Source organism: Stenotrophomonas sp. 10L48 (genome assembly GCF_056395105.1).
On record NZ_JBFTIX010000005.1, the window covers coordinates 284,027 to 338,983 of the forward strand.

At 67.3% G+C, this 54,957-nt stretch carries 55 protein-coding genes (2 of these 55 only partly in view); 23 read left to right on the forward strand and 32 right to left on the reverse strand.

Translation table 11 applies throughout. The features are described from left to right. The 3 genes from AC1DCU_RS10590 to AC1DCU_RS10600 form a co-directional block, all read right to left on the reverse strand. Positions 1 to 493, reverse strand: partial view of a PaaI family thioesterase gene (locus tag AC1DCU_RS10590; protein WP_033830583.1) — the 5' portion only. It extends 14 nt beyond the left edge of the window; 493 of the gene's 507 nt are visible here — the first part of the coding sequence; its start codon is at positions 491 to 493; its stop codon lies beyond the left edge, outside the window. A gap of 25 nt (positions 494 to 518) precedes the next feature. Next, positions 519 to 962: a hypothetical protein gene (locus AC1DCU_RS10595; RefSeq protein ID WP_033830584.1), complete on the reverse strand. Its 444-nt coding sequence runs from the start codon at positions 960 to 962 to the stop codon at positions 519 to 521. A 171-nt stretch (positions 963 to 1,133) separates the two neighbouring features. Continuing rightward, the gene (locus AC1DCU_RS10600; protein WP_442251622.1) at positions 1,134 to 2,474 is read right to left on the reverse strand and encodes a retropepsin-like aspartic protease family protein; all 1,341 of its coding nucleotides are present in this window, start codon (positions 2,472 to 2,474) and stop codon (positions 1,134 to 1,136) included. A 50-nt stretch (positions 2,475 to 2,524) separates the two neighbouring features. On the opposite strand from AC1DCU_RS10600, the gene AC1DCU_RS10605 reads away from it, so the two are divergent. The 5 genes from AC1DCU_RS10605 (at position 2,525) to AC1DCU_RS10625 (ending at position 4,897) form a co-directional block, all read left to right on the forward strand. Then, the gene (locus tag AC1DCU_RS10605) at positions 2,525 to 3,043 is read left to right on the forward strand and encodes a hypothetical protein (protein WP_312962960.1); all 519 of its coding nucleotides are present in this window, start codon (positions 2,525 to 2,527) and stop codon (positions 3,041 to 3,043) included. Between the two features lie 7 nt (positions 3,044 to 3,050). Continuing rightward, positions 3,051 to 3,290 (forward strand): helix-turn-helix domain-containing protein, encoded by a 240-nt coding sequence (locus AC1DCU_RS10610; RefSeq protein ID WP_032975902.1) that lies wholly within the window; start codon positions 3,051 to 3,053, stop codon positions 3,288 to 3,290. A 75-nt stretch (positions 3,291 to 3,365) separates the two neighbouring features. Then, a complete protein-coding gene (locus AC1DCU_RS10615; protein WP_312962963.1) occupies positions 3,366 to 3,809 on the forward strand; it encodes a hypothetical protein in 444 nt (147 codons plus the stop codon). Between the two features lie 11 nt (positions 3,810 to 3,820). Next, a complete protein-coding gene (locus tag AC1DCU_RS10620) occupies positions 3,821 to 4,321 on the forward strand; it encodes a GNAT family N-acetyltransferase (protein ID WP_032975904.1) in 501 nt (166 codons plus the stop codon). 144 nt (positions 4,322 to 4,465) lie between these two features. Continuing rightward, positions 4,466 to 4,897 (forward strand): pyridoxamine 5'-phosphate oxidase family protein, encoded by a 432-nt coding sequence (locus AC1DCU_RS10625; RefSeq protein ID WP_442251623.1) that lies wholly within the window; start codon positions 4,466 to 4,468, stop codon positions 4,895 to 4,897. 42 nt (positions 4,898 to 4,939) lie between these two features. Here the strand turns inward: AC1DCU_RS10625 and AC1DCU_RS10630 are convergent, their stop codons facing one another. Then, complete coding sequence (locus tag AC1DCU_RS10630) at positions 4,940 to 6,328, reverse strand: DUF2867 domain-containing protein (RefSeq protein ID WP_442251624.1); 1,389 nt, start codon at positions 6,326 to 6,328, stop codon at positions 4,940 to 4,942. Positions 6,329 to 6,339: 11 nt separating this feature from the next. Then, the gene (locus tag AC1DCU_RS10635) at positions 6,340 to 6,651 is read right to left on the reverse strand and encodes a metalloregulator ArsR/SmtB family transcription factor (protein ID WP_025873922.1); all 312 of its coding nucleotides are present in this window, start codon (positions 6,649 to 6,651) and stop codon (positions 6,340 to 6,342) included. Positions 6,652 to 6,782: 131 nt separating this feature from the next. Here AC1DCU_RS10635 and AC1DCU_RS10640 point away from each other — a divergent pair, with 131 nt between their 5' ends. From AC1DCU_RS10640 to AC1DCU_RS10660, 5 genes are all read left to right on the forward strand, one after another. Beyond that, a complete protein-coding gene (locus AC1DCU_RS10640) occupies positions 6,783 to 7,376 on the forward strand; it encodes an NMCC_0638 family (lipo)protein (protein ID WP_032975907.1) in 594 nt (197 codons plus the stop codon). A gap of 186 nt (positions 7,377 to 7,562) precedes the next feature. After that, entirely contained in the window at positions 7,563 to 8,030 is a 468-nt protein-coding gene (locus AC1DCU_RS10645) for a DUF2975 domain-containing protein (RefSeq protein ID WP_442251637.1), read from the forward strand. 13 nt (positions 8,031 to 8,043) lie between these two features. Continuing rightward, complete coding sequence (locus AC1DCU_RS10650) at positions 8,044 to 8,268, forward strand: helix-turn-helix domain-containing protein (protein ID WP_025873919.1); 225 nt, start codon at positions 8,044 to 8,046, stop codon at positions 8,266 to 8,268. Positions 8,269 to 8,330: 62 nt separating this feature from the next. After that, positions 8,331 to 9,869: a TerC family protein gene (locus tag AC1DCU_RS10655; RefSeq protein ID WP_032975909.1), complete on the forward strand. Its 1,539-nt coding sequence runs from the start codon at positions 8,331 to 8,333 to the stop codon at positions 9,867 to 9,869. Between the two features lie 82 nt (positions 9,870 to 9,951). Beyond that, positions 9,952 to 11,088: a metallophosphoesterase gene (locus AC1DCU_RS10660; RefSeq protein WP_442251638.1), complete on the forward strand. Its 1,137-nt coding sequence runs from the start codon at positions 9,952 to 9,954 to the stop codon at positions 11,086 to 11,088. A gap of 36 nt (positions 11,089 to 11,124) precedes the next feature. On the opposite strand, the gene AC1DCU_RS10665 is transcribed toward AC1DCU_RS10660, so the two are convergent. The 6 genes from AC1DCU_RS10665 to AC1DCU_RS10690 all read right to left on the reverse strand — a co-directional run bounded on the left by AC1DCU_RS10665 (position 11,125) and on the right by AC1DCU_RS10690 (position 15,422). Next, positions 11,125 to 11,859: an SDR family NAD(P)-dependent oxidoreductase gene (locus AC1DCU_RS10665; RefSeq protein ID WP_025873916.1), complete on the reverse strand. Its 735-nt coding sequence runs from the start codon at positions 11,857 to 11,859 to the stop codon at positions 11,125 to 11,127. Between the two features lie 23 nt (positions 11,860 to 11,882). Then, positions 11,883 to 12,521, reverse strand: a complete 639-nt coding sequence (locus AC1DCU_RS10670; RefSeq protein ID WP_025873915.1) for a ferric reductase-like transmembrane domain-containing protein — start codon at positions 12,519 to 12,521, stop codon at positions 11,883 to 11,885. 50 nt (positions 12,522 to 12,571) lie between these two features. Then, the gene (locus AC1DCU_RS10675) at positions 12,572 to 13,306 is read right to left on the reverse strand and encodes an HvfC family RiPP maturation protein (protein ID WP_312963529.1); all 735 of its coding nucleotides are present in this window, start codon (positions 13,304 to 13,306) and stop codon (positions 12,572 to 12,574) included. Then, positions 13,299 to 14,144 (reverse strand): HvfB family MNIO-type RiPP peptide maturase, encoded by an 846-nt coding sequence (locus tag AC1DCU_RS10680; protein ID WP_442251625.1) that lies wholly within the window; start codon positions 14,142 to 14,144, stop codon positions 13,299 to 13,301. Before AC1DCU_RS10680 ends, AC1DCU_RS10675 begins: the two co-directional genes overlap by 8 nt. 54 nt (positions 14,145 to 14,198) lie before the next feature. Next, positions 14,199 to 14,675, reverse strand: coding sequence for an HvfA family oxazolone/thioamide-modified RiPP metallophore (locus AC1DCU_RS10685; protein WP_442251626.1), 477 nt, complete (start codon positions 14,673 to 14,675; stop codon positions 14,199 to 14,201). Between the two features lie 102 nt (positions 14,676 to 14,777). Beyond that, complete coding sequence (locus tag AC1DCU_RS10690) at positions 14,778 to 15,422, reverse strand: HvfX family Cu-binding RiPP maturation protein (RefSeq protein ID WP_025873911.1); 645 nt, start codon at positions 15,420 to 15,422, stop codon at positions 14,778 to 14,780. Between the two features lie 343 nt (positions 15,423 to 15,765). Between AC1DCU_RS10690 and AC1DCU_RS10695 the strand changes: the two genes are divergently transcribed. The 5 genes from AC1DCU_RS10695 to AC1DCU_RS10715 all read left to right on the forward strand — a co-directional run bounded on the left by AC1DCU_RS10695 (position 15,766) and on the right by AC1DCU_RS10715 (position 20,583). After that, complete coding sequence (locus AC1DCU_RS10695) at positions 15,766 to 16,560, forward strand: alpha/beta fold hydrolase (RefSeq protein WP_032975918.1); 795 nt, start codon at positions 15,766 to 15,768, stop codon at positions 16,558 to 16,560. Between the two features lie 3 nt (positions 16,561 to 16,563). After that, a complete protein-coding gene (locus AC1DCU_RS10700; RefSeq protein WP_032975919.1) occupies positions 16,564 to 17,109 on the forward strand; it encodes a redoxin family protein in 546 nt (181 codons plus the stop codon). Between the two features lie 56 nt (positions 17,110 to 17,165). Then, positions 17,166 to 17,906: a response regulator gene (locus AC1DCU_RS10705; RefSeq protein WP_025873908.1), complete on the forward strand. Its 741-nt coding sequence runs from the start codon at positions 17,166 to 17,168 to the stop codon at positions 17,904 to 17,906. Beyond that, positions 17,903 to 19,216 (forward strand): sensor histidine kinase, encoded by a 1,314-nt coding sequence (locus AC1DCU_RS10710; RefSeq protein WP_442251627.1) that lies wholly within the window; start codon positions 17,903 to 17,905, stop codon positions 19,214 to 19,216. The genes AC1DCU_RS10705 and AC1DCU_RS10710 overlap by 4 nt, the downstream gene beginning before the upstream one ends. A gap of 92 nt (positions 19,217 to 19,308) precedes the next feature. Further along, positions 19,309 to 20,583: an MFS transporter gene (locus AC1DCU_RS10715; protein ID WP_033832073.1), complete on the forward strand. Its 1,275-nt coding sequence runs from the start codon at positions 19,309 to 19,311 to the stop codon at positions 20,581 to 20,583. Positions 20,584 to 20,587: 4 nt separating this feature from the next. Here the strand turns inward: AC1DCU_RS10715 and AC1DCU_RS10720 are convergent, their stop codons facing one another. After that, positions 20,588 to 21,535: a nucleoside hydrolase gene (locus AC1DCU_RS10720; RefSeq protein WP_032975923.1), complete on the reverse strand. Its 948-nt coding sequence runs from the start codon at positions 21,533 to 21,535 to the stop codon at positions 20,588 to 20,590. 154 nt (positions 21,536 to 21,689) lie between these two features. Here AC1DCU_RS10720 and AC1DCU_RS10725 point away from each other — a divergent pair, with 154 nt between their 5' ends. Then, the gene (locus AC1DCU_RS10725) at positions 21,690 to 22,028 is read left to right on the forward strand and encodes a hypothetical protein (RefSeq protein ID WP_442251628.1); all 339 of its coding nucleotides are present in this window, start codon (positions 21,690 to 21,692) and stop codon (positions 22,026 to 22,028) included. Positions 22,029 to 22,164: 136 nt separating this feature from the next. Here the strand turns inward: AC1DCU_RS10725 and AC1DCU_RS10730 are convergent, their stop codons facing one another. The 14 genes from AC1DCU_RS10730 to AC1DCU_RS10795 form a co-directional block, all read right to left on the reverse strand. Beyond that, positions 22,165 to 22,884: a GntR family transcriptional regulator gene (locus AC1DCU_RS10730; protein WP_032975925.1), complete on the reverse strand. Its 720-nt coding sequence runs from the start codon at positions 22,882 to 22,884 to the stop codon at positions 22,165 to 22,167. Between the two features lie 65 nt (positions 22,885 to 22,949). Beyond that, positions 22,950 to 24,317, reverse strand: coding sequence for an SLC13 family permease (locus AC1DCU_RS10735; RefSeq protein ID WP_333622650.1), 1,368 nt, complete (start codon positions 24,315 to 24,317; stop codon positions 22,950 to 22,952). 101 nt (positions 24,318 to 24,418) lie between these two features. Next, complete coding sequence (gene mdcH, locus AC1DCU_RS10740; RefSeq protein WP_478013565.1) at positions 24,419 to 25,339, reverse strand: malonate decarboxylase subunit epsilon; 921 nt, start codon at positions 25,337 to 25,339, stop codon at positions 24,419 to 24,421. Next, positions 25,336 to 26,193, reverse strand: a complete 858-nt coding sequence (gene mdcB, locus AC1DCU_RS10745; protein WP_080149433.1) for a triphosphoribosyl-dephospho-CoA synthase MdcB — start codon at positions 26,191 to 26,193, stop codon at positions 25,336 to 25,338. The genes mdcH and mdcB overlap by 4 nt, the downstream gene beginning before the upstream one ends. Next, positions 26,190 to 26,840 carry a malonate decarboxylase holo-[acyl-carrier-protein] synthase gene (gene mdcG, locus AC1DCU_RS10750; RefSeq protein WP_099783206.1) on the reverse strand — a complete coding sequence of 217 codons (651 nt, stop codon included), beginning with the start codon at positions 26,838 to 26,840 and terminating at the stop codon, positions 26,190 to 26,192. Before mdcG ends, mdcB begins: the two co-directional genes overlap by 4 nt. Further along, positions 26,833 to 27,537: a biotin-independent malonate decarboxylase subunit gamma gene (gene mdcE, locus AC1DCU_RS10755; protein ID WP_100436585.1), complete on the reverse strand. Its 705-nt coding sequence runs from the start codon at positions 27,535 to 27,537 to the stop codon at positions 26,833 to 26,835. The genes mdcG and mdcE overlap by 8 nt, the downstream gene beginning before the upstream one ends. Positions 27,538 to 27,539: 2 nt before the next feature. Next, entirely contained in the window at positions 27,540 to 28,448 is a 909-nt protein-coding gene (locus AC1DCU_RS10760) for a biotin-independent malonate decarboxylase subunit beta (protein ID WP_478013564.1), read from the reverse strand. Continuing rightward, the gene (gene mdcC, locus AC1DCU_RS10765) at positions 28,445 to 28,765 is read right to left on the reverse strand and encodes a malonate decarboxylase acyl carrier protein (protein WP_032975933.1); all 321 of its coding nucleotides are present in this window, start codon (positions 28,763 to 28,765) and stop codon (positions 28,445 to 28,447) included. Before mdcC ends, AC1DCU_RS10760 begins: the two co-directional genes overlap by 4 nt. A 10-nt stretch (positions 28,766 to 28,775) precedes the next feature. Then, positions 28,776 to 30,419 carry a malonate decarboxylase subunit alpha gene (gene mdcA, locus AC1DCU_RS10770; protein ID WP_442251631.1) on the reverse strand — a complete coding sequence of 548 codons (1,644 nt, stop codon included), beginning with the start codon at positions 30,417 to 30,419 and terminating at the stop codon, positions 28,776 to 28,778. A 296-nt stretch (positions 30,420 to 30,715) separates the two neighbouring features. Further along, positions 30,716 to 32,908 (reverse strand): TonB-dependent siderophore receptor, encoded by a 2,193-nt coding sequence (locus AC1DCU_RS10775; RefSeq protein WP_442251632.1) that lies wholly within the window; start codon positions 32,906 to 32,908, stop codon positions 30,716 to 30,718. Between the two features lie 357 nt (positions 32,909 to 33,265). Further along, positions 33,266 to 34,957 (reverse strand): malate dehydrogenase (quinone), encoded by a 1,692-nt coding sequence (mqo, locus tag AC1DCU_RS10780; protein WP_313444204.1) that lies wholly within the window; start codon positions 34,955 to 34,957, stop codon positions 33,266 to 33,268. A 193-nt stretch (positions 34,958 to 35,150) separates the two neighbouring features. Beyond that, entirely contained in the window at positions 35,151 to 35,597 is a 447-nt protein-coding gene (locus tag AC1DCU_RS10785; protein WP_223482106.1) for a GNAT family N-acetyltransferase, read from the reverse strand. 79 nt (positions 35,598 to 35,676) lie between these two features. After that, entirely contained in the window at positions 35,677 to 36,261 is a 585-nt protein-coding gene (locus AC1DCU_RS10790) for a hypothetical protein (protein WP_025873891.1), read from the reverse strand. Between the two features lie 102 nt (positions 36,262 to 36,363). After that, the gene (locus tag AC1DCU_RS10795; RefSeq protein WP_032975940.1) at positions 36,364 to 37,269 is read right to left on the reverse strand and encodes a LysR family transcriptional regulator ArgP; all 906 of its coding nucleotides are present in this window, start codon (positions 37,267 to 37,269) and stop codon (positions 36,364 to 36,366) included. 140 nt (positions 37,270 to 37,409) lie between these two features. Here AC1DCU_RS10795 and AC1DCU_RS10800 point away from each other — a divergent pair, with 140 nt between their 5' ends. From AC1DCU_RS10800 to AC1DCU_RS10815, 4 genes are all read left to right on the forward strand, one after another. Next, on the forward strand, positions 37,410 to 38,045 hold the full coding sequence (locus AC1DCU_RS10800; RefSeq protein WP_025873889.1) for a LysE/ArgO family amino acid transporter: 636 nt from the start codon (positions 37,410 to 37,412) through the stop codon (positions 38,043 to 38,045). Positions 38,046 to 38,207: 162 nt separating this feature from the next. Beyond that, positions 38,208 to 40,196, forward strand: a complete 1,989-nt coding sequence (locus AC1DCU_RS10805) for an alpha/beta hydrolase family protein (protein ID WP_442251634.1) — start codon at positions 38,208 to 38,210, stop codon at positions 40,194 to 40,196. A 95-nt stretch (positions 40,197 to 40,291) separates the two neighbouring features. Then, positions 40,292 to 42,277 carry an alpha/beta hydrolase family protein gene (locus AC1DCU_RS10810; protein ID WP_442251635.1) on the forward strand — a complete coding sequence of 662 codons (1,986 nt, stop codon included), beginning with the start codon at positions 40,292 to 40,294 and terminating at the stop codon, positions 42,275 to 42,277. Between the two features lie 60 nt (positions 42,278 to 42,337). Next, positions 42,338 to 44,323, forward strand: a complete 1,986-nt coding sequence (locus AC1DCU_RS10815) for an alpha/beta hydrolase family protein (protein ID WP_312310153.1) — start codon at positions 42,338 to 42,340, stop codon at positions 44,321 to 44,323. A gap of 55 nt (positions 44,324 to 44,378) precedes the next feature. Here the strand turns inward: AC1DCU_RS10815 and AC1DCU_RS10820 are convergent, their stop codons facing one another. Both AC1DCU_RS10820 and AC1DCU_RS10825 read right to left on the reverse strand, forming a co-directional pair. Continuing rightward, positions 44,379 to 46,133, reverse strand: a complete 1,755-nt coding sequence (locus tag AC1DCU_RS10820) for a peptide MFS transporter (RefSeq protein WP_033830614.1) — start codon at positions 46,131 to 46,133, stop codon at positions 44,379 to 44,381. Between the two features lie 96 nt (positions 46,134 to 46,229). Further along, the gene (locus tag AC1DCU_RS10825; protein WP_442251636.1) at positions 46,230 to 47,378 is read right to left on the reverse strand and encodes an acetyltransferase domain-containing protein; all 1,149 of its coding nucleotides are present in this window, start codon (positions 47,376 to 47,378) and stop codon (positions 46,230 to 46,232) included. A gap of 200 nt (positions 47,379 to 47,578) precedes the next feature. On the opposite strand from AC1DCU_RS10825, the gene AC1DCU_RS10830 reads away from it, so the two are divergent. From AC1DCU_RS10830 to AC1DCU_RS10840, 3 genes are all read left to right on the forward strand, one after another. Beyond that, on the forward strand, positions 47,579 to 49,543 hold the full coding sequence (locus AC1DCU_RS10830) for an OPT family oligopeptide transporter (RefSeq protein WP_025873881.1): 1,965 nt from the start codon (positions 47,579 to 47,581) through the stop codon (positions 49,541 to 49,543). A 172-nt stretch (positions 49,544 to 49,715) separates the two neighbouring features. Then, positions 49,716 to 51,794, forward strand: a complete 2,079-nt coding sequence (locus tag AC1DCU_RS10835; RefSeq protein ID WP_442252272.1) for a S9 family peptidase — start codon at positions 49,716 to 49,718, stop codon at positions 51,792 to 51,794. Between the two features lie 129 nt (positions 51,795 to 51,923). Further along, positions 51,924 to 53,162 (forward strand): DUF819 family protein, encoded by a 1,239-nt coding sequence (locus AC1DCU_RS10840; RefSeq protein WP_025873879.1) that lies wholly within the window; start codon positions 51,924 to 51,926, stop codon positions 53,160 to 53,162. An 88-nt stretch (positions 53,163 to 53,250) separates the two neighbouring features. Here the strand turns inward: AC1DCU_RS10840 and AC1DCU_RS10845 are convergent, their stop codons facing one another. The 4 genes in view from AC1DCU_RS10845 to minC are tightly spaced (at most 47 nt apart) and all read right to left on the reverse strand, a layout consistent with a single transcriptional unit that may run on beyond the window. Continuing rightward, a complete protein-coding gene (locus AC1DCU_RS10845) occupies positions 53,251 to 53,730 on the reverse strand; it encodes a hypothetical protein (RefSeq protein WP_032975950.1) in 480 nt (159 codons plus the stop codon). A 47-nt stretch (positions 53,731 to 53,777) separates the two neighbouring features. Beyond that, positions 53,778 to 54,038, reverse strand: coding sequence for a cell division topological specificity factor MinE (gene minE, locus AC1DCU_RS10850; protein WP_005408532.1), 261 nt, complete (start codon positions 54,036 to 54,038; stop codon positions 53,778 to 53,780). 2 nt (positions 54,039 to 54,040) lie between these two features. Then, positions 54,041 to 54,850 carry a septum site-determining protein MinD gene (gene minD / locus AC1DCU_RS10855; RefSeq protein ID WP_025873877.1) on the reverse strand — a complete coding sequence of 270 codons (810 nt, stop codon included), beginning with the start codon at positions 54,848 to 54,850 and terminating at the stop codon, positions 54,041 to 54,043. A 36-nt stretch (positions 54,851 to 54,886) separates the two neighbouring features. After that, positions 54,887 to 54,957, reverse strand: the 3' portion of a protein-coding gene (gene minC / locus AC1DCU_RS10860) for a septum site-determining protein MinC (protein ID WP_051562325.1). Its footprint extends 790 nt past the window's final position; 71 of the gene's 861 nt are visible here — the last part of the coding sequence; its start codon lies off the right edge, out of view; it ends in the stop codon at positions 54,887 to 54,889.

The following is a 54,957-nucleotide window of genomic DNA, read 5'->3' on the forward strand; positions in this document are numbered from 1 at the left end:
CCTGCGCCCTGCGCAGGATGTGGCCGACCATGTGCCGGGCCACGGTGCTGGGCACCGGCAGTCCGCGCCAGCGCATCGCCCCCACGCGGAACGTGGCGCTGGCCGTGGCCAGCAAGCGGCCGCTGGGCGAGGTCAGGCGCCCGCGGGTGAAGATGATGCTGCCCTTGCTGTGCTCGATCTGCCCCCAGCCGATGATGCGCCCGGGACGGGCGGGACTGACGAAACTGGTCTTCGATTCGACCGTTACCGCCAACCGGTTGGGCGGCAGCGTTGCGTAGATCGCCGGGCCCATGCAGTCATCCAGCATCGCCGACAGGAAGCCGCCCTGGATGTTGCCCATCGGGTTGGTCAGGGCTGTGCTGGCATCGAACTCGACATTGATCTGGTCCTGTGCGGGATCGTGGCTGATGAAACGCCACCCCAGCAACAGGCCGGCCTTGGACGGAGGAAGGTCGCCGTTGATCACGCTGTACAGCAGGGACTGGGGATTCATGCGGGAAACCTCGGTGTGGGGGAGGTCAGGCAGGTTGCAGCAGCGACAGCAGGGCCAGCAGGAATCCGATGCAGCACAGCGCGACCACGGCCGCACCGGCAGAGACCGGCGTCCTGGCACCCGTGCGCTTTCGCACGCCGGATGCGACCGCGACCGGTGGCAACGTGGCCAGCAGACAGAACAGCTGGAAGGCGACCAGCTGTGGCAGCGCGAAGTGACCACCGAAAAAGATCAGCCAGGCCAGCATCACCCCTGCGCCGGCCAGCGCGATCCAGCCCGCGCCGACCACCTTGATCAATGCCATCAGCAGCACCTGCATGCGCGGTGGGACGCCGCCCCAGGCCAGCCCGACCGCTTCACCGTGGTAGGGCATGAACTCCGAGCGTTTCAGGTAGGCGGCCGCGAACAGCGCGACGATGAAAAAGGCCAGAAGGTAGCTGCCGAACGCGAGCGAGGCGAACAGGTCCATGTGCCATCCATGCCGATGCCGAGAGGGAGCCGATGGACAGGGCAGGCGCTGCATCCCCTGGCTGGCACATGGCCGTGCGATTCTTGAACGGCGCCCTGTTAGCCGCGTGTCGCGCCGATCACGGCCCTTTCTGCATCCGGAATTAACGCGCGCAGCGTGTTGCGTGCTGCATCACAACGGTGTTGTGACCGACGTTGCGGCTTCACGCGTGCTGATGCCTTCCAGCTCCAGCCGCATGTGATCGAAATCGAGGGTCCAGGCCGGGAAGGCGGCCAGTACATCCCAGCCGAGCACACCCTGGTTGCGCACGCTCACCTCGGTTGGATCCTGCAGGGTGACCGCCAGCGACGGCAGCATCGCGCGCTGCCCGCCGATCTGCACCGTCACCTGTGGCCACTGTGCCACTGCGCGTTCGCTGCTGCCGCCGGCGCCGGCCAGGCGCTGGCGCGTTACCGCCAGGTCCTTCAGCATCTGCGGATGTGCGCGGGCGAAATGGGCCGACAGGGACGAGCTGCTGGCACCGCTGTCCAGGTGCATGGGCACCTCGATGCCGCCGATGCGTGCGTCGACGAACAGATCGCTGCCCGCCAGCGCCAGGTTGCGGGGCAGGTCGGCCGCGCCGGCACCCGGTTGCGGTTGCAGCTGGCCATCGCCGCCGAAGCGGACCCGGCCCATCGCGCGCAGCACCGGGAAGCCGATGATCGCGTCGATGTGGTAGCCGCCGGGCACCGGCATGTCCAGCTGTGCATCGTCCAGCACCAGGAACACCACATTGCGCAGGTCCAGCCCGGCCAACTGCAGGCGGTCGGCGATGGCCACGCGGGTGGCTACGGTGCGCCGGCTCGAACTGCCCACCGCGGCCTCGTCGCCGATCTGCAGGCCGAGCCGTTGCGCAGTGCTGGCCGAGATCACCGACAGATTGGCGCCGGTATCGAGCACCGATTCCTGCGCACGGCCGTTGATGAGCACCGATGCGCGCGGCAGGCCGACCTTGTCGCGCGCGAATGCCGTGGGCGCAGGCGTGAACTGCTGCACGCGCTGCGGCGGCGCGCTTGCCAGTGCAGCGGCCAGTGTCGCCAGGGTCTGGCTGCCCTCCACTGCATCGCGGTCGGCAGGGCAGCGTTCGAACACGCGCAGGGATGCCTGCGCCGCGGCTGCGGCGCGCGCGTAGTCGGCCGCAGCGAAAGCCGCATCGGCGATGACCCGCTGCGCCAGCGCGGTATCGCAGGTGCCACCGCCGCGCTGGGCAATGAAGGCCTCGGCCAGGCTGATCGCCTGCCGCTCATGCAGTTGCGCCGCTGCCTGCCGTGCCTGTGCCAGCAACGGCCACGGCGCGGGCAGCACGGCCGAGGCATCGGCCAACGCAGACAGGTTGCCGTCGGCCGCCTCCCGCAGGCGCTCCCGCGCATCATCGGCGGAGAGCGGGCCCGCCCAGCAGGGCAGGGACATCAGCAGGCAGAGCGCTGCCACCGACATGGCGCGGGCGCGCGGCAGCTTGGAATGTGCAGTCATCCGAAGTATCCTGTAGATGGATAAAAACTTTCTGTAAAACAGAAATTACTATGCGCGAATCAGAAAAATCAAGACGTCTCGTCCAGGCCGCGCGCCGGCTGCGCTGGGTGGCGTGGGCCGGCGTGCTGCTGGCGCCGCTGTTGACCGCGGCAGCGCTGGCCAATACGTGGCTGGGCAGCACCGCGCCGGTGCAGGCGGAAATGGATGCGGGTGGGTTGCCGCTGGCCTGGGCCGGTACGCTGGCGCTGGCGCAGGCGGCACTGGTGGCCGCAGCGTTGTGGCAGCTGGCGCAGCTGCTGGGCCAGGTCCGCATCGAGCGCCTCTTCCCCCTGCAGGGCAGCCGCCGCTTCGGCCGTTTTGCCGGTCTGCTGCTGCTGGCGGTGCTGGTCAACGGCGTGCTGGCGCCGCTGCTGGGCGCACTGCTGTCGGCCAGCGCGCACGGCCAGCTGCGCCTGTCCATCGACGGTGCCGACCTGCTGGCCGTGCTGGTGACCCTGGTACTGTGGCTGGTGGCCCGCTTCCTCGATGCCGCAGCGCGGTACGAGGACGACCATCATTCGATCATCTGAGGCGCCGATGGGAAGCATCGTCATCCGCCTCGATGTCATGCTGGCGCTGCGCAAGGTGCGCTCGCGCGAGCTGGCGCAGCATGTGGGCATCACCGAATCGAACCTGTCGCTGCTCAAGTCCGGGCGCGTGCGCGGCGTGCGCTTCGACACGCTGGCGCGGATCTGCGAGTACCTGCAGTGTCAGCCCGGAGACCTGCTGGTCTACGACCCGGACGCCGAGGGCGATGCCCCCGGCGATGAAGAATGAGCGCGCGGCGCATGTTCATCGGTGGCGCACGCGCTGCTGCCTAGACTGGCCACTCGCCCGTCCCAGGAGTACGCCATGACCCTGCGTTCCGTTGTGACTGCCACGCTGCTGGCGGGCCTGTTCGCTGGCTGCGCCAGCAGCACACCGCGGCCCGATCCGGGCGCCGATGCGCCGCGTCATCCGTCGATCGCCGCTGATGCCAGCCCGGTGCCTGCCTTCACCGGCGGGGGCGCCGGCTGGTCCATCGAGATCGCCTCCACCGGCAAGGGCAACCACGATGCCACGCTCACTGTTGCTGGCCGCAGCAGCGCTGGAACGCTGCGCTACCTCGGCCAGCCGGCCGGTGCGCCCAGTTCGTTGACGGTACTCAACGGTGAGCTGGGCACGCAGCCCACCATCGTCGAGATCAAGCGCGAGCCCTGCCGCAACGCCGAAGGCGTGGATACGTCGGCCAGCGTGCAGGTGACTGTCGAGGGCCAACCACAACGCCGCGGCTGCGGCTTCCTGGCCGTGTACTGACTGGCACACGCATGATCCACATCCCTGTGCTGGAGACACCGCGCCTGCGCCTGCGCGCGCAATGCCTGGATGACTTCCCGGTGTATGCCGCGTTCCTGGCCTCGCCCCGTGCGCGCGGCATGGGCGGGCCGTTCGCTGAGGTCGCCGCGTGGGGGCAGTTCTGCCACGACCTGGCCAGCTGGCATCTGTTCGGCCACGGCGCGTTGATGATCGAGCGCCGCGACACGGGCGAGTGTATCGGCCAGGTCGGCATCAACCATGGCCCGCTGTTTCCGGAACAGGAACTGGGCTGGTTGCTGTATGCCGGGCAGGAAGGGCAGGGTTTCGCCAGCGAGGCGGCGGCGGCGCTGCGTGATTGGGCGTTCGTGGTGCGCGGATTGCCGACGCTGGTGAGCTACATGGCAGCGGACAACCACGCCTCGCAGGCAGTGGCGGTCCGCCTCGGCGGCGTGTTGGATGCGCAGGCGGTGCGCAGCGATCCGGATGACCTGGTGTTCCGCTATCCGCGCTGATGAGTGACGGTCACCGCGGCGCGGGGGCGCTGCACGCGGGAATGCCAACTACGGCCACTGCGTGAAGAAGGCGCCAGCAGCCATCCACGTATCGGTCACCGCGTCGAGCAGACGCTGGACACCCATCTGTTGAAGGAACTGCCCATGACCACGCTCACCCTTCCCGAACTGGCCAAGAAGATGGCCGGCATCGATTTCACCATGCTGCAGACCCATGCCGGCGGCCAGATCGCTGGCCGCCCGATGAGCAACAACGGCGATGTGGACTACGACGGCGACAGCTGGTTCTTCACCATGGAAAACACCGACATGGTGCGCGAGATCAGCGCCGACCCGAACGTGGCGCTGGGCCTGACCGGCAGCAAGTCGCTGCTGGGCAAGCCACCGCTGTTCGTGCACGTGCAGGGCAGGGCAGAGCTGATCCGCGATCGCGCCACGATGGCCCAGCATTGGGTGAAGGACCTGGAGCGGTGGTTCGAGCAGGGCGTGGATACGCCGGGTCTGGTGCTGATCCACGTACACGCCAGCCGCATCCATTACTGGGATGGCGAGGACCAAGGCGAGATCGTGGTCTGATCGCGGGGGCCGCACAGGGCCCCTGCACAGTGCTGCCGCAGCTCAGGAATGTACAGGCGTGCCGGACCACGCGGCCAGTTCCGGTGCCAGCGCATGTTCAACGGCGCGGCGCAGCAGTGCCGGGGCCACGTAATGGCGATGGGCGCTGTCTATCATGGCCATGTAGAAGCGGCCAAACGCATTGAGCGTCTGCACGCGCGAGCCCAGGCTGATCTGGACCTGGCCGTCCTCGCAGAACTGCACGCGCACGCTGCTGCGGAAGCGGAGATGGCGGTCGTCTGCGCCGAGCAGCACTTCGGCACACCGGTCTTCCGCATCTACTCGGGCATCCAGCACCGGGAAACGTCCGCCGAACACGCGGCTGCGGTCGGTGGACAGCAGCGACGACACCGGGCAGCCCAGCGGCGAGGTGCGCAGACGCAGTGGTGCAACCAGACGATTGCGCAGGGCCATCAAGCGGCCGACGCCCGCCGGCGGGTTGCGCAGGAACCCGTCCAGTATGTCGGCCAGCAGGGCGGAGGCCGATCGATGGCGGGTCTGCCCGCCGTGCAGGGTCAGCGTGGTCGTGTCGTTGTAGTGACCGTGCGGCAGGGCGCTGGCGAGCATTCCCGCTGAAGGCGACGACGCGCTGCTGCAGACCGGGTACGCCGGCGTCGCCCGCTCCACGAATCCGCGCAGTGGCTCCAGGCTGAAGCGACGCAGCGGCCCCAGCAACGTGCGCGTCTGCACGCACAGGCGTGCGCGCAGGCTGGGCGCTGCCGCCTGCAGTGACAGTTGCAGCAACGGCGTGGCGGCAAGTGTGGTTGCGCTGGGCCAGTGCGCTGCTGGCAGCACGTCGGTCAGGCTGGGAATGTCCGCGGCGTTTGCCTGTGCCAGTGCGCGCGCCTGCGCGCTCATCGCCCCGGCCAGCTCATTGCTGTGGCACGAGAGCGCGAACAGGGCAGGGTGGGCCGGACTGTTCGAGGCGAACTGGTGCCAGGTGCCACCACCAAAGCGCACGGTGAACAGGCAATCGGGCGGGATGCGGACACGACGCAGCGACCGCAGGAAGTGCGAGGGATCGTCCGCCAGCTGCTGATCGGATGCGCTGGCAAACCGCAGCTCGGCACCGGCACTGCCGGCGATGGCGGTGAACATGCGCGGCCCGGCATGGCGGTGGAAGGGATGGCCGCCGGCACCCACCCCGAAGCTGTACAGCGATGACGGATCGCCGTGCTGCAGGTGCATGCCACCCAACCGTGCCGAGGGCTCGTCCAGCGCATCGATGAAGGCCGGGTGGTGGCGCTGGCGCTGGCTGGCATCGCTCACCAGCGCGTCGCCGGCACCGATGCCGAGCTGCGCGATCAGTGTGACTTCCACCGGGCCACCGCCGTCGTGTGCCGGAAGCTGGATACTCGGAAACGAACGGCTGGTGCGGGTCGAACCGGGCATCGCAGTGCTCCTCAGCGGGCGGGTGTCTTGCGGCGTGCGCGCGCTTCGCGCTTCAGCGGGCCGCCGACCGGACAGACTTCGGCAGCCCAGGAAAACAGCGTGTTGGCCAGGCGGTCGGGCACCTGCCGGAAGTACACGAACTGGCCGCGCTTCTCGCGTTCGATCAGGCCGGCGTCTTCCAGGATGCGCAGGTGGCTGGAGAGTGCCGGCTTGCTGAAATCGAAGCGCTCGGCCAGCTCGCCGGCGCTGAGCTCGCCGGCGCTGAGGTAGGCCAGGATCTGCCGGCGTGCGGTGGAGGCCAGGGCTTCGAAGATGCGGTCCATGGTTGCAGTTAACTAATTCGTTAACTGATGTTCCCCCTGGTGGCAGGTGATGTCAAGCGCGGGGGTGCCCGTTGCGTACTGCCTCCCGGCTTTGTCATCCTCCCCGCTGTTTTCCGTTCCGTGGAGTTCCGATGCGCCCTGCGCCCTGGCTGATCGCTGGCCTGCTGCTGCCGATCGTGGTGATGGCCCAGCCTGCGCGTGCGCCGAAGGCACCGGCGCAGGATCCCTTCAGCGAACTGTTCGACACTGCCTGCATGCAGCACATCGGCGCGCCGGCGCGGCTGCAGTCGCTGATGGATGCCAATGGCCTGACGCCGCTGCAGCCGGCCGAGGCCGCTACGCTGCTGCAGGGCCAGCCGGGCATGGCATGGATGGTGCCGTTGGCCAGTGGCCGCTATGCGGTCAGCTGGGCCGACGATGGCACCTGCACCGTGTATGCCGAGAAGGCCGACCCGGCGGTGGTGCAGAAGGGCTTCGCGCGGCTGATGCAGGCCGCACCGAAGCCGCTGCAGATCCGCTCGCTGCCCTCGCGCGGTCCATTGTCCGGCGACCAGGTGGCGATCCAGTACGGTTGGGCAACGCCGGGCGAAAGCAAGCTGCGCGTGCGCTTCCGGCTGGTCACCCGGCAGGCCGCCGAGGCGGGGGTGCAGGCGATGGCCTCGGCCACGCCGGGCGAAGCGATGCGCGAACAGGCCGCGCCGCCTGCACCGGCACCCGCCCGGTAGCGCTGCCGGAGTACACGCGATTCAGCCAACAGCCCGGGGATGTGATATATCGTTTATCGATAAATCCACCCCGGGGCGGCAGGGCCGCTCCACATCGGAGGCTGCTTGACCGCTCGTCCCGCCCGCGCCCTTCCTGCGCGCGGCTTGTTCACCCTGGCCCAGACCGCCGTGCAGGCGGTGCGCGCGATGTGCTGGCTGGGCATCCTGGCCGCGCTGCTGGCGGTGCCGCTGGTGGCCTACGACCGCAACTGGCTGCTGGACAGCGTGCACGACGCGCAGGCCGCGGCCGTGCACGGTTCGCATCTGTTCCTGCATTTCTGCGTGGGCCTGGCCGCCATCGTCGCACTACTGGTGCTGTGCCTGGTGTTCCTGCGCCACCTGGCGCGGCTGCTGCGTTCTGCGGCCAACGAACGCCCCTTCACCCATGCCAATGCCGTACGCCTGCAACGCATGGCCTGGCTGATGCTGGCGATGGAGGTGCTGTCCATCGTGATCGGTCTGTATGCCAGCTGGATGGGGCCGGACTTTGCGTGGATGGAAGTTGGCGGTGGCATGTCGATCACCGGCCTGGTGGCCGTGCTGATGCTGTTCGTGCTGGCGCGGGTGTTCGCCGTTGGCGCAGCGATGCGCGACGATCTGGACGGTGTGATTTGATGAGCATGATCTGATGGCGATCGTCATCACCCTCGACCGCATGCTGCAGCAGCGCGGCATGACCTTGTCCGAGCTGGCCGGGCGCATCGACATCACCCTGGCCAACCTGTCGATCCTGAAGACCGGCAAGGCACGCGCAATCCGCTTTTCCACCCTCGATGCGATCTGCCGCGAACTGCAATGCAGCCCTGGCGACCTGCTCGGGCATGACCCTGCGCAGGCGCAGGATGCGGATTGAGCCTGGCTGCGCCGCACGCCTGCACCGCACCACTTTTCCCTTACTGACGAAACGGACCTGAAATGGAATGGTTGGCTGACCCCTCGATATGGATGGGCCTTGCAACCCTGGTCGTGCTGGAGATCGTTCTCGGCATCGACAACCTGGTGTTCATCGCGATCCTGGCCGACAAGCTGCCGCCGCACCAGCGCGACCGCGCGCGGGTGATCGGCCTGGCATTGGCGCTGCTGATGCGGCTGGTGCTGCTGGCTGCGTTGGCCTGGATCATGAAACTGACCGAACCACTGGTCACGCTGCTGGAGCACAGCTTCTCCGGCCGCGATCTGATCCTGCTCGGCGGCGGCCTGTTCCTGCTGTTCAAGGGCACCATGGAGCTGCACGAGCGGCTTGAAGGCCGCGAGCATCACGAGGATGGCAAGAAGGTCTATGCCAGCTTTGCGATGGTGGTGGCGCAGATCGTGGTGCTTGATGCGGTGTTCTCGCTGGATTCGGTGATCACCGCGGTCGGCATGGTCGACAACCTCGGCGTGATGTATGCGGCGGTGACCATCGCGATGGCGCTGATGCTGCTGGCCAGCAAGCCGCTGACCCGCTTCGTCAACAAGCACCCGACCGTGGTGGTGCTGTGCCTGGGCTTCCTGCTGATGATCGGTTTCAGCCTGGTGGCCGAGGGCCTGGGCTACAGGATTCCGAAGGGGTACCTGTACGCGGCCATCGCGTTCTCGATCCTGGTGGAAGCGTTCAACCAGTGGATACGTTTCAACCGCGAGCGCAACGAGCAGCGCCAGCCGTTCCGCCAGCGTACTGCCGATGCCGTGCTGCGGCTGCTGGGTGCGCGCCAGGCCAATGGCCACGATGAGGATGAAGCCGATGAGCGCGGCAGCACCGAAGAACGCCTGCAGCCCGCCGAGCACGAGATGATCCGCAGTGTGCTGGGCCTGGCCGACCGTCCGGTATCGAGCGTGATGACGGTGCGTGCCGACGTGCAGTGGATCGACATGGCGCGTGGTCACGACGATGTGGTCGCACGCCTGGTGGCGTCGCCGCATACGCGGATGCTGGTGGGCGAGGGCGACCTGGACAGCCTGCGTGGCGTGGTGCAGAGCCGTGACCTGCTGGCCGACCTGCTGCAGGGCAAGCCACTGCAACTGGAAGGCAACCTGCGCGAGCCGCAGTACGTGCTGTCCAGCGCCAGTGCGTTGCAGGCCCTGGAGCTGATCCGCCAGCACCCGGTGCCGTTGGCAGTGGCGGTGGACGAGTACGGCAGCGTGGAAGGCCTGGTAACGGCCAACGATCTGCTGGCGGCGATCGCCGGTGATCTGGCCGATACCCAGGACGAGCGCTATGGCGTGGTTGCACAGGGCGAGGACTGCTGGGACGCCGACGGCGCGCTGACCCTGGACGACCTGCAGCGGCTGGCCGGCGTGTCGCTGCCGCGCAGCGCGGACTACATGACCATTTCCGGGCTGGTGCTGGAGCAACTGGGGCGCCTGCCCGACATCGGCGACACGCTGGAGGTGGCCGGTATCCGCATCACCGTGCTGGCGATGGAGAAGCGGCGCATCACGCGGCTGCGGGTGGAACGCCTGCCGGAAGCGTGACGATGTCGGGGCTGGGCCCATGCCCGGCTCTATCCATTGCCATCTTCTGCCGTCACCATGGCGGGCCTGTTCGCCGTTCTGGATTGTCGTAGTGCTGAGTACGATTGGTTTTCTGATGGGCCTGTATGTGGCCTGGCGCCTGTTCTGGCCGCTGCGCCTGCCTGTCTGGTCGAAGGTGGTGCTGTCGGTGCTGCTGGTGGGCATTGCCGTGCAGCTGCGCATCGTCGCCAGCTTCTGGGGCACGATGGCCTCCCCGGAAATTCCGAAGATGGTCATTGCCACGCTGGCCACCGGTTCCACCGCCGTGCTGCTGCTGGCTCTGGCGTTGCTGGTGCTGGACGCCGGCCTGTTGGCCGCGCGCCTGCTGCGCGCACCGCGCGTCCTTTCCGTACTGCGCAGCAAGGCGCTGCGCCCTTCTGCCGCGGTGCTTGCGCTGCTGCTCAGTGCCTTCGGTGTCAGCCAGGGCATGGCCGTACCCAAGCCACGGCAGATCGAGGTGGCCATCAGCGGACTGCCGCAGGCCTTCGATGGCTACCGTGTGCTGCAGCTCACCGACATCCACGCCAGCCGCCTGCTGACCGGCGACTGGGTGCGCCAGGTCGTGGCTGCAAGCAACGCACTGCAACCGGATCTGGTGGTGATCACCGGCGACCTGATCGACGGCAGCGTGCAGGCGCGCCGCAACGATTACACCCCACTGGCGGACCTGCGTGCGCCGGACGGGGTGATCGCCATTACCGGCAACCACGAGTACTACGCGCAGTACAGCGAATGGATGCAGGCCTTCCGTGCACTGCACATGCAGGTGCTGGAAAACAGCCACACCCAGGTGCGCCGTGGCGGGGCAGCACTGACCATCGCCGGCGTCACCGACCCGGTCGCCGCACGCTATGGCCTGCCGCTGCCCGACCTGGAGGCCGCCCTGGCCGGTGCCGACCCCAGCGCACCGGTGATCCTGCTCGACCATCGGCCACGCAATGCACGCGAGGCCGCTGCACGCGGGGTGAAACTGCAGCTGTCCGGGCACACCCATGGCGGACAGATCATCGGCATGGACCAGCTGGTGAAGCGCGCCAACGGCGGCTTCGTCTCCGGTCGCTACGCGGTGGATGGCATGACGCTGTACGTGAGCAACGGTGCCGGCCTGTGGGCCGGGTTCCCGGCCCGCATCGGCGTACCGTCGGAGATTACGATGATCACCCTGCGCCGGGCGCCGTGATGCGGTGGGGTGTGGGATGGGGGATCGTGCAACGGCTCAGAGGATGAAGCCTCCATCGATGGTCAGGCTGCTGCCTGTCATGTAGCCCGCTTCCGGCCCCGCTACCCAACTGGCCAATGACGCGATCTCGGCAGGCTGGGCAATGCGGCCCAGGGGTACCCGCGCAGCAAGCTTTTCATCCAGCCCGGCGGTGATGTCGGTCGCAGTCGGGCCGGGTTGTAGGTTGTTGATGGTGATGCCGCTGGGGGCCAGCTCCAGCGCCAGCTCGCGCACCAGAGCGGCCACCGCCGCCTTGCTCATCGCATACAGGCTGCTGCCGGGCGAACCACTGCGCACGGCAGTGTTGCTGCCGATGGTGATGATGCGGCCACCGCCGGACAGATGCGGCAGGGCCGCCTGGATGGCCAGCACCACGCCACGTATGTTCACCGCCAGCAGCTGGTCCAGCGTAGGCAGATCCACGCTGTCGATCGGTGTATGCCGGTACAGGCCGGCATTGACCACCAGCACATCCAACCCACCGAAGGCCTGCGCAGCGGCGGCCACGGCCCGGCGCAACGCATCGGCATCGCTGCTGTCAGCCTGGAAGGCGAGCGCGCGGCCACCGTGCGCGCGGATGGCATCAAGCGATGCCTGCGCCCCATCGGGGCGCGAGACGTGGGTGATGGCGACGTCATGGCCATCAACGGCCAAGCGTTGCGCAATGGCCGCACCGATGCCGCGTGAGCCGCCGATGACCAGTGCACGGCGGCGAGAGGAAGAGACTGTCATGTTCAAACTCCGGTTGGGGATGATCAGGCCGCTGGCAGGGAAGGACGGGCGTGGGCGCTGCGGCGCAGCGACTGAGCACGTTTGGCGATCCAGCGGACCACGAAGGCGGTGAACAGCAGTGCCGAAGGCACCGCATACCAGAAGTTCGTGGGTACACGTTTGAAGTACGAATAGGTGAACACCGCCGCGATGACCCACATGCCGGTGACGTGCAGTCGCCGCCAGGCGGTTGGACCCATGCGCCGGGCGATGCTCCGGTGCGAGGTGATGGCCAGCGCCAGGATGGCCACGTAACCCATCGTTCCGGGAAGATTGGCAAGGGCGGAGCGCGCTGGCCAGAACGCCGGATTGAGGATGCCGAACGCGGTGATGGCGAAGGCATGCAGCAGATGCGAGAACGCAAACGACAGGCCGATGATGCGGCGTTCGCGCATCAGGAAGCGGGTGGTCGGCCCGGGCAGCAGGGTGGCAAATGACGATGCCGTAAACGCGGCCAGGAACAGCAGGAACGACGTGCGGGCAGTGACCCGGATCGCTGCGCGGCTGCCCTCGGCCAGATCCGGTTGCAGAGCGAAGGCTGCCAGCGCAAAGGCGATCAGGACTGCGGCGATGGCCATGAACAGGCGCCAGCCATGCAGCAAGGAAGTGTTGGAAACAGCCATGGTCAGACCTCGAATCAGATAGGGGTAGTGCCGGCCGCTGGCCGGCAATCTCAGAACCCGGTCAGCGCGACCAGCACGCCGGCCGCGCACAGTTCGCCCAGCAAGGGCGCGGCCACCACGCGCAGTGCATCGTTGGCCACGCCATGCGCCTCAGCCAGCGCCTGCCGGGCGTCGTCCACGCGCGCACCCTCGTTGCCAAATGACGACAACAGCGCATATGCAAGCGGTGCCAGTTCCTCGACCTGAAGGCGGTCGTCCGCCAGGCGACGCAGCAGCAGAAGTGTCGGCTCGCTGGCGGGCGCATCGTCCAGTCCGGCGTCCTCATGCACCGGCCACTGGTAGCCCAGTACCCGCACCAGCGGCGACAGCGCCAGCACGTCGCTGCCCGCAGGCATGGAGTGCAACGAATGCCCGGCATCACGCGCTTCGATGTGCAGTGCCTGCTGCGTGCTCTCGTAGTGCGCCAGTTCCGCCGCCCAGCCGGGCAGCGCGAACGTGTCCTGCGCCGCCAGCCAGGCAGCGAACTCGCTGGCGATCTGCGGGAACAGCGGGGTGTGGCAGTCGTGGTACGCGTAGTAGTGCTCGACCAGGCCACGCCAGCGCGCTTCGCCCAGTTGTTGATGCAGGCGCGGCAGGCTGCCGGCCAGCAGGTTGTCCAGGCTGTCGATGCACAGGCGGCGGTAGATCGCCAGCCGCCATGCCGCGATGCCATCGGGTGCTGGCATCGAGGGATCGCGCACATGGTCGGCCCAGCGCCCCTGCAACGTGGCCAGGGACTCAGCCATGGGCCACCTCCGGCAACTCGGCGTCGGCCTGGGCCCTACGGATCTGTTGCACTTCAGCCAGCAGTTCGGCCAGCGGCGGGAAATTGAAGTCGCGCTCCAGCAGAGTGGGGCGCACGCCTACGTGCGCATAGGCCTGGCGTAGCAGGGCCCAGACCACACCCTTCACCGGCGCGCCGTGGGTGTCGATCTTGAAGCCGTCGTCCTCGTCGAAGTGGCCAGCCACATGCAGGGAGGCCACGCGGTGGGCCGGCACGCGGCGCAGGAAATCGAAGGCGTCGTAGCCATTGTTGCAGGCGTTGACGAAGACATTGTTGACGTCCAGCAGCAGGTCGCAGTCGGCTTCGGCAAGCACGGCAGTGATGAACTCGATCTCGCTCATGTCGGCAGCGGGCACTGCGTAGTAGGAGATGTTCTCCACCGCGATACGACGCCCCAGGCTGTCCTGCACCTGGGCGATGCGACCGGCAATGTGGCGTACGGCCTCGGCGGTGAACGGCAGCGGCAGCAGGTCATAGAGGTGGCCCCCGGCGGCGCAGTAACTCAGGTGTTCGCTGTACAGCTGTACCTGGTGCAGGTCGAGAAAAGCGCGGGTCTGTTGCAGCAGCGTGCGGTCCAGTGGGTCCGGGCCGCCCAGCGACAGCGAAAGACCGTGGCAGGTCAGGCGGTGGCGCTCGCTCAGCTGGCGCAGCGCGGCACCGTGTGCACCGCCGACGCCGATCCAGTTGTCCGGCGAGCATTCGAGGAAGTCGATGGCATCGGCCGGCATCGCCAGCAGTTCATCGATCAGGCCTCGGCGCAGGCCGAGGCCCGCACTGGCGGTAGGCAAAGGCAGGGACATGGTGGGTACTCCGGGATGAGGTGCCGCCACAAGGGCGGCACCGGGTGCGGGCAATCAGTCGGCAACGCGCGAGAACAGGCCCTTCGGCATCGGCTTGCCATTGGCGGTATAGACGCTGCGCAGGTAGTCGTGCGCTTCCTGCTCGCTGATGTAACCGTCGTGGTCGGTGTCGATGCGGTCGAATTCGGCGGCACGTTTGGCGGCCACGGCATTGAACTCGGCACGCGACACCTTTCCGTCGTGGTCACGGTCGGTCCGGGCAAACGAGGCGTCGCCGCACTTGCCTTCGCCGCACTGGCCCTCGGCTACCTTGGCCTTGCCGGCGGGCTTGCTGGTGGTGGCCTTGTTGGCGCCGCACTTGCCTTCACCGCACTTGCCTTCGGCGGCGGCGCTCATGGCCACGGCACTGATCGCCAGCGACTGGATCGCGGCAGCCTGGCCGGCCAGCAGCAGGCCGCCGGCCAGGGCGATGCCGATGGCGCCGATGCGCGGCAGACGGGAAGCAGAGGTGTTATTGGTCGAGACGGACATGGTGATGACTCCTTGGGATGTGCACGCAGGGCGTGCGGGATGGACGCCGCTGGAAGGCGACGGAATGCGATGCGAGGAAGAGTGGGAGAGGGCGGAAGCGGATCAGGCGCTGCGGCGACGGCGCAGTACATGGGCCAGCAACAACGCGGCGCCGAGCAGGGCACCGCCGAAGCCGACGCCAGGCAGTAGTGCGGCGACCGGTAGCAGCAGCGCGATCAGGCTGCTGCCCCAGCCGAGGCCGTCATCGTCTGCGGCGGCGTGTTGCGGGCTGGCAAGCAGACGGTCCAGGCTGAGTGATCCGGCACCGTTGAGGATCAGCGGCAGCAGCATGGCCAGGAACAGCAGCGGCAGCTTGAAGTTGCCGTAGCCCTGGTCGGTGATCGCATAGCCCCGCCAGAGTTCATCCAGGCCGTTCCACTGGTCGGGCCAGTGCACGGCGGCGATGGCCACGATGGTGAGCACCCAGAAGATGTACGCCACCGAGCGCGTGGCCAGGCCCAGCAGCAGCATCACCGCGCCCACCAGTTCCAGCCAGGTGGCCAGCTGCCAGTTGAGCGAGGCGGGCAGGGTGGAGAAGGGGAACGGGAACCGGCCTTCCAGATCGGCGAACCAGTTCTGGCCGCCCAGCTTCTCGCGGCCGGATTCAAAGAATTCCCAGGCGAGCAGGGCGCGCAGGGCCAGCGGCGAAAGCCAGCGGCCGACGGCATCCAGGCGTGGGGTGTAGAGGGAGGAGGCGGTGCTGATCATGGGTGTGTCCTGCGGGCCGGTGGTCGATGGAGGCCATTTCGGGCCACGCAGGTATCGGCAACGTGTGCCGATGCCCGGGGTTTTGTCAGCGACTGTGGCTGCGGCAGGGGTTTCGTACAGTTGGATACAAAGACGCCGCATCGGGGGCGCATCGGCGCGTTGCGCGTCCGCGTGCGGGGAACGATATCCACCCGATGGCGCCGGGGCATGCCCAGCGGCCGAATGTATCCCACTGTAGGAACCCGCCGCCGCCCTACAGTCCGGTACAACTCGGCATCACAGCGAAACAGCAGCGATACACCGGCACGCGGAAATGGCCACTCCCAACACCGGAGTGCCACCCATGATCCGCACCACCCTGCTTGCCGCTGCCCTGGCCCTGGCCGGCGCCGCCACCCCCGCCTTCGCCGTGCAGGCCGATGCCGGCGCGCCGCCCACCATCATCCTGGTGCATGGCGCCTTCGCCGATGGCTCCAGCTGGAACAAGGTCATCGGCACCCTGCATGCCTGGAAGCTGCCGGCGGTGGCGGTACAGAATCCGCTCACCTCGCTGGCCGATGACGTTGCCGCTACCCGTCGCGCGATCGCTGCCGCGCCCGGCAAGGTGGTGCTGGTCGGCCACAGCTGGGGCGGCACGGTCATCACCGAAGCGGGCGACGATCCCAAGGTGCAGGCGCTGGTCTACGTGGCCGCGTTCGCACCGGATGTCGGCCAGTCCTCCGCGCAGCAGGGCGAAGGCTTCCCGGTCGGCCCCGGGCTGACCCGCCTGCAGGAGAAAGACGGTTACCTGACCCTGCCGGCCGATGCCATCGCCCAGGATTTCGCACCCGACGTGATGAAGAAGGCCGCCGCCCTGCTGTACAGCACGCAGGTGCCGTTGAAGGCCAGTGCGCTGGGTGAGGCCGTGACCACGGCGGCATGGCGCAGCAAGCCGAGCTGGTACGTGGTCAGCCGCGATGACCGCATGCTCTCGCCGCAGCTGCAGGTCGCCACCGCGCAGCGCATTGGCGCGCAGCTGCAGTCGATCGGCAGCAGCCATGTCTCGCTGCTCTCGCACCCCGCGCAGGTGGCCGACAGCATCCTGGAAGCTGCCGGTGTGAAGCCGGCCGAGCTGCCGCTGGCCGAGCAGGGGGGCTGAGCAATGGCCACGCTTCGTGCGTATACCGTGCCGCTGCTGCTGTCCCTGCTCGGCGCCGTTGCGCTGCTGCTTGCGTGGCCAAGCCCCGAAGCCGGTGCACAGACTGCCGAGGCCGCACCCGCTGCGGGATTCAGCGGCGGTGGGCCATGGCACAACAGCCCGCCGCTGACCCTGCAGCAGCTGCGCGGGCAGGTGGTGCTGGTCGAATTCTGGACCTACACCTGCAGCAACTGCCTCAACGTGGCGCCGTACGTTCACCAGTGGCATCGCCGATACGCGGAACAGGGCCTGCACGTGATCGGCGTGCACACCCCCGAATTCGCGTATGAAGGGCTGCCGGGGAACCTGCGCCGTGCGATCCACCGGCTGGATATCACCTGGCCGGTGGTGCAGGACAACCAGTACCGGATCTGGAACGCGTGGGGTAACCGTTTCTGGCCCGCGCTGTACCTGATCGACCGGCAGGGGCGGGTGGTCTACCGGCACTACGGTGAAGGCGACTATGCGCGTACCGAAAGCGAGATCCAGCGCCTGCTGGCCAGCCCCTGAGCCGCGCTACCATGGCCGCGTTGCGCGGCTTCGCCCCTGCCTCGATCGAGAATACGATGAACCACGTACCGCACATCCTTGTCGTCGACGATGACAGCGACATCCGCCAGATGCTGGCCGACTACCTGCAGCGCAACGGCCTGCGCGTCAGCCAGGCCGATGGTGGCCGCGCGATGCGCGCGCTGATGGACACCCATGCAGTGGACCTGGTGGTGCTGGATGTGATGATGCCCGGCGAGGATGGCTTGAGCCTGTGCCGCAACCTGCGGGCCGGCAAGCACCGCGCCGTGCCGGTGGTGCTGCTGACCGCCCGCGATGATGAGACCGACCGCATCATCGGCCTGGAAATGGGCGCCGATGATTACGTGACCAAACCGTTCTCCTCGCGCGAACTGCTGGCACGCATCAACGCGGTGATCCGCCGCACGCAGATGCTGCCGCCGAACCTGCAGGTGAGCGAAGCCGGCCGCCAGCTGGCCTTCGGCGAATGGCGCCTGGATACCACCGCCCGCCACCTGCTGGACGCGCAGGACACCGCCTATCCGCTCAGCGGCGCCGAGTTCCGGCTGCTGCGCGTGTTCCTTGACCACGCCAACCGTGTGCTCAGCCGCGACCAGCTGCTCAGCCTCACCCAGGGCCGCGATGCGGAGCTGTTCGACCGCTCGATCGACCTGCTGGTCAGCCGCGTGCGCCAGCGCCTGGGCGACGATGCGCGTGAGCCGACCTACATCAAGACCGTGCGCAGCGAAGGCTATGTGTTCAGCGTGCCGGTGCAGTTGCTGGGGCCGGAGGAATGAACGCCGCGGCGCGCCGCCTGCCGTGGCCGCGCACGCTGTCGGCGCGGCTGCTGCTGTTGCTGCTGGGTGGGCTGACTCTGGCCCATGCGCTGTCGTTCGGCCTGCTGTTCTACGAGCGCTACCAGTCCACCCGCAGCATGATGCTGCGCAACCTCGACGAGGACGTGGCCGTAAGCGTGGCCTTGCTGGAGCGCTTGCCCGCCAGCGAGCGCGAAGCGTGGGTGCCGCGTCTGGAACGGCGAACCTACCGCTATCTGCTGCGCCCGGCCGCGGCCGGCCCTGCGCCGGAGACTGATCGTGCGCGGCAGGTCACCAGCATCATCGATGACAGTCTGTGGCATCGATATCCGCTGCAGGCGCGGCAGGTCTCGCGTATGCCCGAGCGCTTCGAAGTGGAGCTGCGCCTGCACGACGGCACGCCGCTGACCATCGAGGTCACACCGTCCGGCCTGCCACTGGCACGCTGGTTACCGCTGGTGCTGATGGCGCAGCTGGCGCTGCTGCTGCTGTGCGCATGGTTGGCGGTGCGGCTGGCGATGCGGCCGTTGGCACAGCTGTCGCACGCGATGGAGCACCTGCAGCCCGGCCAGGACGGGCCGGCGCTGCCTGAAGACGGTCCCGCGGAGGTAGGCACCGCAGCAACGGCACTCAACGCACTGCAGGCCCGCATCCGGGGTCATGTCAGTGAACGCCTGCAGATCCTGGCGGCGATCTCGCACGATCTGCAGACGCCGATCACGCGGATGAAGCTGCGGGTGGAAACGCTGCCTGAAGACGCCACCCAGCAACGGCTGCTGGCCGACCTGGACCATCTGGGACAGCTGGTACGCGAAGGCGTGGCGTACGCGCGCAGCAGCCATGTGGCCAGTGGTGAGCCGGTGGCAATGGATCTGGCGGCATTCCTGTCCAGCGTGGTCGGCGATTACCAGGACGTGGGCAAGCCAGTCAGTGGTGGCGCCCCGAGCGGCCTGATCGTGCAGACGTGGCCGCAACCACTGCGGCGGGTGGTCGGCAATCTGGTCGACAACGCTTTGCGCTATGCCGGGAGCGCGGAGATTGATGCCGGTCGCGACGAGGTGGGCAGGGTGTGGATTCGGATTTCCGATCGTGGCCCCGGTATTCCCGAAGAGCAGCTGCAGGCGGTATTGGCGCCCTTCCATCGGCTGGAAAGCTCACGCAACCGGGATACCGGCGGTACCGGGCTCGGTCTGGCCATCGCCGTGCAGCTGGCGCAATCGCTCGGTGGTTCTCTACGGCTGCACAATCGCGAGGGCGGCGGTTTGCAGGCGCTGTTGCAGTTACCGGCCTGAAGTCTGGCGGGGCAGGCCATCCACGCATGGCGTGGATCTACTGCATCGTCACCGCCTTCATGACACGCTGCGGCCATGAAGGAAAGCACGCAATGACCGCAGGACGGCAGCGCTCGATGTGGGTGGCCGGTCTGTCCACGGTGGTGGAGTGGTACGACTTCACCCTGTACCTGTACTTCGCCACGGTGCTGTCGCGGGTGTTCTTCGGCGGTGGCGAAGAGGCGATGCTGGTCACCCTGGCCGGGTTCGCGGTGTCCTACCTGATGCGTCCGCTCGGTGCGCTGTGCTTCGGCCACCTGGGTGACCGGCTCGGCCGGCGCTGGATGCTGCTGGCTTCGATGGCGTTGATGGCCGCGGCCATGCTGGCCACCGCGTTGCTGCCGACCGCGGCAACTGCCGGTGCGACTGCTGGCGTGCTGTTGCTGATCCTGCGCTGCGTGATGGCCTTCTCCGTGGGCGGCGAATACACCGGCGTGGTCGCCTATCTTCTGGAAAGCGCGCCGGCGCGACGACGTGGCCTGGTCACCTCGCTGGCCTCGGCGGCCAGCGAAGTGGGCGCGTTGCTGGCGGTGGCGATCTCCGCGCTCACCGTGGCCCTGCTGCCTGCGCCGCAGCTGGACAGCTGGGGCTGGCGGATCCCGTTCTTCTTCGGCGCGGCGCTGGCACTGGTGATCCTGATCGCGCGTTCGGGCATGCACGAATCGCCGGAGTTCGAACGGCAGCGGCGCGAAGGCAGCATTCCGGCTACGCCGCTGCGGCACGTGCTGCGCAACCATCCTGGTGCGGTGGCGCGCACGTTCGCGATTTCCGCACTGGGTTCGATCACCTACTACGTGGGCATCACCTATGTGCCAGCATTCCTGCACGCACAGGGGCACGACGAAGGTGATGCGCTGTGGCTGTCGACGATTGCGGCGGTGGCGGTGATCGCGATCACCCCGCTGTGCGGGGCGCTGTCCGATCGCTTCGGGCGGCGTCCGCTGCTGCTGGGGCTGACGGTGCTGGCGGCGCTGCTGCCGCTGTCGATGTTCGGCTGGATGGCCTCTGCTGCGCCGTTGGGCATCGTGCTGGCAGCGGTGAGCCTGGCCTGTGTGGCCGGCGGTATCAGTGCGGTGGCGGCACCGGCCACGGCCGAGCAGTTCCCCGGCGAGGGCCGGGTCAGTGGTCTGGCGCTGGGGGTGACCATGGCCACCGCAGTGTTCGGCGGGGCGACGCCGTGGTTGGCGCAATGGTGGGTGGAACGCAGCGGCTGGGCGGCGGCACCGGGGGCGATGATCGCGCTGGTGGCGGTGCTGGTGCTGCCGGTGCTGTGGACGCTGCCGGAGACCGTGCCGAAGACCCGCCCCGTGTCCCGGGGCGGGCAGTGAGCGCTTAGACCTTCAGGGTCTGCTCGATGTCGGCCAGCACCGCGGCCGCATCCACGCCGATGGCGATGGACTGCAGGACATGGCCGTCCCACACGCTGGGGCCGAAACCCATGCCTTCCGGCTTGGGAATGGTCATGCCACGGGCGACGCCGTCGGTGGCCACACGCACGCTGGCGCGCTCGAACTGGAACAGCTCCGGGCGGGTCAGGGCGATGCAGGCGCAGCAGTCGTGCACGACCATGCCCTTGTGGCCGGCCTGCAGATAGAAGTCGACGTAGTCCTGCGACAGGGCGCGGACCAGTTCGGCATCGGCGCCGCCGATCGCGGCCAGCTTGTCCAGGCCGTCGCGGTTCATCTCGACGCGGGTGGTCACGTCCAGGCCGATCGCGGTGACCGGCCAGTGGGCGGTGAACACGATGTCGGCCGCTTCCGCATCGCCCCAGATGTTGGCCTCGGCCGCCGGGGTGATGTTGCCGTTGACGTGGAACGCACCGCCCATCAGTACCACGCCACGCACCAGGCCGGCGATGTCCGGGGCCTGCTGCAGGGCCAGCGCCAGGTTGGTCATGCGGCCGACCGCCACCAGGGTCACTTCACCCGGATGGGCGCGCACCAGGTCGATGATCAGCTGGTGCGCAGGACGGCTGTCGGCGGTTGCGTCCAGCGCTTCCGGCACCGGGTGGTTGCCCAGGCCGTTGTGGCCATGGATGTGTACCGGCCAGGCTTCCGGGGTGGCTTCGGGCTGCAGCGGGCCGTCGGCGCCGCGCGCGACCGGCGCGGACAGGCCCCAGGCCTGCTTCAGGTACAGCGCGTTGTGGGTGGTCGACTCCACCGAGGCATTGCCGAAGGTGGTGGTGACGCCGATCAGGTCGATCTGCGGGTGCTTGTGCAGGTACAGCAGCGCCAGCGCGTCGTCGACGCCCGGGTCGGTATCGAAAATGACTTTCAGCATGTTGTTGTTCTTCTTCTTCCGTGTGGTGCAGGGGGGCCGGCGGCCCCGAGGGCAGGCCGGCGCGCCCTACATTGTCCCATCTTCATGACAGGCAGGGCGAACCGGCGGCGGTGGTATCGTCTGCGGGCCCGAACCCGTCGCAAGGAGCTGCGCCATGCTGGCTGTGACCCTCGTCCTGATTGCCCTGGTGCTGGGGCTGAACCTGGTGGCCAGCTTCGTGGTGCTGGGCCGCGATGACCTTCCCGTCAGCAGTCGCGCCGGGCAGCTGCTGGTGGTGTGGCTGCTGCCACTGGTCGGCGCGATCGTGTGCATGGCGATGGCCACCGCCGATGGTTCGCCCGCGCGGGGCGATGGCACTGGCGGTGGCGCCTATGATTCTTCTGGTGGTTCCTCCGGCGACAGCCACAGCAGCCACAGCTACAGCAGCTCGGACTGCGGCAGCGGCGACAGCGGTGGGGGTGGTGACGGAGGCGGCTGCGGCGGCGGCGATTGAGGAGAGATTCCAGGTTGCCGGCCAGCGGCCGGCACTACCCGGACGTGACCTATCGAGGTTGCCGGCCAGGGGCCGGCACTACCGTGACCGGGCCTCGCCGGGGTAGTGCCGGCCGCTGGCCGGCAACCCCATGAACTCAGCTTCCGCCTTCGGTCGGCAATGGCGCAGGCACGTTCAACAATCCGCCGCTGGCCACATACGCAGCCAAGGCCTGGCCCTGGCTGAGCAGGTGGCGTTCCATCGTGCGTTCGGCGGCTGCAGCATCGCGCTGGCGGAAGCAGTCCATCAGTTCGCGGTGTTCGGCCAGCGACTGCGCGGTGCGGCCCGGCGCCAGCAGCTGGCGGCCGCGATGCATCTTCAGGATGCGGTGCAGGTCGTGGGTGATGCGGATCAGCCACGGGTTGCCGGCGTAATGCTGCACCGTCTCATGGATGAGGTAGTTGTTGCGGTAGTACTCGGCGATGTTGCCCTCGGCGGCCGCCGCTTCCATCGCCGCGTGCAGGTCTTCCAGCTGCTGCACGCCTGCGTCGTCGATGTGCTTGACCGCTTCATGCGCACATCGGCCTTCCAGCATCGCCATCACCGGGAACAGCTGGTTGAGGTCTTCCAGGGTAAGCCGGGTTACCCGTGCGCCGCGGCCGGCATCGATCTGCACCAGGCCTTCGGCGGCGAGCAGCTTCAGCGCTTCGCGCAGGGGCGTACGACTGATGGCCAGTTCCTCGCACAGCGCCGGTTCGTCGATCCACTCGCCCGGCGGCAGGCGGTAGTCGTAGATCCGCTCGCGCACGTGTTCGGCCACCTCCTCATACAGAGGGGCGCGCTTCTTCGGAGGACGCGGAGCGGGAGCGATGGCCATGCGGAAAGTGTAACGCCAGGTAGTGCCGGCCGCTGGCCGGCAACCCCCGGTACTACCGCAGGCATTTACATCCAGCCCGGCACCACGAACACCAGCCACGCCAGCAGCGGGCCAAATGCCACCACCAGGCCGCTGTAGACCAGGAAGCGGCGGAACAGCGTTTCGCGTTCTTCCTTCGCGGCCGAGGCCACCACCAGTGCGCCGTTGGTCGAGAACGGACTGACATCGACGATGGTGGAGGACACCGCCAGCGCGCATATCACGCCAGCGGCACTGAGATGACCCTGCATAAGGAACGGCACGGCCAGCGGAATGGTGGCACCCAGCACCGCCGCCGACGAGGCGAATGCGGAGACGATGCCGCCCACGTAGCAGACCAGCAGCGCGCCCAGCAGCGGGATGCCGATGCTGGAGACGCCGTGGCCGATGAAGTCCACGGCACCGGCATGTTCCAGCACGCCGATGTAGGTGACCACGCCGCAGATCAGCAGCACGGTGGACCAGCTGATGCCGTCCACCGCACCCTTCTGGCTCTGCGGCGACAGCAGGGCCAGCACCACTGCAACGGTGATCGAAACCAGGCCGACGTTGAGGTTGTAGATCAGCGCGGCCACACCCAGGCCGAGCAGGCCGATCAGGGTGAACAAGCGCTCGCGGGTCAGGCCCACCGCATCCAGTGCCACCGGATCGTTGGACAGGGTGCCACCACCGGCTGCGACCAGCGCACCGTGGCCTTCGATGGCGAACTGCCGCGACGAAGCCTGCGGGCCACCGGCCATCGCCAGCTCCGCGCTGCCCACCGTGCCCGCAGCAGTGATCGAACCGCGACGCAGCAGCGCGATGCCTCCGAAGGCGAAGAAGCAGATCGTGGCCATCATGAAGTTGAAGCCGAGGCTGGTCAGGAACACCGCCATTTCGGTGACTTCCAGGCCTGCCTTCTGCACCACGCCATTGGTGATGCTGCCGTACACGCTGATCGGCGAGAAGCCACCCGCCTGCGCGCCATGGATCACCAGCAGGCCCATCATCAACGGATTGATGTTGTACTGCTTGGCAAAGCGCAGCGCGACCGGGCCGATGATCGCAACCGCGGCCGGGCCCAGCGCGCCGAAGGCGGTCAGCACGGCGGTGATCACGAACATCACCCACGGGATGGCCACGATATGGCCGCGTACCGCTTTCACCGCCCAGTGCACCAGCAGGTCGATGGTGCCGTTCTTCTGCGCAATCGCGAACAGGTAGGTGATGCCGACCAGGGTCAGGAACAGGTCGCCCGGGAAGCCGGCGAGAACCTCCTTGCCCCCCATGTCGACCCAGAGCCCGCCGACGATGAAGGCCAGTGCGAAGGCGACGGCGCCCATGTTGATCGGCATCGCGGTGGCGACGATGAACATGATCACCAGACCGATGATCGTTGCAATTTGTGGAGTCATGCGCCCTCCCAGACACCTGATTCGCGTGTTGCACGGATGGAAGCCCGCCATCCCGGGGTATGGCCTGTTACGTACTGCGCGTTACGTACTGCTCAAACCCGTTATTGAAGCCGCTGCAGCGCGCTGCGGACCCACGCCGCCGCGCCGTCCAGGCTCTGGAATTCCTCGATCGCGCGTACCTCGCAGCACGGATAGGCCGGCGCGATCATGCGTGCCAGTGCGTTGCCCGGGCCCAGCTGCAGGAACACCCGTGCGCCGCGCTCGAAGGCCTGGCGCATCACCTGTGCCCATTCGATGGTCTGTGCCAGCTGCGCGGACAGCGTGTGCACCACCGCTGCGGTGTCGCGCACCGGCCGTGCGTCGATGCCGGCCAGCAGCGGCAGGCGCGGCGCGTGCAACGTGGTGGCCTGCAGTGCGGCGGCGAACGGTGCGACCGCCGCCGACAGCAGTGGCGTATGCGCCGGCACATGTACCGGCAGCACGCGCACCTCGGCACCCTGTGCGTGCGCGGCAGCGGCCAGCGCACGCAGTGCCGGCAGCGTGCCGCCAACGATGAAATGATCTGTGCCGTTGGCAATCGCCACGTGCGTGCCGTGGATTTCGCACAATGTCTGCACCGTCTGTCGATCCAGCCCCAGCATCGCCTGCATTCCGGCATCGACCGGACTGACGGCGTCCATGAATCGTGCACGCTGCGCCGACAGGGACAGGCAGGTGGTCACGTCGAAACTATCGGCGATGGCATGTGCCGCCAGTTCGCCGATGCTGTACCCGGCCACCACGATCGGGTCCGGCACGGCGCCGCGCAGGGCATGCCAGTGCGCGATGCTGGCGGCGCACAGCAGCGGCTGCGCCTGTGCGTTGTCGAAGCGGTCGTCGGCGGCCGCGGCCGCGAACACATCGCGCCCCAGCGCGTCGCTCGCCGCATCCAGTACCGCGCGTGCAGCGGCCATGCCGCGCACATGGTCGAACATCGCCGGATGCTGCGCACCCTGTCCGGGGCAGAGCAGGGCCAGGCTCATGCGCCCTCCTGCTGCAGCAGGAACCAGGCGCAGGCCAGCAGATCGGCACTGCCACCCGGGCTGAGCCGACGCCTCACGAACGCATCGCCGATGGACTGCAGGCGCACGCGCCAGTCCGGCGCGAAGGCGCCACCGGCGGAAAGGAATGTGGCCGCTTGTTGTTGCGCCCAGCGCAGGCCCTCGGTACCGCCGCGATGCAGCAGGTTCAGATCGTCCACCTGTGCCACCAGCTGCATCAGCGTCTGGCACAACGCGGCGTCGCGCGGCAGGCCGCTGTCCAGCGCATGGCGCAGGGCAGGCAGGGCCAGCTCGCGCAGCACCGGGTAGCCGGCGGCAGCCTGTTCGCGTACGCCGCAGACCCCATGACGCGCACGTGCGCGCTGTCCCGGGCTGTGCGGGTCCAGCGGCGCAGCGATGAGTGCGTCATTCCACTGCTGAACTGCCAGGCACACCTGCGCGCCCGACACGGCATGGCCATGCACGCGCCTGCGCTCAGCGGCGGCGGCCACCAGCAGGCCAAGGCTGAAGATCGCACCGCGATGGGTGTTGATGCCGGCGGTGGCGACCAGCATGGCCGCTTCAGCGGCAATACCGTGATCGCGCAGCACCGTGAAGGGGGCGCCCGCGGCACCGGCCCTGGCCACCGCCGTGAAGTAGTGGCGCAGGGCGAAAAGACTGCGCAGGAAAGTGCCGGCATCCATGTCGTCATGGCTGCCGCTGTCGAACGGTGTGACCAGGCCCGGCTTCGGGGCGCACGCCAGCTCGGCGTGCAGGCTGGCAATGGCCAGCCGTCCCAGGCGTGCGCTGTCGACCACCGCGTCGCGTGACGGCAACGGCTTCGGGGCGGCGATCATGCGATCGCCTCGCGCGTGGCGAACAGTGCATCACGCGCTTCCAATGCGGCTCCATCAAGGCGTTTCACCAGTACCTGGCGACTGCGGCCGGCAAGTTCGCGCCAGTTCACTGCGCCACCATCGGGCAGGCACAGCTCGCCATCAAGGCGATGCGGATGGCGGGTCTGCCATGCCAGCAACTGCGCGATCAGCGCCTCGGCCTGCGCGGCATCGGTCACCTGCCACAGCAGGTCGATGTCCGAACGCTCATGTACATAGGGCAGGGCGGTCAGCCATTGCCAGGCGAAGGCGCCGAACACACGGGCCGGCGCCAGTGCCTGCAGGTCGTGGAGTGATTCCTGCCACGGCTGTGGAACACCTGCGTCGCCTGCTGCCAGCAGCTCGCTCAACGCCGGCGGAGCGCGCATGTGCGCGACGTCGCACAGCGGTACGCGCAACGACAGGCGCTGCTTGCCTTCGGCCGGTGGCAACGGAACGCCCAATCGCAGGCGCGTATCGGCATCATCCGCGGCACGACGCGCCACCACTGCAGGGAAGCCCTGCGCGAACCAGGCGGCAAGACGCGGCTCGTGCGCGGGCAGGTCGGCCCGCCAATCGGCATCGGCCGACAGCCAGACCAGCGTGTGCCGGGCGGGCCGCTCAGGCATTGCCCTGGCTCACAGCAGTGGCTACCTGCGCAGCCAGCGTACGGCCACCCCGTTCGGCGCCCAGTGCAGCGCGATGGTCACCGTCGACGGCTGCACGCAGTGCTTCAAGCAGGTGATGCGCCAGATCGCCATCCCACAGCGATTGCACTGCGCCCATCGCCACGTAGTTCTCCACGCCCGGTGCGAACACCGGCGAGGTCAGGCTGAGCGCCTGCAGTTTTTCCAACGGTTGCTTGGTCACCCGTGCCATCGCGCGCAGATCCATCACCCGCACCTGCGCATCGGGCAGGGCATGGATGAGGTCGGCCATCAGCCCGAACGACAGGAAGCCGCCGCTGACCGATTCGCCGTAGACCAGCGTGACCAGGCGCGCGCCACGGCGGCGGGCCAGGTCCAGGGTCTGTGCGAGGTGGGCGAAGTAGCCGTTGATGCCCAGCAGCTCATCGCGGCGCGCCAGCCGCTGGCCGGCGGTATCGACCAGCATCACGATGGGACGCTGCGGATGAGCAGCGGTGCTGGCCAGCACGGTGTCGGCCAGCACCAGCGCGTGGTCCACACCGACTTCGATCCTGTCGGTGGTGCCGATCACCGTCACCTCACCGTCGTCGGTGGTCGCTGTGCCGGTCAGTACCGAATCGTTCACCGCGATCGTATGGCCACGCGGGAACAGTGCGTCCAGCAGCGAATTCAATGGCAGGCTCATGGCAGGCTCCGGTGCGCAGTGGCGGCAAGGAAGGCATCGGTTTCCAGCAGCGCCAGACGTTCCGGGTCGGCAATGCCCTGGCGTACCCAGATCTGCAGGCCATCGTTGCAGTCGCCCCACGCCTGTACGCGCGCCTTCAACGCGGCGTGGCGTGCCTGCAGCGCTGCCAGTGCCGCGTCGGGGTCGGCGCTGGCGGTGTCGGGCTGCAGCGCATCCGAGGCGGCCTCGGCGAACGCGCTGATCGCATCGGGCACCAGCACCTGCGCCTGGTCGATCAGGTAGCGGTGCTTGCCACCGGTCACCCGCCACACCAATGCGCGGTCGCGCGAATCGAATTCCTCCACGCCGCGCACGGTCTCGATCACTTCGGGGCCTGACAGCGACAGCCGTCCTTCTTCGGACATGATCACCGTGCTGCAGCAGCGGGCGACGATACCCATGCCACCGAAGGCGCCGTTGCCACTGCCAATCAGTGCCACCACCGGTACCCCGGCCGCCCGCGCGCCGAGCGTGGCGCGCATGATTTCTGAAATGGCGATCAATCCCGCATTGGCTTCATGCAGGCGCACACCGCCGGTATCGAGCAGCAGCAGCACGCCATCGGGATGGGTGTCCGCCGCGCGGCGCAGCAGGCCGGTCAACTTGGCGCCATGCACCTCACCCACGCCGCCGCCCATGAATTCACCCTGCTGTGCGGCTACCAGCACGTGCTTGCCGTGCAGGCGTCCCTCGCCGACGACGATGCCATCGTCGAACGCGGCCGGCTGGTCCAGCTGCGCCAGATGCGGGCTGATGGCGCGCTGGGCTGGGCCGAGAAATTCGCGGAACGATCCTGCATCAAGCAGCCCGGCGATGCGCGCGCGGGCATCAGCTTCGTAATAGCTGGTGCGCTGTGCGAGCGTCATGGCTGGCCTCCGGCAAGCAGGGTCTCGACGGCCTGGTCCAGGCGCAGGCTGACCACCGCCGGTGTAGCGCCGGCATCGTTGATCGACACGCGTACATCGCGCAGGGGATGACGCTGGGCGAAGTCGGCGATCACCGCCTGCCATACCGTGCCGAAGCCACGTGCAGCGGTGATGATGCGCACGGTCATCGCACCGTCCAGGTCGGCCGGTTCCAGCAGGATTTCCAGGTTGCCCGAGGCCAGTACGCCCACCAGCACCGCATCGGTGGGGAAGCGCACGGGCGTCGTGCCGGCGAATCGATAGTCGAGGGTTTCCATGGCGTGGCCCTTACCAGTTGCGGAAGCGCTTGGGCGGGTCGTACAGACCGCCGGACCAGCGCACCAGGTCTTTCACCGAACGCGCGGCAAGAAGATCGCGGCTGGCATCGCGCACGTTGATGCCGAGATCGTCCGGGCGGCGGATCACTCCGCGGTCGCGCAGGTTTTCCACCATGGCGCGGTCCCGTCCCCTGCCCACGGCGGTATAGCCGGCCACGCCGCGGATCGCCTGCTCGCGCTCTTCCGGGCTGCGGCATAGCAGCAGGTTGGCGATGCCTTCCTCGGTCAGCACATGGCTGACGTCGTCGCCGTAGATCATCACCGGCGGCAGCGGCATGCTCGCGCGCTCGGCCAGGTCCCAGGCATCGAGGCGGTCGACGAAGGCCGGCGCCATGTGCTCGCGGAAGGTTTCCACCATCTGCACCACCAGTTTGCGCCCGCGTGGCATCTCGCCGGGCCGCGCGGCCTGCTGGCCGGCCTTGATCCAGGCGTCGCTGGCGTGGCGGCGGCCGCGTGCATCCGAACCCATGTTGGGTGCACCGCCAAAGCCGGCAATGCGGTCGCGCGTTGCGGTGGAGCTGTTGCCCTGCAGGTCGATCTGCAGGGTGGAGCCGATGAACATGTCGCAGGCATACAGCCCTGCGGTCTGCGAAAACGCGCGGTTGGAGCGCATCGAACCATCGGCGCCGGTGAAGAACACATCCCCGCGCGCGGCGATGTACTTCTCCATGCCCAGTTCCGACCCGAACGAGTGCACGGATTTGACGAAACCCGATTCGATGGCTGGAATCAGCGCCGGGTGCGGATTGAGCGCCCAGTGCTGGCAGATCTTTCCCTTCAGCCCCAGCGACTCGGCGTAGGTCGGCAGCAGCAGTTCGATTGCTGCTGTATCGAAACCGATGCCATGGTTGAGCCGGTTCACCCCGTACTCGGCGTAGATGCCCTTGATCGCCATCATCGCCATCAGCACCTGGATCTCGGAGATCTGTGCCGGATCGCGGGTGAACAGCGGTTCGATATGGTTCGGGCGCGGCGCCTGCACCACGAAGTTGACCCAGTCGGCAGGAATATCGACGCGGGGGAGGGTGTCGACGATCTCGTTGACCTGGGCGATGACGATGCCGCCACCGAATGCGGTGGCCTCCACGATCACCGGCGTGTCTTCGGTGTTGGGGCCGGTGTAGAGATTGCCGTGGCGGTCGGCAGCCTGCGCCGCGACCAGTGCCACACGCGGAGTGAGGTCGATGAAGTAGCGGCCGAACAGTTCCAGGTAGGTGTGGATGGCACCGATCTGGATGCGTCCTTCGGCCACCAGGTTGGCCAGCCGCACCGACTGCGGCCCGGAGAAGGAGAAGTCCAGCCTGGAGGCGATGCCGCGTTCGAACACATCCAGGTGCGAAGGCAGGGACAGCACCGACTGCACCATGTGCAGGTCATGCACCCGTGCCGGGTCGAGGTCGGCCAGCGTCTGGGCGAGGAAGTCGGCCTGCTTCTGGTTGTTGCCTTCCAGGCAGACCTTGTCGCCCGGCTCCAGCAGCGCGTGCAGCAGCTCGGCGACATCGCCAGCCGCCACCTCGTGGCCCTTGGCCCATGGCGCGGCGCGTTCCAGCCGCGCCTGGCGGCCCCGCTCCAGCGTGTCCCAACTCGGGTTCATCGACGGACTTCCGAATGGCGTTGGAATAATTACGCCATAATTACGGAGGGGTGTGCAACCCGCAGTGCAGCAAAGAAAAGGCCCGCGCGAAGGCGGGCCCATTCAGGTGGGCCACGACCGTGGGTCGTGGCGGAGCGTCAGAAGCGTGCCGACCAACGGTCGGCACCCACCCCCAACAGTGGGCACCCACCCCCAACGGTCGGCACCCACCCCCAACAGTGGGCCCCCCAACTGTCGGCACCCACCCCCAACAGTGGGCACCCCCCAATGGTCGGAACCCACCGTTCCCGGGTTGCTCAGAACTTCCAGCGCAGGCTGGCCGCCACGAAGCGCGGTTCGCCATAGTTGTTGTAGTCGAGGTTGGCCCAGTAGGTCTTGTCCAGCGCGTTGCGCACGCTCAGCGTCGCCGTCCAGTTGTCGCTGATGCGGTAGTTGGCGTTGAACTGCACCAGCGCATACGCCGGCTGGTTCACCGTCACCGTGCCGCCGAGCGGGTAGGGGATGTTGTAGCCCTGCACCTTGCTCTGCCACTGCACGCCACCGCCGATGCTCAGGCGTTCCAGCGCGCCGCGCAGCTGCAGCTGGGTGTTGAGCTGCAGCAGGTTTTCGGCCGGATTGGCGTACAGCAGGTCGGTGGCCGCGCGGGTCACCTTGACGTGGGTATAGCCGGCATTGACCGTCCAGCCCGGCAGGATCTCGCCGTTGACGTCCACCTCCCAGCCGCGCGCCTTGGTGCCGTTGACGCCGATGTAGGCCGAGCTGCCGTCGCTGAGTGAGCCTTCCGGCACGCTCATGTCACGCACCGCGTAGTTGTCCTGCTTGGCTTCGAACACCGCCGCGTTGGCGGTCAGGCGACCGTCGAACCACTGCGTCTTCAGGCCCGCTTCCAGGTTGGAGCCCTGCACCGGCGCCAGCAGGTTCTCGTTGCGGTCCTTGTAGTTCTGCGGGTTGAAGATCTCGGTGTAGCTGGCATAGGCCGCCACGTTCGGGGTGATGTCATACACCAGGCCCACGTACGGGGTGATTTCATCGCTCACCTTGTACGCGCCGCTGGTGGCGGTGTAGGCACCGGCCGCGTTGTAGGCGCGGGTCTGGGTCTGCCAGCGGCTCAGGCGTGCGCCGGCGATCAGCGCCAGCGGATCGGCCAGGCGCAGGCGGGTGGCCAGGTAGAAGCCGCTCTGCGTGGTCTTGGCCACGCGGCGTGCGCCGGTGAGGGTGTAGGTCACTTCGGAGATGTCGCCATCCCAGGTGTGCACGTTGGGAATGTAGTAGCAGCGCTCGCTGCCGCAACGAGCCCAGTCGCGCGGATAGTTCAGCGCCAGCGTGTTGGTGGTGCCTTCCAGGTCGGCCCACTGCGCGCCCACGGTCACGTCGTGCTGCTGGCCCCACAGGTTGAAGGTGCCGGTCAGGTAGGCGTCGACGTTGCGGCGGGTGTCTTCCGAATCGCCGGCGGCGGTGCGCAGGTAGATGCCCGCGCCGGTCACCGGATCGGGATTGCCGGTGCCGTACAGGCGCATGTTCTGCACGTTGCCACGCGTGTAGGCGGTGTTGATCTTCAGCAGCCAGTTGTCACCGAAGCGCTGCTCCAGGTTGGCGAACACCGTGCTGGTCTCGCGCTGCCAGTAGCTCCACTTCGGTGCCAGGTTGGTCGAGCGCGGCAGATGGGCGAAGTTGCCCTGGCTGTCGAAGAACGGCACGGTGCCCCAGGTCGAGCCCACCGGGTTGTTGTCCTGGGTCTGGTAGCCGACGGTGACCGTGGTGCTGTCGGTCACATCGCCTTCCAGCACGGCCATGCCGGCCATCTTGTTCTCTTTGTAGCGGTCGTAATAGAAATCACGATCGGTGTAGGCGGCGACCACGCGGCTGCGGAAGCGGCCGTCGGCGGTCAGTGGTGCGGTCACGTCCGCTTCCATGCGGCGGTAGTCCCAGCTGCCGGCACTGACCGAGAACGAAGCGTCGAACTCCTTGCCCGGGCGCTTGCGCAGCAGGTTCACCGTGGCCGACGGCACACCCGCGCCGCTGAGCAGGCCGTTGGCGCCGCGGATCACTTCCACCCGGTCATAGAAGGCGGTGTCGTATTCCTGGTTGGTCGAGCCGCTGTAGGTCGGAATGCCATCCACCTGGAAATCGGTGATGGCAAAACCACGCGCGTAGTACAGCGGGCGCTGGGTGTCATAGAAGGACACGCTGACGCCGGTGACATTGCGCATCACGTCGTTGAGGCTGAACAACGATTCGTCCTGCAGGCGCTGCAGGCCGATCACCGTCGACGACTGCGGTGTTTCCTGCAGGGTGATCGGCAGGCGGGTGGTGCTCGATGGTGGCGCGGACTGCTCGGCGCGCACGCTCACCCGGTCCAGGGTCTTGGCGTCGGAGGCGTAGGCAGCGACCTCGGCCAATGCCGACGGCGCAGCCAGGGTGAGGCAGGACAGCAGGGCGGCGGGCAGCAGCGCACGGCGGGGCAGGCGGCTGGGGAAAATCTGGGTCATGGCGGGCTCGGAGCGTAGAAGCGGGGAAGGGGCGGCAACAGTCGTCCAGCACCCGGGGCGGCGGCTTCGGGCACGTCAGGTCCATCTGGGAGGGGCGCGGTCACTGCGCAGGACGCAAATGTAAATAATTCTTAACAACATTACAATTCGCGTCATTGCGCAGGGGCTTTCAGGCGCGCAGCAAGCGTCAGGGCGGGGTCGGATCCCATTGCCGCAGGCACTGGGCTCTGACCCTGCGAGGGGTCTCCCGGAACGGGTCAGAGCCCTCCCGTGCGGGAGGGATCCGCCCCGTCGCCGCGCGCAAACGCAGACGGCCACCCGAAGGTGGCCGTCCGCAGGCATCCGCCAAGCGCAGGCTTACAGCGCCTGCAGCTCTTCGTTGGCGTTGCGCTTTTCCTTGGCCGGGGCCGGCGCGGCCGTCGGTGCCAGTGCAGGCGTCGTACCTGCTTCCACCGGAACCTCCAGGTAGGGCAGGTGCAGGGTCTGGCTGGTCAACGTGCGGATCTCGTTGGTCAGCGCGGCACTTTCGTTGAGCTTGCGGCCGTACGAGGGAACGATCTCGCGCAGGCGGGCTTCCCAACCGGCCTTCATCTGTTCCGGGAAGGCCTTGGCCATCAGGTCCAGCATGATCGGCGGCGAGGTCGAAGCGCCCGGCGAGGCACCCAGCAGCGCAGCGAGGGTGTGGTCCTTGTCGGTCACGATCTCGGTACCGAACTGCAGCACCGCGCCCTTCAGCGGATCACGCTTGATGATCTGCACGCGCTGGCCGGCGGTGACCAGCTTCCAGTCGCCCGGCTTGGCATTGGGGAAGTACTTGATCAGTTCGGCCTGGCGATCGGCATCGTTCAGGCGCGCCTGGCCCATCAGGTACTGCACCAGGTCCAGGTTGTCCTTGCCCACTTCCAGCATCGGGCCGACGTTGTTGTGGTTGACCGACGAATACAGGTCCCACCACGAGCCGTGCTTGAGGAACTTGGTGCTGTACAGCGCGAACGGCCCGAACAGGACCACCGGCTTGCCATCCAGCTTGCGCGCATCCAGGTGCGGCACCGACATCGGCGGCGAACCGGTCTCGGCCATGCCATAGGCCTTCACGCCATGGCGCGAGGTCACGTCCTGGCCCTGGAAGGCGAGGAACTGGCCGCCCACCGGGAAGCCGGCGTAGTCCTTCGATTCCGGGATGCCCGACATCTGCAGCAGCTTCAGCGCCGCGCCACCGGCACCGATGAACACGAAGCGGGCGTGGGTGGTCGATTCGGTGCCGGCCTTGAGGTCCTTCACCGTCACGTTCCAGCTCTTGTCCGCGTTCTGCCGCAACGCGCTGACCTCGTGGTTGAGGTGCAGGCCGAAGTTCGGGCTGTGCTGCAGGCCGGCGGTCAGCTGGCGGGTGATGACGCCGAAGTTGACGTCGGTGCCCAGCGGCATCCACGTTGCGGCAACCTTCTGCTTCGGGTCGCGGCCTTCCATCAGCAGCGGTGCCCACTGCTTGATCTGCGCCGGGTCCTCGGAGTACTGCATGCCGTAGAACAGCGGGTTCTTCACCAGCGCCTGCTGGCGCTTGTGCAGGTAGGCGATGTTGTCATCGCCCCAGACGAAGCTCATGTGCGGGGTCGGGTTGATGAAGTCGCTGGGCTGGCTCAGCCGCCCCTCCTTCACCTGGTGCGACCAGAACTGGCGCGAGACTTCGAACGATTCGGCGATGCCGACCGCGCGCTTGGTCTCGATGCTGCCATCGGGCAGTTCCGGGGTGTAGTTCAGTTCGGCGAATGCCGAGTGGCCGGTGCCGGCGTTGTTCCAGCCGTCCGAGCTTTCACCGGCGACGCCGTCGAGACGCTCGTAGACCTGGATGTTCCAGTCCGGCTGCAGTTCCTGCAGGTAGGTGGCCAGGGTGATGCTCATGATGCCGGCGCCGACCAGCACGACATCGACGGGCTTGTCGTTGTTCGCGGCGGGCACCGAGCGCTGGGTCAGCGGCCAGTACAGGAACAGCGCGGCCACCAGCAACAGCAGCACGAGCAGGGCGAGCAGGGCCTTGCCAAATTTCTTCATGGGGGCGGGATCGTTGGCGGGGAAGGGGGTCAGGATGCGCAAGAAACAGGGAAAGAGCGTGAAGAAACAACGCCTTGCAGCATTCCTGTGGCAATTTTAACCGCTTCTGGTCCGATTTTGATGCAACGCAGCATCCGACGGCTCGCGGCACCCTCACCCGGTAGCGCCGGGCCACGCCCGGCGATGCCCTCGATCACGCCAGTTCAAGGATCTCGTCACCGGCCTCATCGATCTCGCCGGTCGCCTTCCAGCCCAGGTGCCGGTAGAAGCCATGGGAACGCGAGCGCGGGTCGGCCGAGCAGGCCAGGAACAGGCGGCTGTGGCCGGCATCGCGGCTCAGGCTGACCACGTCCTGCAGCAGTTGCCGGCCGATGCCACGCTTCTCGAATTCCGGCAGCAGGGCCAGCACCAGCACCTCGCCGCTTTCGCGGTCGGCAAAGCAGTAGCCGGCCATCCGTTGGCCCTCCCAGGCGACGCGGCCAATCGAATCGCCATCGGCGATACCTGCGGCCCAGCTTTCTTCGGTGATGCCCAGCTCGGCCAGTTGCGCTGCACTGAAGGCGTTCTCGCGGGTACGCCCGCGCAGGTCGATGCAGGCGGCGGCGTCATCGGGACGGGCATTGCGGTAGTGGATCGTCATCTGGGAAACCTGCGGTCGAATGGAACCGGGCGATTGTGGCCGACGCCTATGGAGATTGGATGGAGACCGGCGGCGCTCCTCACTCACTGCCGATGGTGAAGTACTCCGCCGCGAAGTAGCCCAGTTGATAGGCCAGCGTCGCTGCGGCCAGCCCCAGTTGCGCGCGCGTACTGCGCAGATGCCAGCCCAGCGCGGCGACGATGAGCATCAGCACCGTATGCAGGGGGTAGGCCTCGCCCAGCAGCCGCCATCGGCTTCCCCCTTTGATCGCGGTATCCACAAGATCCAGAAGGGTCAATATCGCGACCACCCCGAAGATCCAGCGTCGACGCTGCATCAGGTAGTTGCCGTAACTGCCGTACTCGCGCAGGTCTTCGGGAAACAGCAGCGCGCACAGCAGGAACCAGGTCGCGCAGTAGGTGATCACGAACAGATAGATTTCAAACGTCCAGCGGTGTACTTCAACCAGGCGGAATTCCCACCACCAGAAGGTCACCAGCGATACCAGCGTCCACACCACCCAGCACAGGTGCAGCGCCGAACAGCCACGCCGCTGCGGGTGTTCGATGATCTGCGCCAGCCCCTTCAGCAGGGTGGTGATGGACAGGCCGAGGATGATCCCCATCACCACGCGGATATGCAGGAATACCGGTTCGGTTTCCATCGGTCAGCCCCCTCGTCGGTTGCACCGATGCTTGCATGAAAAGGGGGCGGAGCGGATCAAGGCGTTTGTAGCACAAGCGACTTGATCCTCTCCGTCCCCTCATCAGCGCCTGCGCTGCACCAGTGCCGAGGCGGCGTCCAGCACTGCCCGGGTCAGCAGCGCCATCGTCTGCACGTCGCCTTTCCAGTGCTGCCAGTACAGCGGCACGTCTTCCCACGCGCGCTGCCGCACGTAGACCAGGCGCCCGGCGTCCAGATGGCGCTTGACCAGCGGCAGCGGGTTCATCGTCCAGCCCAGCCCGCCCAGATTGGCCTGCACGAAGGCGCGGGTGGAAGGAATCCACCACGTCGGCGCGGTGCTGGGCAGGTCGGCGCCGGCCATGCGCCGGGCAAAGCGCGACTGCATGTCGTCCTTGCGGTTGAACACCAGCACCGGTGCCTGCGCCAGCGCCTGTGCGGTCACGCCCTTGGCAAAGTGCTGCTCGCGGAACTCCGGCGTACAGGTGGCGGCGTAGCGGATGCTGCCCAGCGCGTGGATCTGGCAACCCTGCACCGGCTCGTCCAGGGTGGTCACTGCCCCCAGCACGGTGCCCTGGCGCAGCAGTTCGACAGTGTGGTCCTGGTCCTCCACCCGCAGGTCCAGGGTGGTGCCGGTGCCCTGCGCGAACTGCTGGGCGGCTTGTGGGAACCAGGTCTCCAGGCTGTCGTGGTTCACCGCTACGGGGATGCTGGCCTGCGGCAGGTCCTCGTCGGCCAGGCCCATCCGGTGCAGCGCGTCGTGCTCCAGCAGGGCGGTCTGCTCGGCCAGCTGCACCAGCAACTGGCCCTCGACAGTCGCGGTCGCAGGCGTGCCGCGCTTGACCAGCAGGCGGCCGATGCGGTCTTCCAGTGCCTTGACCCGCTGCGAGATGGCCGAGGGGGTGACGTTGAGCGACTGCGCGGCACGGTCGAAGCTGCCTTCGCGGATCACCGCAGCCAGGGCCCGCAGCTGGGCATGGTCGATGCGCATGGCGATTAAGCTCCGCTAATGTTGGTTTAGTAAGTTTAGCTCGTCTTTTCTATGTTGCGGCGCGACAATGGCGCCCGTTCCGGTGCTGTCCGCCTTCGCGAGGCACCGCTCCCCCCAAGCAAGACAAGGTAGTGAATCCCATGTTCTCGGTCATCTCCGCCAGCACCGGCCTTGGTGCCTGGTTCAGTGGTGCGGCTACCGGCATCGGCCTGTTTGCCGTGGTCGGCGCCCAGAGCGCCTTCATCCTGCGCCAGGGCATCCTGCGCAAGCACATCGTGCCGGTGGTCGCCACCTGCGCGGCCATCGATGCAATCTTCATCTTCGCCAGCGTGGCCGGCCTGCGCACGCTCACCACCGCGCTGCCGTGGCTGACCACCGCCGTCCTCTGGACCGGTGTGGCCTTCCTGGCCTGGTATGCGATGAAGTCGGCACGCCGTGCGATCGCCGGTGGCGGTGGCATGGGCGAAGCCGACAGCGATGACGGCAGCCGTCGTGCGGTGCTGATGGCGGCAGTCGGCTTCTCGCTGATCAATCCGCACTTCTGGCTGGACATGATGGTGATCGGCTCCATCGCCGAGAACTTCGGCAATGCGCGCATGGCCTTCGCGGCCGGCGTGGTCACCGCCAGCTGCCTGTGGCTGACCGCGCAGGGCCTGGGCGCGCGCCTGCTTGCGCCGCTGTTCACCAAGCCCAGCACCTGGCGCGTGCTGGACGGCACCATCGCGGTGATCCTCAGCATCCTGGCCCTCACTCTGGCGGTGCGCGGGGTCCATTGACCCGGCGCACGCCCCCCGAACCCACGTCCTTACTCTCTCTCCAAGGTAGTGGCAACGACGGCACCGGCAACGGTGCCGTCGTTTTTTCTGCCCACTGGCGGCGCGGCCGCTTGCCTGCCTAGAATCGAGACTGCGGGCAGGGGCCCGTTCTCAGGGGGAAGGATGCGCAGGATTGTGCTTGCCGCGCTGCTGTGCGCGGTGGTGGGCGGGACGTCGGCGGGTACCGGCGGGGTGGACCTGGACCGCTACCTGCGGCAGGAAGCATTCGCCGACATCAAGATTTCGCCGGGTGGCGAGTACGTGGCTGCCACGGTTCCGATCGAGGCGGGTACGGCGCTGGCGATCTACCGGATCGCCGACATGAAGATGGTCGGCACCTTCCGCCCACCCCGCAACAACCACGCCCATACCTTCGACTGGGTAAGCAATGAACGCCTGCTGGTGGGCATGGCGCAGAAGCTGGGTGTGCTGGATCGACCAGCGCCCACCGGCGAGCTGTTCGGCATCAACGCCAACGGCAAGGGGGGAGAACTGCTGGTCGGCTACCGCACCGCTGAAACCGGACTGGGCACCAACATCAAGGTCAAGCCTGCGGGAATGGTGGCGGCTTTCCTCACCGATGAGTTGAAGGACGACGATCGCAACGTGCTGGTGGCGGTCACTCCGTTCACCGACAACGCGGCCACCCAGATCGAACGCATGGACGTGAGCACCGGTCGCCGCAACGCGGTCGCGCGCGCGCCGATCGCGCAGGCCGCCTTCACTACCGACGCCCGGGGCGAAGTGCGCTTCGCTTACGGCGTCGGACCTGACCAGAAAAAGAAGCTGTATTACCGCGCCGGTGCCAGCAGCGAATGGATACTGCTGCACGATGAGGCCTTGAACCCGCGCAACGAAGCGGCCATCGGCTTCTCGGCCGACGGCCGCCTGGCCTATCTGCAGGTGGAGCAGGCCGAAGGCCCCGACGTGATCGTCAGCTGGGACCCGCAGAACAACGAGCGGCGAACGGTTCTGCGTGATGAGATCGCCGACCCTGCACGCATCATCCACCGCCCCGGTACGCAGGTGCCGGTGGGCGCGCTGTTCATGGGCACTACCCCACGCACACGCTTCTTCGATGAGACCTCGGAGGATGCCCGGCTTTATCGCAGCCTGGAAACCGCGCTGGGTGCTCCGGTATACATCACCTCCAGCACCCGCAACGGCAGCACTGTCCTGGTGGAATCCTGGTCGGGCCGCAATCCGGGTGATTTCTACCTGTATGACACGCTGGGCAAGCGCGCCCGGCACCTGATCAGCCGCAGCGACTGGATCGACCCGGCGCAGAGTGCCGACGTACGCGCCATCACCTTGCAGGCCCGCGACGGCCGCCCCCTGCATGGGTTCCTTACCGTGCCACCGGGGGTGCCGATGCGCGCGCTACCGATGGTGGTGGTGCCGCATGGCGGTCCGATCGGGGTCCTGGACGATGGCACGTACTCCACCGAGACGCAGATGCTGGCGGCCGCCGGCTATGCCGTGCTGCAGGTGAATTTCCGTGGCTCGGCCGGTTACGGGCGCGCACATGCGCAGGCTGCGCGCAAACAGTGGGGCGCGGCGATGCAGGATGATGTGACCGATGCCACGCGCTGGGCCATCGAGCAGGGAATTGCCGACCGTGAACGCATCTGCATCTATGGGGCCAGCTACGGCGCCTATGCGGCGCTGATGGGGACGGTGCGAGAGCCGGGTCTTTACCGTTGTGCGGCAGGTTACGTTGGCATCTACGACCTGCCCTTGATGTATGCGCGCGGGGATATCCAGAGTGACGAATCCGGGTTGATCTACCTGCGCGAGTGGCTGGGACGGCCCAAGGATCTTGTCGAACGCTCGCCGGTCAACCTGGCCGCGCAGGTTGGCGTGCCGGTGCTGCTGGCCGCCGGCCGCGAAGACCAGCGCGCACCGGTGGTGCATACCGAGCGGATGGAGGCGGCATTGAAGCAGGCCGGAACGCCTGTGCAGGCCCTGTACTACAAGAACGAAGGGCATGGGCTGTACAACCTGGCCAACCAGCGCGACTACTACGGCCACCTGCTGGCGTTCCTGTCGCGCAGCCTGGGCGGAGCAACGGCGCAGGTGACGGCCGCTGGCAATGCGGAGAAGGCGCCCTGAGTCCGGCGATGGCGGCCTCGCCACTGGCGGAGCCATCGCGGGCCTGCCTAGAATCGGCGAATCTGGACAGGGTGTCCGGGCAGGGAGGGGGAAGGATGCGAAGGACTGTACTTGCCGCGCTGTTGTGCGCGGTGGTGGGCGGGACGTCGGCGGGTACCGGCGGGGTGGACCTGGAGAAGTACCTGAAACCGGAGTCGTTTTCGAACGTCAAGCTCTCGCCCGGCGGCGACTACGTTGCCGGCACCGTACCGCTGGACGATTCCACCGCGCTGGTCATCCTGCGCACGTCCGACCGCAAGCCTGCCGGCGTGTTCCGCCCGCAGGACAAGAACCACGCCAACACCTTTGAATGGGTGAGCAACGAGCGCCTGCTGGTCGGCCTGGCCGAGAAGCTCGGAGTACTCGATACGCCGCAGCCCACCGGTGAACTGTACGGGGTCAACGTCGATGGCAAGGGCGGGGAACTGCTGGTCGGCTACCGCGTGCAGGGGCGCGGGTTGGGTACGCGCATCCAGCCGAAGAAGGTGGAGGACGTCGCGGCCTTCCTCACCGACGAACTGGCGGGCGACGACCGCAATGTGCTGATCGCGGTATGGCCCTTCGCCGAGGACCCCTACACCCGGGTCGAGCGGCTTGATGTGGTCAGTGGACGTCGCGTGCGCGTTTCCGGTTCACCCGTGCAGCGTGCCGATTTCACTACCGATCATCAGGGTGAAGTGCGCTTCGCCCACGGCGCAGCGTCGGACAACGTCAACAAGCTCTACTACCGCGCCGGGACCAATGCGCAGTGGTCGCTGGTCAATGACGAGTCGCTGAGCCACCGGATAGAAACCGCAATCGGCTTCTCCGAAGATGGCGCGCTGGCCTATCTGCAGGTCGAGCAGCCCACCGGGCCCGATGCCATCGTCAGCTGGAACCCACAGACCGGCCAACGGCGCGAGGTGCTGCGCGATGGCGTGGTCGACCCCTACGCGATCATCTTCCGCCCGGGCACCCGCGTGCCGGTGGGCGCGCTGTTTGCCGGCGATGCACCGCGCACGCGCTTCTTCGATGAGAAGGGCGCCGATGCCCGTCAGTACCGCAGCCTTGAAGCGGCGTTCGGTGGCCCGGTGTTCATCACCTCCAGTACCCGTGATGGCGGCAAGGTGGTGGTGCAGACGTGGTCGGGCAGCAATCCCGGGGATTTCTACCTGTTCGACACCCGCGCAAAGGCCGCCGAGCATCTGCTCAGCCGCAGCGAATGGATCGACCCGAAACTGGCCGCCACCGTGCGTCCGTTCTCGCTGAAGGCGCGCGACGGACTGCCGCTGCACGGCTTCCTGACCCTGCCGCCGGGCAGCGAAGGGCGCAATCTGCCGTTGGTCGTGCTGCCGCACGGTGGCCCCATCGGCGTATTCGATGAGGGCAGCTACAGCAACGAGCCGCAGATGCTGGCGGCGGCAGGGTATGCCGTGTTGCAGGTCAACTTCCGTGGTTCGGCCAACTATGGCCGCGCGTTCACCCAGGCGGGTGCGAAGCAGTGGGGCGCGGCCATGCAGGACGATGTGACCGACGCCACCCGCTGGGCCATCGCAGAGGGCATCGCCGACAGCAACCGCATCTGCATCTATGGGGCCAGCTACGGTGCGTATGCCGCGATGATGGGGCCGATCCGCGAACCCGGGCTGTACCAGTGCGCGGCCGGCTACGTCGGTGTGTACGACCTGCCGCTGATGTTCAGTGGTGAGGCACAGTTGAGCGATTCGGCCATGGCCTGGCAGCGCGAATGGGTAGGCGATCCGAAGACTCTGGGAGCCCATTCGCCGGTGAACCTGGCCGCGCAGCTGAAAGTGCCGGTGTTCCTGGCCGCTGGTGGCGAAGACACGCGTGCGCCGATCAAGCACACCGAGCGCATGGAAGCAGCGCTGAAGGCGGCCGGCTCACCGGTGGAGAGCCTGTACTACCGCACCGAAGGGCACGGTTTCCACCGGCCTGAGCACCAGCGCGAGTACTACAGCAGGCTGCTGGCCTTCCTGTCACGCAGCCTGGGCGGCAGCACCGCCAGCACCAGCGCGACCGCAGGCGCCGACAAGGCGCCGTAAGGCAGGCGCGCTGCGGACCCGGTGCCGGGCAGGGGGATGCCCGGCTTCAAGGAGAACGTCATGAAGCATGCAACGGTGCTGGCTGCATTGATGGCCATCTGCGGCGTGGGTGGGGCGGAGGCTGCGGAGGTTTCGCTGGACGGCTACGTGCGCCGCGCGGAGTTCAATGACATCCAGCTCTCGCCCACCGGCGAGTACCTGGCCATGACCTTGCCACTGGACGGCGCAACTGCCGTGGCGGTGCTGCGTACCGACACGATGGAACTGGTCGGCAATTTCCGGCCGCCACGCAACAATCATGCAGCCGAGGTCGACTGGGTGAGTGACACCCGCCTGCTCATCGGCCTGGCCGAGAAATGGGGGCCACTGGACCAGCCACGGCCGACCGGCGAACTGTATGCCATCGATGCCAATGGCAAGCGCGGTGATCTGCTGGTCGGTTACCGTGCGCGCCCGGACGAGCCCGGCTTCGTGACCGGACGGGTGGCCGAGCAGGTCGCTGCATTCCTGGCCGATCCGCTGGCTGCCGACGAGCGCAACGTGTTGATCTCGCTGTGGCCATTTGCCAACGACACCAATACGCGGTTGGAACGGATGGATGTCATCACCGGGCGCCGCGTCCTGGTCTCGCGCTCGCCGGTGCAGCGCGCAACGTTCACCACCGACAATCAAGGTGAACTGCGCTTCGCCCACGGTGCCGCCGCCGACAACGTCAACAAGCTCTACTATCGCCAGGACCGCGATCAGTGGACCCTGGTCAACGACGAAGGCAGCAGCCATCGCATCGAACGCCCGATCGGCTTCTCCGCCGATAACCGGCTGGCCTACCTGGTGGTGGAGCAGGCCCGTGGCCCCGATACGGTGGTCAGCTGGGACCCGGTCAGCGGCGAACGACGTACGCTGCTGCAGGACGACACCGTCGACCCCACTCGCGTGGTCTACCAGCCCGGCACGCGCGTGCCGGTGGGTATCCAGTTCGTCGGCGCCGTCACGCGCACCGCCTTCTTCGATGAGCAGTCGCCGACCGCCAGCACCCAGCGCAGGCTTGAAAAGGCGTTTCCCGGGCAGGTCGTGAGCCTGCTCACCGGCACCCGCGACAACGCGCGCCTGCTGGTGAAGGTGAGCTCTGCGACCAATCCCGGCGACTATTTCCTGTACACCACCGCCACCCGCAACGCCGCGTTCCTCACCAGCCGCCATCGCTGGTTTGATCGTGACGGCGGTGCCAGCGTTCGCCCGGTCACCCTGGCTGCACGGGACGGCCTGCCGCTGCATGGCTTCCTGACCCTGCCCAGGGGCAGTGATGGCCACAACCTGCCGATGGTGGTGGTCCCGCATGGTGGCCCGATCGGCGTGTTCGATGACGGTGGTTTCGAGCGCGAGAACCAGTTGCTGGCCGACGCCGGCTACGCGGTGCTGCAGGTCAACTTCCGCGGCTCGGGCAACTACGGCCGTGCACATACCCAGGCCGCTGCCCGGCAATGGGGCCGCGCGATGCAGGACGATGTGACCGACGCCACCCGCTGGGCGATCAGCCAAGGCATCGCCGACAGCGCACGCATCTGCATCTACGGTGCCAGCTACGGTGCGTACTCGGCCATGATGGGCGCTGTGCGCGAGCCGGGGCTGTACCGCTGCGCGGCAGGCTATGTGGGGGTGTACGACCTGCCGTTGATGTTCAAACGCGGCGATATCCAGGATCGCGCCTCCGGCGTGACCTATCTGCAGGAGTGGCTGGGTGATCCGGCCACGCTGGCGGCGGTGTCGCCGGTGAATCTTGCGGCGAGCATCAAGGTGCCCGTGCTGCTGGCCGCTGGTCGCGAAGATCTGCGTGCCCCGGTGCAGCACACCGAACGCATGGAAGCGGCATTGAAGCAGGCCGGCGTGCCCGTGGAAGCGCTGTATTACCCGCGCGAGGGCCATGGCCTGTACGCCGAGGCCAATCAGCGCGACTACTACAGCCGATTGCTTGCCTTCCTGTCACGCAGCCTTGGCGGTAGCACGGCTGCCGCCGCGACGTCTTCCGACAAGGGCAAGGCGCCCTGAAACAGACGCGGCGGCGACCGAAGTGGTGGCCGCCGCGGCATCCTGCCGCCGGGCGTTATTTCACCCCATGCATCATCCGCTTCAACAGCGGCGCAGCGATGAAGGCCAGCAACGCGCAGCCCAGGCCGATCCACATCAGCAGCCAGAACAGGTGCGCATAGGCACCGGCCGCCGCGGCCATGTCCAGCGTTTCGCCTTCGGGCACGTCGATCGCCGCCAGCTTGCCGAACAGCGCGGCCAGTGTTTCGGAGAAGGCCGTCGCCAGGAACCAGGTGCCCATCATCAGGCTCATCACCCGTGGCACCGCCAGCTGGGTGACCGCCGACAGGCCGACCGGCGACAGGCACATCTCGCCGCTGGCCAGCAGGAAGTAGGCCAGCACCAGCCACCAGACGCTGGCCATCTCGCCGGTGGCACCAACGTGCTGCGCGGCCAGCGCCAGCGGTACGAACGACAACGCACCGATCACCAGGCCCCAGGCCGACTTCACCGGCTTGCCCGGTTCCCAGCCACGGCGGTCCATCCAGGTCCACAACGCGGCGAAGGCCGGCGCCAGCAGCACCAGGAACAGACCGCCGAGGTAGGTCAGCGAACCGGCGGTCTGCGGGATCACCAGGCAGTCGCGCACCAGCAGCACCAGCATCAGCGCGACGATGGCGATGAAGAACGTGCGCGGCGCGGACGAGCCGGGGCGACGCTCGGACAGGCGCGCGCTGACCACGAAGCCCAGCGGTGCCAGCAGCAGCGAGAGGATCGACCACGGAAGCGGTGAGCCTTCGCGGATCACCAACGCCGGCACGATGTCCTTGGTCAGCAGGCGGTCGGTGAAGGTCACCCACGAACCATACGACTGCTCGTACATCGTGAAGAACACCAGCGCCATGAAGATCAGCACCATCAGCGCGACCATCTGCTGGCGCTGCACCGGCGTGCACTGGGTGCCGGTGAACCACGCGAACCAGACCAGCACGCCGCCCAACACCACCAGCATCAGCATCAGTGCCAGGCTGATTTCACCGCCAAGCGCGAAGGCACCGTTGCCGGCCGCCCACATCAGCCAGGCCACCGGCAGCACGCCGATCACCGCGCACAGGTAGATCAGCCATTCGCGCGGCAGGCCCAGCACCTTCTGCTTCAAGGTCGCCGGTTGCGGCGGCTCGGCGTGGCCCTGCAGGTATTTCTGGCCCCACAGGAACATCGCCAGGCCGGCCAGCATGCCGATGCCGGCCGCACCGAAGCCGTACTTCCAACCGTAGACCTCGCCCAGGAAACCGCACACCAGCGAAGAGAACAGGGCGCCCAGGTTGATGCCGGCATAGAACAGCGAGAAGCCCGAATCGCGGCGCGGATCGTCCTGCGGATAGAGCTTGCCGACGATGGTGGAGATGTTCGGCTTGAGGAAGCCGACGCCCATGATGATCAGCGCCAGCGACAGGTAGGTCACGGCCAATGCCGAGGTGTCGCGCACTACTTCGCCATTGACCCGGTATGCGGCGTGGCCCTCGAAGGCCATGCCGAGGTGGCCGAGCACCAGCAGGATGCCGCCGAACAGCACCGCCCGGCGCATGCCCAGCCAGCGGTCGGCCAACATGCCGCCGAACACCGGGATGCAGTACACCAGCCCGCCGTAGGCGCCGAGCAGGTCCAGCCCGGCCTTGTCGCCGAACAGGTGGTACTTGGTGAGGTACAGCAGCAGCAGCGCCTTCATGCCGTAGAAGGAGAAGCGCTCCCACATTTCGGTGAAGAAGCAGACGTAGACGCCCTTGGGATGGCCCAGGAAGTCGTCGGAAGCGATAGCAGTGGAATTCATCGCGGAATTATAGGCGTGCGCTGCAGGCCGCGCCGGGCAGCACCGGGCCATGCCCGGCGGTCCTGCGCAACGCCGGGCATGGCCCGGCGCTACCGTTCACAGGTACCGCAGCCAGGCCAGGTCGCGTCGGCGCGCCTTGAACCGCGCGAACGCCCGCGTCGGCGGGTACAGCACCACCGCCAATGCACAGGCCACCAGCAGCAGGCCGGCCACCGAGTCCAGTGCATACAGGCAACCGTGGGTCGGGCCCCAGGTCTTCAGGGCCGCCAGGTACAGCAGCTTCAGCACGTACAGGTGCAGCAGATGGAAGAACATCGGCGCTGCGCCGATATCGGCCAGCGGCTGCAGCGCACGCGCCAGCGGCGGCCACTCGTACAGCCGCAACAGCAGCAGGCCCACGCCCAGGGTCAGCAGCAGGAACTGCAGCGAGGGCGGGTACTTGGTGATGTTGAACACGCTCATCCACGTGCGCAGCGTGGTCTGCTGGTACTGCCACGGCGTGTCGCCATAGCCGTTGGCGAAGCGCAGCAGGGCGAAGGCGGCCAGTGCGCCCAGCACGGACCACAGCAGCCGCTGCCGGCGCTGCTGCGGGTCGCTGCCGGCAGCGAACCACGGCGCCATCAGGTAGCCCAGCGCGATCACCCCGATCCACGGCAGCACGGGATAGGAGGTACGCAGGCTCAACGGCCCAGCCTCGATCCAGTCGCGCTGGTGCAGCACCTTCCACAGCACCGCCAGGGCGCCGTCGCCCTGCACCCGTACGCCGTCCAGCAGGTTGTGGCCGACCACCAGCGTCACCGCCAGAACGGCCAGCAGCGGCCGCGGCAGCCACAGCAGGCCGGCCAGCGCGATCATGCTCAGGCCGATCGCCCATATCACCTGCAGGTACACCGTCTCCGGCGGCCACTGGAAGGTCCAGGCGACGTTGACCAGGGTCAGTTCCAGCACCACCAGGAACAGGCCGCGCTTGAGCAGGAAAGCCGCAATGGCACGGCGCGGATCGGCATGGCGCTGGCCGTACAGCCAGGCCGACAGGCCGGTCAGCAGCACGAACACCGGCGCGCACAGGTGGGCCAGCAGGCGGCAGGCGAACAGGGCAGGGGACACGGTTGCCGCGTCCATCGGATCGCTGACCTGATGCTGCAGGAAGAACGTCTCGCGCACGTGGTCGAGCAGCATCAGCAGCATCACGGTGCCGCGCAGCTGGTCGATGGAGGCCAGCCGGGAGGAGGGGAAGGAGGACATGCGGTGGGTGGGTACAGGTCAACCGAAAGTTATAACATATCGTTTACAAGGTGCCCACTCGGGCTTTGCCGCATTAGTTGGCTGGGGGTGCCGCTGCGGGCCCGTGCCTGTTCCAGCTGCAACCCTCATCCTTTGGCACGCTGGACTTGCTGCCCCCTGAACGCTAGCGTGACAGGGATTTTTTGCCAGCAGGGGCTTTCATGAACCATGACGCTGCGCCCAAGCAGCTCACTTTCCGCGCGGTGGTCCTGGCCATCGTGCTGGCGGTGGTGCTGTCGGCCGCAAACGCCTACCTCGGTCTGTTCGCAGGCCTGACCATCGCCACCGCGATTCCCGCCGCGGTCATTTCCATGGGCGTGCTGCGCCTGCTGGGGGGCGGTTCGATACTTGAGAACAACATCGTGCAGACCGGCGCTTCGGCCGGTTCGTCGATCGCCGCCGGTGTGATCTTCACCATCCCCGCGCTGGTGATCATGGGCTACTGGCCGGACTTCAAGTACTGGTGGGTGCTGGGCATCGCCGGTCTCGGTGGCCTGCTGGGCGTGCTGTTCTCGGTGCCGCTGCGCCGTTCGATGATCGTCGAAGATCCGCTTCCGTTCCCGGAAGGCAAGGCTGCGGCCGAAGTGCTCAAGGCCGGTGAGAACCCCGGCCCGGGCCTGAAGATCCTCGGCCTGTCGGCGGTGATCGGTGCGTTCGTGAAGCTGGCCGCGGAAAGCGGCATGCGCCTGATCCCAGACGCCTGGGCCACCTCGGCCTATGTCGGCAGCTCCAAGGTCACCGCCTTCATCGGCACCAACCTGTCGCCCGCACTGCTGGGCGTGGGCTACATCGTCGGCCTCAACGTCGGCATCGTGGTGGTGTCCGGCTCGATCCTGACCTGGCACATCGCCATCCCGATCTACCAGGCGTTCTTCATGAACACCGATCCGGCGCTGGCCGCCTCGATCGCCACCGCCTCGTCCACCGAAGCGGCGTTCGCCATCTGGGGTGCGAAGATGCGCTACCTCGGTGTCGGCGCGATGCTGATCGGCGGCATCTGGACCCTGATCTCGCTGCGCAAGTCGCTGCTCAACGGCGTCAAGAGTGGCTTTGCGGCCGCGCGCAAGAGCGGTGGCCCGGTGCTGGCGCACACCGAGCGCGACCTGCCGATGAAGTGGATGCTGGTGGCGCTGGTGGTGTTCACCCTGCCGCTGCTGGCGCTGTACCAAGCCATCGTCGGCCAGTGGCACGTGTCGATCCCGATGACCCTCATCATGATCGTCGCCGGCTTCCTGTTCGTTTCGGTGTCGGCCTACCTGGCCGGCCTGATCGGTTCGTCCAACAACCCGGTCTCGGGCATCACCATCTCCACCATCCTGTTCGCTTCGGCGGTGCTGGTGCTGCTGCTGGGCAAGGATGGCCTGCAGCCGGTCGGTGCCTTCGGTGCGCCGCTGGGTGCGGTGGCCGCGATCATGATCGGCGCGGTGGTGTGCTGTGCCGCCGCCGTCGGTGGCGACAACCTGCAGGACCTCAAGGCCGGCTACATCGTCGGCGCCACCCCGTGGAAGCAGCAGCTGATGCTGGGCATCGGCGCGTTCTCGTGCGCGCTGATCATGGCCCCGGTGCTGAACCTGCTGGCCACCGCCTACGGCATCGGCGTCAAGTCCGAGCTGCACCCGAATGCGCTGGCCGCACCGCAGGCCAACCTGATGGCGTCGGTGGCCAAGGGCCTGTTCGGTGGCGAGCTGCCGTGGACCTTCATCGGCATCGGTGCCGTGGTCGGTGCCGCCATCATCGCGTTCGACAGCTGGCTGAAGTCGCGCAACTCGCGTTTCCGCGTGCCGGTGCTGGCCGCGGCGATCGGCATCTACCTGCCGCTGGAACTGATGGTGCCGATCTTCCTCGGTGGCCTGATCTCCTATCTGGTCGAACGCTTCCACAAGGTGCGCGCCGATGACGAAGAGGGCCGCGACCGCGTGCACAAGCCGGGCGTGCTGTTCGCTGCCGGCCTGATCACCGGTGAGGCGCTGATGGGTATCGCCATCGCCGTGCCGATCGTGGTCAGCAGCCGTGCCGACGTGCTGGCCGTGCCGTTCCACCTGCCGGCCGCGCAGTGGATCGGCCTGGCCGTGCTGTTCCTGGTCGGCTGGCTGATCTACCGCACCGGCAAGCGCGCCGTGGCGTAAGGGATGGGGGAGTGCCGGCCAGCGGCCGGCACTACCGGTGTCCCAAGCAAACCGCGCTACGGCGCGGTTTGCTTTTTCTGGCGGCAGCTCAGCCACGGCCATGACCGATGGCCTTGGCAGGCCCGGCCGCGCAGGCCTACCATCGGTTTTTTGCCGTCCTGCGGAGACCCCGATGAAACTGCGTCATGCCCTGTTGCCACTGAGCCTGCTGGCTGCCCTGCCCAGCGTCGCCGCTGCCCGTGGCCTGGAAGTCCGCGACATGGTGGCCATGGACCGCGTCTCCGCGCCGGTATTGACCGCCGACGGCGGCACCGTGGTGTTCGCCAAGCGCAGCACCGATGCCAACCTCAAGGCCAGCACCGCACTGTTCGCGCGCAACCTGCGCACCCGCGACGCGGCACCGCCGAAGCAGATCACGCCGTCTGGCTGGAACGTCAACTCCGCATCGCTGTCGGCCGATGGCCAGACCGTGTACTTCCTCAGCGCCAAGAACGGCAGCCAGCAGCTGTACGCACAGCCGATCAGTGGCGGCGCCCCGCGCCAGCTGACCGACTTCCCGGTGGACGTGGACAGCTACCACGTGTCGCCGCAGGACGACCGCGTGCTGTTCAGCGCCGGCGTGTTCCAGGCCTGTGCCTCGGACCTGGCCTGCACCGAAAAGAAGCTGAAGGACGTGGAAGGCGCCAAGGCCAGCGGCAAGGTCTTCGATTCGCTGTTCGTGCGCCACTGGGATACCTGGAACGACGGCCGCCGCAACACCCTGTTCGTCGCCCCGTTGCCGGCAGCCAAGGCCGGTGCGGTCAAGGGCGCTTCGGCGCTGAGCGCGACCATCGACGGCGACGCTCCGTCCAAGCCGTTCGGTGGCAATGACGATTTCGCCTGGTCGCCGGATGGCAGCAGCGTGGTCGCCAGCATCCGCGTGGCCGGCAAGCAGGAGCCGTGGTCGACCAACTTCGACCTGTACCGCTTCGATGCCGCCGGCAAGCAGGCGCCGGTCAACCTGACCGCGTCCAACCCGGCCTGGGATGCCGGCCCGGTGTTCAGCGCCGACGGCAAGACCCTGTTCTACCGCGCGATGAAGCGCCCAGGCTTCGAGGCGGACCGCTTCGGCCTGATGGCGATGGACCTGGCCAGCGGCAAGACGCGCGAGATCGCGCCGCAGTGGGACCGTTCGGCCGGCGGCATCACCCTGTCCGCCGACGGCGCCAGCATCTACACCACCGCCGACGACCTCGGCGAACACCCGCTGTTCCAGATCGACGTGGCCAGCGGCAAGGCCACCAAGCTGATCGGCGATGGCAGCGTCACCGCCGTCGACGTGGCCGGCAACAGCGTGGCCATCACCCGCAACAGCCTGAAGAGCAACGACCAGGTGCTGGTCGGCCTGCTGCCGGCCGCTGGCGAGCCGATCGGCGCGCTGCGCGCACTGACCCCGGCCGCTGGCGAAGTGCTGAAGGATGTGAGCTTCGGCGACTACGAGCAGTTCGAGTTCAAGGGCTGGAACAACGACACCGTGCACGGCTATGTGGTCAAGCCGCACAACTACCAGGAAGGCAAGTCCTACCCGGTTGCGTTCCTGATCCATGGCGGCCCGCAGGGCAGCTTCGGCAATGGCTGGAGCTACCGCTGGAACCCGCAGACGTACGCAGGCCAGGGCTACGCTGTGGTGATGATCGACTTCCACGGCTCCACCGGTTACGGCCAGGCCTTCACCGATGCGATCAGCCAGCACTGGGGTGACCGTCCGCTGGAAGACCTGCAGAAGGGCTGGAGCGCGGCGCTGAAGAAGTACGACTTCCTCAACGGTGACAAGGCCTGCGCACTGGGTGCCAGCTACGGCGGTTTCATGGTCAACTGGATCGCCGGCAACTGGAACAGCCCGTTCAAGTGCCTGGTCAACCATGACGGTGTGTTCGACCAGCGCATGATGGGCTATGCCACCGAAGAACTGTGGTTCACCGAGTGGGAGCAGGGCGGTACCCCGTACCAGAAGGCGGCGAACTACGAGAAGTTCAACCCGGTCAACCACGTGGCTGACTGGAAGAAGCCGATCCTGGTGATCCACGGCCAGCAGGACTTCCGCATTCCGGTCGAGCAGGGCCTGGCTGCCTTCACCGCGGCCCAGCGCCAGGGCATCGAGTCGAAGTTCCTGTACTTCCCGGACGAGAACCACTGGGTGCTGAAGCCGAACAACAGCATCCTGTGGCATGACACCGTCAACGCCTGGCTGAAGCAGCACATCGGCGAGTAAGCGATACCGGCGCCGCCCTTGTGGCGGCGCCCGGCTTTCCGGTAGTGCCGGCCGCTGGCCGGCAACTGCACGTTGCGACCTACCTACATGGGGTTGCCGGCCAGCGGCCGGTACTACCAGGATGCCTGCATGCCCTCGACTGCCCTGATCCAGAACGACATCGTCGTCTTCGGCCTGATCGCCGCCACCCTTGGCGCCGTGTTCTGGACCGCTTCGCGCGAGCAGGGCCTGTGGAAGCGCTTCTATACCTTCGTGCCGGCGCTGCTGCTGTGCTATCTGCTGCCGGGCATCTACAACACGTTCGGCCTGATCGACGGGCAGAACACCAAGCTGTACAACCCGGTCGCGCGTGACATCCTGCTGCCGGCGGCGCTGATCCTGCTGACCCTGGCGGTGGACATCAAGGGCATCCTGCGGCTGGGGCCCAAGCTGGTGCTGATGTACCTGGGCGCCTCGGCCAGCATCATGCTGGGTGCGGTGGTCGCGTTCCTGGTCATGCGTGCCATCCATCCGGACACCGTCGCCGGCGATACCTGGGCCGGCATGGCGGCGCTGGCCGGCAGCTGGATCGGCGGCGGTGCCAACATGCTGGCCATGCGCGAAGTGTTCGATGTCAACGCGACCACGTTCGGCCAGTTCGCGGTGGTCGATGTGGGTGTCGGCTACGTGTGGATGGCGGCGTTGATCTTCATGGCTGGGCGCGCGGCGAAGATCGATGCACGCAGCGGTGCCGATACCTCCGCCATCGACGAGCTGAAGGAGCGCATCGCACGCTTCCAGGCCGAGCATGAGCGCATTCCCAGCCTGACCGATCTGATGCTGATCGTGGCCGTGGCCTTCGGTGGCGTCGGCCTGGCCCACGCCATCGGCGCGCCGCTGGCGGCTTGGTTCAAGGTCCACGTCAGCTGGGCATCGCAGTTCAGCCTGGACGCGCCGTTCGTGTGGGTGGTGGTGCTGTCGACCACGCTCGGCCTGGGCCTCAGCTTCACCCGTGCACGTACGCTGGAAGGCGCGGGCGCCTCGCGCCTGGGCTCGCTGCTGCTGTACTTCCTGATCGCCTGCATCGGCATGCAGATGGATCTGCTGGCGTTGCTGGATCGCCCGTGGCTGTTCCTGCTCGGCATCATCTGGATCAGCGTGCACATCGTGCTGCTGTGGTGCCTGGGCAAGCTGTTGAAGGTGCCGTTCTTCTACTTCGCCATCGGTTCGCAGTCGAACATCGGCGGCCCGGCCTCTGCACCGGTGGTGGCCGCTGCGTTCCATCCGGCGTTGGCGCCGGTAGGCGTGCTGCTGGGCACGATGGGCTATGCCACCGGCACCTATCTGGCGTATGTGGTCGGCATCACCCTGCGCGCGCTGGCCACGTGACCCACGGTGGCGCCGGGCCATGCCCGGCGAACCGCATCGCGGCGGCAGATGTGCATGCCGCCGGGCATGGCCCGGCGCTACCGACGCGTTACGCCACCGGCAAGCCGCGTTCGATCAGCCACGCCTTTGCGTCTTCGGCGTCCTGTTCAAACCACGCCTTCGTCGACCCCAATCGATACGTATACCCCCACGCATCCATGTCGGCCATCAGCCGCTCACTGCCGACACCGGGCAGGTGCCCGGCCAGCACGATCTGCAGGTAGCAGGTGGCGTCTTCTTCGGGCACCGAATCGGTGGCGTCGGTATGCACCTGCGCGCGCCGCTCCGGTGGCAGCACGATCAGGTGGCAGGCTTCGTGCAGCATCGAATGCACCGGCGTGTCATCGCGCACGTAGACGTCGCTGGCGATGATGCCCGCCTCGGGCTCGCCCCAGTAACTGCCCGGGATCGGCTCGCCGGCCGCAACGTGATGCAGGCGCAGCTCATGTGCAGCGAGCAGGCGCTGGGCATCGGCGAAGGCGATGTCGCCGACGCGGGTAACGTTCGGTTCGGGCGTGGTATCAGTCATGCGGGTCAGGCAGCCCCGCCCATGCAGGCACGGGCGGGGCAGGGGGGTCAGGGTTTGTCCGGGCCTTCAGGCAGCGCCACGGAGATGTCCAGCACGTCGTGCTGGCCATCCTTGACCAGGTCCACCTTCACTGCATCGACGTCGATGTTGACGTACTTCTTGATCACTTCCAGCAGCTCGCGCTGCAGCAGCGGCAGGTAGTCGGGACCGCCACGGTGGCTGCGCTCCTGCGCGATGATGATCTGCAGGCGGTTCTTGGCGGTTTCGGCGGTGGTCTTCTTCGCTTTGAGGAAATCAAACAGGCCCATGCTTACCCTCCGAACAGCTTGCTGAAGAAGCCCTTCTTCTCGACGTTGGTGAAGCGCATCGGGCGTTCTTCGCCGAGGATGCGTGCGACGGCGTCGTCATAGGCCTGGCCGGCAGCGGATTCGCCATCCAGGATGACCGGCTCGCCCTTGTTGGAGGCATTGAGCACGTCGCCCGATTCGGGGATCACGCCGATCGCCTTCAGGCCAAGGACCTCCTCGACGTCGGCGATGCTGAGCATCTCGCCGCTTTCCACGCGCACCGGGGTGTAGCGGGTCAGCAGCAGGAAGGCCGGCACGTCCTGGCCGGATTCGGCCTTGTGGGTCTTCGAATCGAGCAGGCCGATGATGCGGTCCGAGTCGCGTACCGAGGACACTTCCGGGTTCACCACCACCACCGCACGGTCGGCGAAGTACATCGCCAGGAAGGCGCCCTTCTCGATGCCGGCCGGGGAGTCGCAGATGATGTAGTCGAAGCCGTCGGCGGCCAGGTCCTTCAGGACCTTGCCCACGCCTTCCTGGGTCAGTGCATCCTTGTCGCGCGTCTGCGAGGCAGCCAGCACGAACAGGTTGTCGAAGCGCTTGTCCTTGATCAGGGCCTGCTTGAGGGTGGCTTCGCCGTGCACGACATTCACGAAGTCGTACACCACGCGGCGTTCGCAGCCCATGATCAGGTCGAGGTTGCGCAGGCCGACGTCGAAGTCGATCACCGCCACCTTCTTGCCACGCCTTGCCAGGCCGCAGGCCAGGCTTGCGCTGGAAGTGGTCTTGCCGACGCCGCCCTTGCCGGAGGTGACTACGATGATTTCAGCCAAAGGACTTCTCCTGATGATTCTGTTTGAGGTGCTGCATCAGTCCAGCGCAGCGATCTTGATCTGGTCCTGTTCCAGCCACACCTGCACGGCTTTGCCGCGCAGGGTTT

Coding starts and splice junctions, on each gene's coding strand:
- AC1DCU_RS10595 (WP_033830584.1), bottom strand. CDS start 962: ATGGACCTGTTCGCCTCGCTCGCGTTCGGCAGCTACCTTCTGGCCTTT.
- AC1DCU_RS10600 (WP_442251622.1), bottom strand. CDS start 2,474: ATGACTGCACATTCCAAGCTGCCGCGCGCCCGCGCCATGTCGGTGGCA.
- AC1DCU_RS10605 (WP_312962960.1), top strand. CDS start 2,525: ATGCGCGAATCAGAAAAATCAAGACGTCTCGTCCAGGCCGCGCGCCGG.
- AC1DCU_RS10610 (WP_032975902.1), top strand. CDS start 3,051: ATGGGAAGCATCGTCATCCGCCTCGATGTCATGCTGGCGCTGCGCAAG.
- AC1DCU_RS10615 (WP_312962963.1), top strand. CDS start 3,366: ATGACCCTGCGTTCCGTTGTGACTGCCACGCTGCTGGCGGGCCTGTTC.
- AC1DCU_RS10620 (WP_032975904.1), top strand. CDS start 3,821: ATGATCCACATCCCTGTGCTGGAGACACCGCGCCTGCGCCTGCGCGCG.
- AC1DCU_RS10625 (WP_442251623.1), top strand. CDS start 4,466: ATGACCACGCTCACCCTTCCCGAACTGGCCAAGAAGATGGCCGGCATC.
- AC1DCU_RS10630 (WP_442251624.1), bottom strand. CDS start 6,328: ATGCCCGGTTCGACCCGCACCAGCCGTTCGTTTCCGAGTATCCAGCTT.
- AC1DCU_RS10635 (WP_025873922.1), bottom strand. CDS start 6,651: ATGGACCGCATCTTCGAAGCCCTGGCCTCCACCGCACGCCGGCAGATC.
- AC1DCU_RS10640 (WP_032975907.1), top strand. CDS start 6,783: ATGCGCCCTGCGCCCTGGCTGATCGCTGGCCTGCTGCTGCCGATCGTG.
- AC1DCU_RS10645 (WP_442251637.1), top strand. CDS start 7,563: ATGTGCTGGCTGGGCATCCTGGCCGCGCTGCTGGCGGTGCCGCTGGTG.
- AC1DCU_RS10650 (WP_025873919.1), top strand. CDS start 8,044: ATGGCGATCGTCATCACCCTCGACCGCATGCTGCAGCAGCGCGGCATG.
- AC1DCU_RS10655 (WP_032975909.1), top strand. CDS start 8,331: ATGGAATGGTTGGCTGACCCCTCGATATGGATGGGCCTTGCAACCCTG.
- AC1DCU_RS10665 (WP_025873916.1), bottom strand. CDS start 11,859: ATGACAGTCTCTTCCTCTCGCCGCCGTGCACTGGTCATCGGCGGCTCA.
- AC1DCU_RS10670 (WP_025873915.1), bottom strand. CDS start 12,521: ATGGCTGTTTCCAACACTTCCTTGCTGCATGGCTGGCGCCTGTTCATG.
- AC1DCU_RS10675 (WP_312963529.1), bottom strand. CDS start 13,306: ATGGCTGAGTCCCTGGCCACGTTGCAGGGGCGCTGGGCCGACCATGTG.
- AC1DCU_RS10680 (WP_442251625.1), bottom strand. CDS start 14,144: ATGTCCCTGCCTTTGCCTACCGCCAGTGCGGGCCTCGGCCTGCGCCGA.
- AC1DCU_RS10685 (WP_442251626.1), bottom strand. CDS start 14,675: ATGTCCGTCTCGACCAATAACACCTCTGCTTCCCGTCTGCCGCGCATC.
- AC1DCU_RS10690 (WP_025873911.1), bottom strand. CDS start 15,422: ATGATCAGCACCGCCTCCTCCCTCTACACCCCACGCCTGGATGCCGTC.
- AC1DCU_RS10695 (WP_032975918.1), top strand. CDS start 15,766: ATGATCCGCACCACCCTGCTTGCCGCTGCCCTGGCCCTGGCCGGCGCC.
- AC1DCU_RS10700 (WP_032975919.1), top strand. CDS start 16,564: ATGGCCACGCTTCGTGCGTATACCGTGCCGCTGCTGCTGTCCCTGCTC.
- AC1DCU_RS10705 (WP_025873908.1), top strand. CDS start 17,166: ATGAACCACGTACCGCACATCCTTGTCGTCGACGATGACAGCGACATC.
- AC1DCU_RS10710 (WP_442251627.1), top strand. CDS start 17,903: ATGAACGCCGCGGCGCGCCGCCTGCCGTGGCCGCGCACGCTGTCGGCG.
- AC1DCU_RS10715 (WP_033832073.1), top strand. CDS start 19,309: ATGACCGCAGGACGGCAGCGCTCGATGTGGGTGGCCGGTCTGTCCACG.
- AC1DCU_RS10720 (WP_032975923.1), bottom strand. CDS start 21,535: ATGCTGAAAGTCATTTTCGATACCGACCCGGGCGTCGACGACGCGCTG.
- AC1DCU_RS10725 (WP_442251628.1), top strand. CDS start 21,690: ATGCTGGCTGTGACCCTCGTCCTGATTGCCCTGGTGCTGGGGCTGAAC.
- AC1DCU_RS10730 (WP_032975925.1), bottom strand. CDS start 22,884: ATGGCCATCGCTCCCGCTCCGCGTCCTCCGAAGAAGCGCGCCCCTCTG.
- AC1DCU_RS10735 (WP_333622650.1), bottom strand. CDS start 24,317: ATGACTCCACAAATTGCAACGATCATCGGTCTGGTGATCATGTTCATC.
- mdcH (WP_478013565.1), bottom strand. CDS start 25,339: ATGAGCCTGGCCCTGCTCTGCCCCGGACAGGGTGCGCAGCATCCGGCG.
- mdcB (WP_080149433.1), bottom strand. CDS start 26,193: ATGATCGCCGCCCCGAAGCCGTTGCCGTCACGCGACGCGGTGGTCGAC.
- mdcG (WP_099783206.1), bottom strand. CDS start 26,840: ATGCCTGAGCGGCCCGCCCGGCACACGCTGGTCTGGCTGTCGGCCGAT.
- AC1DCU_RS10760 (WP_478013564.1), bottom strand. CDS start 28,448: ATGACGCTCGCACAGCGCACCAGCTATTACGAAGCTGATGCCCGCGCG.
- mdcC (WP_032975933.1), bottom strand. CDS start 28,765: ATGGAAACCCTCGACTATCGATTCGCCGGCACGACGCCCGTGCGCTTC.
- mdcA (WP_442251631.1), bottom strand. CDS start 30,419: ATGAACCCGAGTTGGGACACGCTGGAGCGGGGCCGCCAGGCGCGGCTG.
- AC1DCU_RS10775 (WP_442251632.1), bottom strand. CDS start 32,908: ATGACCCAGATTTTCCCCAGCCGCCTGCCCCGCCGTGCGCTGCTGCCC.
- mqo (WP_313444204.1), bottom strand. CDS start 34,957: ATGAAGAAATTTGGCAAGGCCCTGCTCGCCCTGCTCGTGCTGCTGTTG.
- AC1DCU_RS10785 (WP_223482106.1), bottom strand. CDS start 35,597: ATGACGATCCACTACCGCAATGCCCGTCCCGATGACGCCGCCGCCTGC.
- AC1DCU_RS10790 (WP_025873891.1), bottom strand. CDS start 36,261: ATGGAAACCGAACCGGTATTCCTGCATATCCGCGTGGTGATGGGGATC.
- AC1DCU_RS10795 (WP_032975940.1), bottom strand. CDS start 37,269: ATGCGCATCGACCATGCCCAGCTGCGGGCCCTGGCTGCGGTGATCCGC.
- AC1DCU_RS10800 (WP_025873889.1), top strand. CDS start 37,410: ATGTTCTCGGTCATCTCCGCCAGCACCGGCCTTGGTGCCTGGTTCAGT.
- AC1DCU_RS10805 (WP_442251634.1), top strand. CDS start 38,208: ATGCGCAGGATTGTGCTTGCCGCGCTGCTGTGCGCGGTGGTGGGCGGG.
- AC1DCU_RS10810 (WP_442251635.1), top strand. CDS start 40,292: ATGCGAAGGACTGTACTTGCCGCGCTGTTGTGCGCGGTGGTGGGCGGG.
- AC1DCU_RS10815 (WP_312310153.1), top strand. CDS start 42,338: ATGAAGCATGCAACGGTGCTGGCTGCATTGATGGCCATCTGCGGCGTG.
- AC1DCU_RS10820 (WP_033830614.1), bottom strand. CDS start 46,133: ATGAATTCCACTGCTATCGCTTCCGACGACTTCCTGGGCCATCCCAAG.
- AC1DCU_RS10825 (WP_442251636.1), bottom strand. CDS start 47,378: ATGTCCTCCTTCCCCTCCTCCCGGCTGGCCTCCATCGACCAGCTGCGC.
- AC1DCU_RS10830 (WP_025873881.1), top strand. CDS start 47,579: ATGAACCATGACGCTGCGCCCAAGCAGCTCACTTTCCGCGCGGTGGTC.
- AC1DCU_RS10835 (WP_442252272.1), top strand. CDS start 49,716: ATGAAACTGCGTCATGCCCTGTTGCCACTGAGCCTGCTGGCTGCCCTG.
- AC1DCU_RS10840 (WP_025873879.1), top strand. CDS start 51,924: ATGCCCTCGACTGCCCTGATCCAGAACGACATCGTCGTCTTCGGCCTG.
- AC1DCU_RS10845 (WP_032975950.1), bottom strand. CDS start 53,730: ATGACTGATACCACGCCCGAACCGAACGTTACCCGCGTCGGCGACATC.
- minE (WP_005408532.1), bottom strand. CDS start 54,038: ATGGGCCTGTTTGATTTCCTCAAAGCGAAGAAGACCACCGCCGAAACC.